The following is a 52,802-nucleotide window of genomic DNA, read 5'->3' as shown; positions in this document are numbered from 1 at the left end:
CCAACGCGTCGCGGTCGACGGTCAGCGTGACGAGGCCGTGCAGCAGGTTCGCCGCCGAGCCCGGTTCCGTGATGGCTTCGAACTCGTCGACGAGCATCAGCGTCCGGTCGCCGCCGGTCAGCGGCGGGACGACCGACCGGAGCGTCGATTCGAGGACGCCCGCGTTGAACGAGGCGTGACGGCGGTGGAAGACGACGGTGTCGACGATGCCGACCTCCGCGGCGTCGGCGGGGACGGGCAGCCCCATCTGCGCGAGCAACTGAACCTGACAGAGCGTCTCCAAGAGGGTCGTCTTCCCGCCGGAGTTCGCGCCGGTGAGCACCGCCACCCGGTCGCCGCTGGGCGGGGCGTCGGCCCGCTCGACGTCGAGCGCGTGGTCGCCGACGGCGTAGGTGACCGGTTGCACGTCGTCGGCGTCGGCGAGCGCGAGGTTCCGTGCATTTCGCACGGCGACGGTCTCGCGGTCGACGAAGGTCGGCCGCGTCAGGTCGTAGCCGATGGCGAAGCGGGCCAGCGAGACGGACAGCGAGACGTCGTCCACGACGGCGACGGCCGCGTCGATGTCCTCGCGCGCGGCCGCGAGGTCGTCTTCCAGTCGCTCTGCGACCGCCGTTTCGCGCTCCTCGACGGCGCTCCGGAGCGACCGGCGCAGTTCGCGGAGGGCGGCGTCGACGAAGTCCTGTGCGTCCGTCGCCTCGCTCGGCATCGCGTCGCGGACTCGCGCGGCGTCCATCCCCGTTTCGTCGGTGACGTACCGGACGAGCGCGTCCTGGAAGTCAGCTGGACGGCGCGCCCCTTCCTGGACGGCCTCGACCACTTCGGGCGCGGCGGCCGCCAAGTCCTCGACGTCGCCGAGCTGTGCGCGGAGGCGGTCGAGTTCCGCGTCGGCCCCCTCGCCGACTCGTTCGCCCTCGCCGGCGAGGCCGGCCAGCGCCGCCCGAGCGTCTTCGAGTGCGTCGGTATCGAGCGCCGACACCTGCTCGAAGATGCCGTCTCCGACGCCGGTCTCCAGCAGCGCGAGCGCCGTCTCGACGGCCGCTCGCTCGCCCGTCCCCGCGTCGTAGCGCTCGAAGGCGTCGAGAACGGCTCGCTGGTCGTCGTCCGAGAGGTCGCGCCACGTCGTCTCCGCTTCGAGGACGTCGTCCAGTCGCTCGGTCATCGCCTCGCGGGTGGGCAGCGGCGTCAGGACGCGGATCCTGTCGGCGGCGTCGGCCGTGACCGCGTACTCCTCGGCGAGGTCCAGTAGCTCCTTGTACACGTCGCGGGTGTCCCGAGTCGCAAGCAGGTCCATCGACTCGGCCCCGGACGCTCGCCGCAGGATGCGCGTCGCCCGCCCGCGGGAGAGCCCCGCGGCGGTCAGCGCTCGCGTGTTCGCCGTCTCGATGGCTTCGACGGCCCGTTCGACGCCCAGCTCCTCGGCCAGCAGTTCGGACGTCTTCGGCCCGATTCCCCAGTACTCCTCCAGTCGCATGGACCAGCGGACGGGTCGCCGCCGTTTAGTCGTTTATCACGCGCCGTCGGCCATCGATGGAGGGGTGCGTCTCGCGTGGCTCGCGCGACTCGTACGTCAGCCCTGCGTCTGCCCGGACTGCCCGCCGACCGCCTCCAGCGACTCCCACATCACCGACCCTTGTTCGACGATGTTCGAGGGTTCGAGCGCCGGGTCCGTGAGCGTCTCCCGGGCGAGTTCGACGGGACCGGCACGCGGTGCCGGGAGCGCGTTCGGGTCGCTCGTCTCGAAGGGCGCTTCGGTGGCGTCGCCGACGACCACGCGCATCGCCATGCCGTACGTCTCGTGGGGCGAACACAGCAGGTCGTAGACGCCCGGCGTCTCGAAGGCGTAGAGCCACGTCGACGGAACGGGTTCGCGCGGGCCGCCGCCCCGTTGCTCCCCGCTCTGCTGGCCATCGCTATCTTGCTCTCCACCTTCGCCCGCACTGCCCATCTCTCCCGGCGGCTCTATCTGGTCGTCGGCGATAGAGCGCGGTTGCCAGCCCAGTACCGGCGAGGAGAAGGCGCGGACACCGGTCGGAACCCGCCGTCGCATCCCGAAGGCCGGGTGATAGCTAACGACGTTGTGGTCCGGGGTGGTGAAGACGAACTTGATGACGTCGCCCGGCTGGACGTGGAGGCCCGTCGGCTGATAGAAGAAGTCGACCGGCCGATTCTGATTGGTCGGCGGCCCCCGTATCAGCGTCTCGACTTCGTAGACCGTCCCCGCGCCATCGCCGGATGACGGGGTGTCGCTACTCTGCCCGGCATCGGTCTCTCCGTCGTCGGTCTGTGCGGTCGCCGTGCCGCCGAGTCCCGACAGCACCGCGCCCGCGCCGAGCGCCTTCATCACGTCACGTCGAGAGGAGTCGAGTGGATATCGCTCCATGAAGCAAGCAGTGCCCTCTCGCACTTTGTTAACGACCCTCGATGAGAGATCGCGGTTCGCAGGACGACGTTACCGTCCGGACGGCCTCGAAGCGGTGAACGTCACCATCGTGACAGGGTAAGCAGAGCGTAGCGAACGGCAAGCCGATCGTACGGAACCCGACGACGAGCGGGCAGTCGGCCGTCGGACCGAGCGGACCACTCAAGCCGTTGGCGTCGCATGCGACGGTATGGACGAGTGGCGCGCGGCCGACGACCCGGCCTGTCCCGCCTGCGGGGAGTCACTGGCGGCGACGGCGGTAGAGTGCCCGGCGTGCGGCGAGCAGTTGGTCTCCGAGGAGGTAGCGGCCCTTCTCGACGAGCGGATGAGCGCGGCCTACGACGGCGACGTGAACGCCGCGCCGCGGTGGGCCGTCCTCCTGACGGGACTCGCGCTCGGCGTCGCCATCGCGCCGCTGTTCGCCTACGCCGTCGCTATCGCCGTCGGCGACCTGCCCTTTCTCGCCATCGCCGGACTCCTGCTCGCCGGCTGGCTCGGGTCGGCGGCGGCGCTCGCGCGCCTCCCGAACCCGAGCGCGGCGCTCGCTCGCGGCCTCTACCTCGTCGTCGCCGGCGTCCTCGCCGTCGTGGCCGCGCTGGGCTACGACTCGCTCTCCGGCGGTGGCGTCGGCTCGGACCGAACGCTCCTCGTCGCCGCCGCGCTGGCGGTTCCCGCCATCGTCGCGGCGCTCTTGGCGCGGCGAGTCTCCGAGCGCGCCGCCCGGCAGGCGCGGGGCGAACCCGGACCGCTCCACGAACGCGCGGGCTTCGGCAGCGAGGGCGCGACGGACGAATCCGCCGACGAGAACCCCTGATCACCACGAAGTTTATACCGGAAGCCGCCGCCAACGACCGGTGGCATGAGAGACGTGCTCTCCCGCATCGGGATTGGCTCCGCCCGCGTAGATACCATCCTCCCCTCCAGTACGGTCCGTGCCGGCGACTCGGTCGACGCCGAGGTCCACGTCGAAGGCGGTTCGACCGACCAGGAGATCGACGCCGTCTACTTCGCCCTAGAAACTGAGTACCGCACTGAGGAGGGCTACGCCGACGCCATCGTCGACAAGTGGCGACTCACCGACCCGTTCACTATCGAGGCCGACGACGAGCGGCGCTTCGAGACGACCATCGACGTGCCGCGACGGACGCCCGTGACCGTCGGCTCGGTCTCCGTCGAGATCGAGACCGGGCTGGACATCTCGCTGGCCGTCGACCCGGAAGACGAGGACCGCATCGACGTCCGCCCCACGGACCGGCTCCAGGCCGTCTTCGACGCGCTGGAGGACCTGGGCTTCTCGCTCCGTTCCTCCTCGTGTCAGGCCCGCCCCGGCGGCATCTTCTCGACGTCCGCGAGGTTCGTCCAGGAGTTCGAGTTCCGCCCGCAGCGCGGCGAGTTCTCCGGCGACGTCGACGAAGTCGAGATGATCCCCGTCTACGACGACGGCGGCCTGACCGTCCACATGGAGGTCGACCGCCGCGGCGGCCTGCTCTCGGAGGCGATGGACGTAGACGAACGCCACACTTCCTTCACAGTTCAGAACGCCGATCCGTCGGCCGTCGAAGAGCCGCTAGCCGAAGCGATTCGGCGACTGAGCTAGCCTCGCCGCGACGACCCCGGGACGACTTGCCTACCCCCAGAACGACTGCGTTCTGGCGTACTCCCGCTCCTGTCGGAGGATGTCCCGATAGAACTCGTCTTCGTCCTCGCGCAGGCGGTTGATGATCCGGGCGGCGTTGTGCGGCCCGACGCCGCGCGCGGCGAGGGCGACGACTGCCTGCTTGCCGTGCGTCTGGACGAGCGACCCGGCGCGGTAGGCCCGCTCGGTCATCTTCTCCTGTTCGTCGCCCTTCTCGTCGGCCCGCACCGCCGCCACGACCTCGTCGGCCCACGGGTTCAGCGCGGCGACGCGAGTGGACCCGCACTCGGGGCACTCCGGCTGGTCACGCACCCGACTGACCTGCTGCTTGCGGTCCCACTCCTGACAGTGCAGACAGGCGAGGATGACGCGGTCGCTCTGGATGCGCTCTCGCACGGTCTGAATGACGCTCGCGTCGGCGTTCTCCGGCGAGAGTAACTCTCGACCCGAGGCGTTCCCGCCGAGGCCGATGGGCGTGCGTTCGCCGACGGTTTCGAGGGCGATGTCGCCGGATTGAATCGCTCCCAGTAGCGCTGCAGTCCCCTCGATAGCGAGGTCCTCGTGGCGCACCTCGCGCAGCGCCTCGTCGTACATCGGGGTGTCCTCCAGCGCGGCCAGCAGTCGGTCCCGACCGAAGTCCGTCGAGCCGCGGCCGCGCCAGCGCTTGAGCGACCCGAACTTCGTGGCGACCTGCGCGAGCTTGAACTTCAGGGCGTCGGCGTTCTTCAGGCTCAACTCGACGAGCGCCGGGAGGTGGTCGGGGTCGGTCTCCTCTAAGACCTCCATCACGTCGCCGGCGCTGATGCGGCGGGGCACTTCGAGTTCGATGCGGTAGGGGTCGACCTCCATCGCGACGGACGACCCCGCCCGCTGCCCGAGGAGGGACGAGAGGACCCGTCCCAGCGTCTCGTTGACCTTGTGACCGTAACAGCAGTTGACGAGGACTTCCCGGCCGCGGAACTCGACGAGTATCGTCTCGGCGTCGGGAATCGGGGCGTCGTGACCCTCCAGTTGCGAGAGGCCGTCGGCCACCGTCCCCGCGTCGGCGTCGTACCGGCGCGCGACGTGGGCCGCGACCGATTCGGCGGGCGCGCCCTCCTGTAACTGCTCGCCGGCGACTCGCCGCAGTTCTCCGACCTCGCCCGCGACGGCCTGTGGAACGGGAATCTCAGAACCTACCCACGAAGGCACCTCGCCGGCGGGGTCCTCGATGGGGGAGACGGTCACGACCTCCTCCTCCTCGTCGATGTTGGTGATGCGCCACATCTCGCCGCGCTGGACGAACACCTCGCCGGGCGTGGCGAAGTTGACGACGAACCGCTCGTCCAGAGTTCCGACCTGCTGGCCCGAGGCCACGTCCTCCACGTCGTAAGTGGCCTCGTCGGGTATCATCGATAGGTTCTGATAGAAGTACTGCCAAGTGCCGCGGCGCTTTTCGAGCGTGTCGCGCTCCTCGTCCAGCCAAACGACGTTGTTGGCGGCCAGTTCCCGGACGACTTCCTTGAAGGCGTCTTCGTCGATATCGCGGAACGGATACGCCCGGGTGATGATGCGATACGCTTCCATCGCCCGCACCTCGCCCGTGTCCATCACGATGCCAGCTATTTGATTGGCGACGGTGTCGAGGCTCCCGTCGTGAATCTCGGCGGGCTCGACGTCGCCGTCCTGCGCCTGCCGAGCGATGGCGAGCGCTTCCAGCGTGTCGTCGGCGTGGGTCGTCACGACGGCTCCCGAGGAGATCTCGTCGCGGCGGTGGCCGGCGCGGCCGACCCGCTGGACGAGCCGGGACACCTGCCGGGGACTGCCGTACTGGACGACGTGGTCGACCCGGCCCACGTCGATACCGAGTTCCATCGAGGAGGTACAGAGCAGGGCGTCGAGTTCCCCGGCCTTGAACCGGTCCTCGACGTCGATGCGGGCCTCCTTCGAGAGCGACCCGTGGTGGACGCCGAGGTTCGTCCCGAGCTCCTTGAACCGCGAGCCGAGCGCCTCGGCGGTCTGGCGGGTGTTGACGAACAGCAGGACGGACTCGTTCTCCCGTATCAGGTCGTCGATGAAGCGGACGTGACTGGCCGTCTCGGCGTCGGTGACGAGCTCGCTCGAGAGTCGCTCGTCGCGGTCGGTCACCTGCGGTCGCACCACGTCCACGTCTAATCGACTGCCGATGTCCACCTCGACGACCGAGCAGCCGCGACCGCCGGTGAGGAAGCGCCCGACCTCCTGTGGGTCGCCGACCGTCGCCGAGAGGCCGATCCGCTGGAACGGACCCGAAACTTCGCGCAGTCGCTCGAGCCCGATGGTCAACTGCGCGCCGCGCTTGGCCGCGGCGAGTTCGTGGACCTCGTCGACGACGACGTGGTTCACGTCTTCGAGCGCCGTCCGGAGTTTCGATCCCGTGAGCATCGCCTGCAGCGTCTCGGGGGTCGTCACCAGCACGTCCGGTGGATCGTCGGCCTGTTGACTTCGCCGGTAGTCGGTCGTATCACCGTGACGGACGTCGACGTCCAGGTCGAGCGTCTCGCCCCACCACTCCAGCCGCTCGCGCATGTCGCGGTTGAGCGCCCGCAGCGGCGTGATGTACAGCGCGCCGATACCGAAGCGGTCCTCCTCGGCGCTCGCGAGCGCGTCCAACACCGGAAGCATCGCCGTCTCCGTCTTGCCGGTGCCGGTGGGCGCGACGACGAGCGCGTCCTCGCCGCGCGCCAGTCGCGGGATCGCCTCGCGCTGTGGTTCCGTCGGCGTCGTGAACCCGCGCTCGGAGAGGGCGCTTCGGACTTCGTCGCCGAGCACGCTGAACGCCGCGACACCGGTCTCGCTCATCGAACCCGCCTAGCGGATACGACCGGTTAAGCGCGTCGTGTCACACGTTATCGGGCCTATTCGGCATCGGTTTCAAGGCGCTCGCGCCGGAACTGGGTCCATGTATCTCGCCGACGAGGCGTGGCCGGACCTCGAATCGTACTTCGAGTCGGAGTCGCTGGCGCTGATGCCGCTGGGGTCGACGGAGCAACACGGACCGCATCTCCCCGAAGCGACCGACCACATCATCGCCGAGTCCTTCGCCCGCCGGGCCGCCGAGGAGACGGGCTATCTCTGTACGCCGACCGTCAACGTCGGCGTCAGCCCCCACCACCGGCAGTTCCACGGAACGATGTGGGCCGACGCGCCGGCGTTCCGGGACTACGTCGAGAGCATCACCCGGAATCTGGCGTACCACGGCATCGACCGCGTCATCTTCGTCAACGCCCACGGCGGCAACGTCGAGCATCTCCGCGAGGTGGGCCGCCGGCTGCGCGACGACGGGACGCTGTACGCCATCGAGTGGATGTGGGACGAGAGCATCACCGACCTGATAGCGGAGACGTTCGAGACGCCCGGCCCCCACGGCGGGCCCAAGGAGACGTCGCTCGTCCAGTATCTCGCCGGCGAACTGGTCCACGAGGAGCGCCTCGAGGACGCCCGCGACGGCGGCTGCAGGGAGTTCGACGAGACGACCGGGCGCGTCAACGGCGCTCGCACCTTCTACGACGCCATCGACAACACCGAGAACGGCGTGCTCGGCGACCAGACCGACGCCTCGGCCGAGGCGGGCGAGAAACTGTTCGATGCGGCGCTTTCGAACCTCACCGGTCTCTGCGAGTGGTTAGACGACCAGCCGGCCGAAGACCTCTTTCCGAAACCGCACGTGTAGTTTATGTCGCCGGCGAGACGACGTGGGGACATGTTCGAACCCAGTGACAGCGCGAGGGCGGGTCGATGAACACGCTCGACGACATCGAACGGGCGGTCAAGGACACGGCACACTACATGCGCCGGAACCTCGCCAACTACGCCGGCCGACGCGGCGGCGGAGATCCCGGCGACGAGAACCCCAGCGGCGAACGGCAGGTCGGCGGCGACGTGTGGGCCGACGACCTATTCTTCGACGCCCTGTCCTACATCGACGGCGTCGGCGGCTACGCGAGCGAAGAGCGAGAGAACGTGGTGGACTGCGGCGAGGGCTACGCCGTCGCCATCGACCCGCTGGACGGCTCGGCGAATCTCGCGTCGAACAACTCCGTCGGCACTATCGTCGGCGTCTACGACGCGCCGCTCCCCGCGACGGGTCGCGATATGGTCGCCGCGATGATGGTCCTCTACGGCCCCTACACGACGATGACAGTCGCCCGCGAGGACCGCGACGTGGTTCAGGAGTACCTCCTGCGCGACGGCCACAGCGAGCGCTGGGGGACGTTCTCGCTGCCCGAGGAACCGACCGTGGTCGGCATCGCCGGCAAGAGCGGCGAGCGAACCGACGCGGTCAACGACTTCGCCCAGCAGCTGAGCCGGGAGCTGAAACTCCGCTACGGCGGCGCGACGGTGGCCGACCTCGCACAGGTGCTGGAGTACGGCGGTATCTTCGGCTACCCGGCGACGACCACGTATCCCGACGGCAAGCTCCGCGTCCACTTCGAGGCCGCGCCGCTCGCGTACCTCGTCGAAGCGGCCAGCGGCGGCTCCTCCGACGGGTCCCAATCGCTCCTGGACGTCGAACCCGACGAACTCCACGGGCGGACGCCGACGTTTCTGGGGAACGTGGAACTCGTCGAGCGCTTAGAGGCCGTCGTGAGCGAATAGGACGGAGAATCACACCCGCCGATACTGCCCGAGTCGCGTCCCGTCGAGCAAGAACGCCTCCGCGTCGGCCATCCCGTCCGGGAGAAACGGCGCGAGGAAGTCCTGTCCCTCGACGTTGACCCACGTCCCGCCCGAGCGGTCGTTGAACGCCGGGAAGACGACGAGGTCGGCGCTCGTCTCGACGGCCGCGCCGTAGCGGTCGGCGAACGGGTCGGCGACGAGCGACCCGCGGAGCCACGCCCGTTCCTTGCGCGCGCCGCCGACCTCGTCCTCCAGTCTGACGACGGGATGTTCGTGGCCCACGCAGACGACCTCGGCGTTCAGGACGTCGGGAGCGGGCCACGTGTGTCCGTGGACGAACCCGACGTCGCCGACGCGGGTCCCGTGGCCCGGCGTCACGTCGACGGCGGCGTCCATCTCGGCGAGGACGGGTTCCAGGTCGCCGTCGTGGTTCCCCTTCACGAGGGTGACCGGCACCTCCACGGCCTCGAACAGTTCAGTCAACTCCTCGCGCTCCTCGGCGAAGGGGTCGCCGATGGCGTGACCGAGGTCGCCGAGGACGACCAGTCGGTCCGCTCGCGCTCTGTCGAGGAGGTCGAGTACCCGCTCGCGACGCTCGTCGGCCGCCGACTGGAGTGAAACGCCCTCGTAGCGAAGTCCGGCCTCGATACCGGCGTGGTAATCGGCCACCGCCAGCAGTCGCTCGCCGTCGGTCTCGACGGTGGCGGCCGGGGCGTTCGGGAGCGGTTCGACGCGCATCGCTCTCGCGTTGGCGACGACGGGAGAAAAGGGGCGCGACTGCGCGCCCGTCTCAGATGGGGGTCAGCTTGCCGTCTTCGGGCTCGTAACATTGCCCGCTCATCAACGCGTCCTGGATCGCGTCCTCGACGGCGTCGGGGTCGGCTCCGTACTCCTCGGCGACGGTCGCGCGGATCTCCTCGCGGTCAGCGCCGCCGCCGTCGTCCAAGTCGCGCATGACGTCCATCACGGCGTCTTCGAGGTCGACGTCCTCGGCGTCGGGTTCGTCGGCTGCGTCGGCCGACTCCTCGGGGGTGGTCTCGTCGGCCCCCGCCTCGGTCGCCGTCTCGGGCGTCTCGGCGGGCGCGTCGCTCGTCGCCGCGTCCACGCTCGGTGCGGGCGACTCGTCGCCGGCCGGCGCGCCGGGCGAGTCCGGCGCGGACTCCGCGTCGGCGGCGTCCGCGGGTGCGCCCTCCTCGGACGCCTCCGCCTCTGCTTCGGCCAACTCCTCCGGGTCCGGCGTCTCGATGTCGGCCTCGCCCGGCTCGTCGACCTCCGACCCGCTCTGGAAGTCGGTGCCGTACTCCGCCTCTATCTCCTCGCGCTCGTCCTCGTCGAGTTCGAACTCGGTGTCGAAGTCGCCGACTTCGTCGTCGGCGTCCGCGTCGTCAGCGCCGGCCTCGGCCGACTCGGCGGCGGTCGCCGTCTCGCTCGAATCGGCGATCTCCGTCTCGTCGCCGGCGAACTCGTCGCCGGTTCCCACGTCGGTATCGGTCTCGGTGGGAGCGTCGTCGGACTCCGGTTCGGTCGGTTCGACGGTCTCGCCCTCGTCGGGCGTCGCGTCGGCGGTGCCCATGCTCTCGGTGTCGGCGCTCTCGGCCTCCGCGGTCGCCTCGGTCGCCGGTTCTGCCTCGGTCGCCGGTTCTGCCTCGGTCGCCGGTTCCGCCTCGCCGGTCGATTCCGCCTCGCTTTCGACCGCGCCGGCGCTCTCGCCTTCGGCCGCGACCGCCGCCACGTCGGTGTCGAGTTCGGCGTCGGCCAGCACCGGCAGCGGATCGTCGGTGCCGTCGCCGGGCGACAGCGACAGCGTCCCGGCCTCGTCGACCTCGTCCGCCACGACGCGGGCCGCGTCGAGCGAGAGGTCGCGGAGCGCTTCGAGATAGTCGCCGGTCGTGCCGTAGTGTTCCAGCGCCAGCGGGATGCCGGCGGCGAGGCTCTCCCCGACGCCGGATTCGGTGAGCGAAGCGCGGAGGTCGTCGCCCGTGAGATCGGACTGCTTGGCGCTGGCCGCGTGGCCGATGCGCTCGACGGTCTGCTCCGCGGTCTGGACGACCCAGCGGTCGCGGGTGTCGGCGTCCACCTCGCTGATGGACTCCGGGCGGATCGAGGTGAACACGCGGTCGCCGTCTTCCGGTTCGAACGTTCGAGCCTTGCCGGTGATGGCGACGAACAGCGGCGGCGTCGCGCCCTCTAGGAACGCCAGCGCGTCGGGCTGGTACTGCCCGGCGTAGACGACGAACGGCCCCGTCGGGTCGACGATTCGGGCGCGGAGCACCTCCTCGTTGACCTGCTCGATCTCGGTGAGGACGCCGACGGCGAACAGGCGGTTGACCCGCGCGCCCGTGGGCGTGACGACGTAGTTCGGGGCGCGCTCCTCGTCGGACTCGGAGTACGAGAAGTCCGAATCGTCGAACTCCGCGGCGAACAGGCGGTGGGCGACCTCGCGACGGCCCGGCCCGCCGTCCTCTGACTCGCTCATGCGTCGACCCCCTGGAGGAAGTCACTCGCGCGCGCTGCGGGGTCGTCGTCGGCCTCCTCGAACTCGGTGGCGTTGAGGTTCGCGCCGTACTCGTCGACCGACAGCGACCCGCGGACGACGTACTCGTGGCCGACGACGCGCTCGGCGATGCGGTCCGCGACGACCTCCTTGTCCATCGCGTCCCGGGCGTGTTCGCGGGCGTCGTCCAAGTCGCCGCCGTACACTCGCTCGGTGAGTTCGTCGTCGAGGATGACCGTGACCGTGGCGGTACCGTCGTCTAAGATGGCCTTCGTCCGCAGGTCGTCCTCGCCGTCGACCGCGCCGTGGGTGCGACACTGACCGTTCTGGACGACGCGGCCGCAGTCGGGACAGCGCTCGATGAGGCCGGAGCCGTCCCGGATCTCGATGACGTTGCCGACCAGTTCCACGTCGAACTGACCGCCGCTCTCGACTGCCTCGCGGACGCGCATCCGCGGCGCGTCTTCGGTGACGCTAACGGGTTCGGAGAGCGGCGTGACCGTGGAGAACTCCGAGACGTTCACCGAGGGCGCGCCGCGGAACTCGCGGACGAACGTCTCCTCGATGCGGACGGACGCCCCCTCCTCGATGGCGTCGTGGGGCTCCCAGTCCGTGAAGGGGAGCCGCCCGCTCTCGTCACCGAGGACGCCGCTCAGGATGGTCGTCTCGCCGTCCCGCCCGTCGATGACCTTCTCCTCGCACTCTAAGACCCGCACCTCGACGGTGATGCCGCGGTCGCCGGGTTCGATGTCGGCGAGCGCCGATTCCCCGCCCACCTCGGCGTCGATATCGAGCGTCGCTTCCACGGGTTCGGCCTGCGTGCTCTGCCCGAGGTTGAGTTCGGGATGGCCGTCCCACTCGCGGACGCCGGCGTTCCCGAACTGGACGGTCTCGCCGGGTTCGAGGTCGCCCTCGAAGCCGTCCCACGCGGTGTAGGAGATGGTACCGGACTCGTCTGCGAGTTGGCCCTCCCGGATGACGTGTTGCTCGCCGTTGTACTGGATGGACCGGCGACCGGACGTGAGGACGACGGCGGTGACCGTCACGTTCGAGTCGTCGGTGGTGACCTCGCCGATGGCCTTACTCGACGGCGTGCCGCCGCTGCCGCCGGAGTCGCCGCCGCCGTACTTCCGGCGGAGGCTCTGCTTGGCCTCGTCCATCGGGACGGAGTACTCCACGAGGTTCTCTAAGTCGCGTCTGACCTCCTCTTTGTCTACGTCGAGGTCGGAGGCGAGTTCCTCGACATGATCTTCGAGAGACATCGACGGGAGGTTCGGCGGCGGCGTTGAAAAGGGTTTGTGGGTAGCGGAGGGCGGTCGGCGGCGACGCCCTCACCACGCGTTGACGGATCAGTCCACCGCCGTGAACTCGAAGCGCGCGCCGCCGGACTCGCTGTCGGTCGCGCGACACTCCCAGCCGTATACTTCGGCTAACTCTTCGACGAACGCCAGCCCCAACCCCGTTCCGCCGCGGCCGGCCGCCGTCGTGTAGCCCGGCTCGAAGACGACGTTCAGATCGGCGGAGGGGATGCCGTCCCCGTCGTCGGCCACGTAGAACCCGGTCGGGAGGTCGCCGACGGTGACCGTGACGGTCTCGCCGTCTCTCGAACGACCGTGTTCCACGCTGTTCTGGAACAGGCTCCCGAAGAGATGGCGAAGGTACGTTTCGTCCGCTCGTATCTCGCGGTCCGTCACTAGCTCCAGGGTCGCGTCGCCGGTCTCGATATCGTTCCACGCGGCCGTCGCGACCTCGGCGAGAGGTATCGGTGAACACTCACCGACCGGCTCGTGACCCCGGGCCAGTGCGAGCATGACGTCTATCATGTCCTCGATGCGATCGAAGGCGTCACTCACGTACTCGACGGCCTCCGTATCCGCGTCGTCGGGTAGCTGCCGACTGTATATCTGGCCGATGGTGACCGGGTTACGAAGCTCGTGAGCGAGCATGCTGGCGAAACTCTCCAGCCGGGTCACGGTCTCTTCGAGTCGCCGTTCGCGCTCGTAGCGTTCGGTCACGTCGCGGACGACGCCGATCCGCCGACTGCTTCCGTCCTCCGCGCTGGCGATGGAGAACGTCGCTTCCGCGACGATTCGCTCGTCGGTCGCCGTCCGGAGCTCCGCCTCTAAACTGGCTGCCTCGCGTGTCTCCGCCGTCAGCTCGCGGCTCAGCTCGTTGGCTCTCGCGGCCGTCTCGTCGTCGACCAGCGCCGAAGCCGGCCGCCCGAGCAGGTCGGACTCGGCGTATCCCGTCAGCTCCGCGTACGCCTCGTTGACCATGGCGAAGCGCCCGGACTCGTCGACGACGTAGACGCCGTCCGACATCGCTTCGACGATGTCCTCGTACTGCTTCAGTTCGCGCTCGCGTCGCTTCCACGTCTCGATGTCGTAGACGTATACTGCCAGTCCGGTCGCAGTGGGGTACAGATGGATCGCACGCCACGCCCCGACCGGTTCGGGGTGATAGAACTCGAAGGCTGTCGGCTCCGCGGTGCCCATCGCCGCCCGGAGCTCGTCTCGAAACCGCTGGTCCGACGCCCACTCGCACGCCTCCCAGATCCGACGACCCAGGACGTCTTCGCCGGCCGCGAGTCGCTCCGAGGCGGCTTCGTTCAGATAGGTGAAGCGCCATCCGCTATCGAGCGTGTAGAACGGCATCGATAGCTGCCCCAGCAACGTCTCGAAGTCGGTGTGGGGCGTATCAGCTTCCGCGCCGTCGCGCGGTTTCTGAGCGGACGAGCGGTCGGGCGGTGAGTCGAGTTCGGCGGGTCGCCACCACACCCGAACTCGGTCGTCGACGGTTTTCCCCTCGAGATCGCCCCGAGCGGCCAGCGCTTCGAGCGTCTCGGCGACCGCGTCGCGGGGACGCTCCAGTTCCGCCGCGATCTCGTCCGCCGTCATCGGCTCGCCGGGCGCGTCGTTCGCCGAACAGGCGTCGAGTACCTCCTCGGGCGTGACCTGAGCGTCCATCGCCCTCACCTCACGTTGGGAAGGTGAAAAAACTAGGCCGGTAGATGGCCAAGAATCGACATGTATAGCGGGTAAATACTCTGATATCGGCATATCTTCGTCATCTATCTACCAGTTCTGTAACCTACCTGACGAACTAGTTAGTAGTCTGTGCGACCGGCGACCGGACCGACACCGGCCCGTAGCGAACGGGCCGGTCACCGCTCGGAATCGCGCTGGGGTGACGGAACCGAAACCCGTTTTCGTCACAGTCGCCTGCCGGCGACTATGCACGTAGTCGTCAACGCCGCGATGAGCGCGGACGGAAAGCTCTCCTCCCGGCGTCGAGAGCAACTGGCGGTCTCCGGTCCCGACGACTTCGACCGGGTCGACGAGCTGCGGGCCGAGAGCGACGCGGTCATGGTCGGCGTCGGCACCATCCTCGCCGACGACCCGTCGCTGACCGTCAAAGACGCCGACCGACGGGAGGCCCGCGTCGAACGCGGCGACTCCGAGAACCCCGCCCGCGTCGTCGCCGACTCGCGAATCCGGACGCCGCCGGACGCGAAGGTGCTTGACGGGAGCGCGGAGACGTATCTGCTCGTCAGCCAGGCCGCGCCGACGGACTTCGTCGAGGAGATGGAAGACGCCGGCGCGTACGTCGTCGCCGCCGGCGAGGACCGCGTCGACGTGACCACGGCGCTGGCGAAGCTCGAGGGCGACGGTATCGACCGTCTCATGGTGGAGGGCGGCGGCGAACTCATCTTCAGCCTCTTCGAGGCGGGGCTGGTGGACGAACTCTCCGTCTTCGTCGGGCCGAAGGTGATCGGCGGCCGCGACGCGCCGACGCTCGTCGACGGCGACGGCTTCGTCGAGGAGTTCCCGGAACTGGAACTCACCGACGTCGAGCGCATCGACGGCGGCGTGCTGTTGACGTGGGACGTCTAACGTCGGAAAATCAGTGGTCGTGGCCGGTCAGTTCGCCGAAGCTGGAGCCGAAGCGCTCCTCGAAGAGGTCGAGGGTCGCCTCCTCCAGTTCGGCGATCTCCTCGTCGGGCTCGCCCTCGCTGTGGTGGACCGCGGCGTGGATGCGCTGGGCCAGGCCGAACATCGCGATGTCGCCGACGACCTGCGGGTCCGACTCGTCGGGTTGCTCGCGGAGGATGTCGAGGAGGTCGCTGGGGACCGTCAGTTCGTCTTCGGCGTCGTCGCCTTCGATAGTCAGCGTGACAGTGTCGGGTGCCATAGGCCCCCTTCGAGAGTCCGGCCTAAAGGACTGTGGATGCCCGGACGAGCGACTGTCGAGAACAGTTACCGCTCAGTCGTCCGCTTCGGCCTGCGCCTCTGACTCGGCGCTCGCTTCGGCGTCCGCGAGGTCTTCGAGGTAGCCGTCCGCGTCGATCGCGGCCTTACAGCCCATCCCGGCGGCGGTGACCGCCTGCTGGTAGTGGTAGTCGACGACGTCGCCGGCCCCGAACAGCCCGGGAACGCCGGTCGCGGTCTGGTTGCCGCCTTTGCCGCCCTGTGTCTGGATGTACCCCGTCTCGTCGAGTTCGACGCCGGTGTCGGCGAGATAGCCCGTGTTCGGCGTGTGGCCGATGGCGACGAACACCGCGCCGACGTCCATCTCGACTCGCTCCGTCCCGGGGCTGTCTAAGTTCTCCGAGGGGTAGCCGGCGTCGTTCCGCGCGAGGGTGACGTGGTCGACGCCCGCCTCGGCCGAGCCGTGGATCTCCAGCAGTTCGGTGTTCCGCAGGATCTCGATCTCTCCCTCGTCGACCTTCTTCTGGACCTTCTCGATCCAGTAGTCCTCGGCGCGGAACTTCTCGCGGCGGTGGGCGAGATAGACGGTGTCGGCGAACTTCGTGAGGAAGTGAGCCTCCTCGCAGGCGGCGTCGCCGCCGCCGACGACGAGCATGTCCTCGCCGCGGAAGAACGCGCCGTCGCAGGTCGCACACGTCGAGACGCCGTAGCCCATCAGGTCGTCCTCGCCGGGGATGCCGAGGGTACGGGCGCTGGCACCCGACGCGGCGATGAAGGCGTCACAGGTGAGGGTGTCGCCGTTCGACAGCTCGACGCGGAAGGGCCGCTCGCCGTCGTCGACTCGCTCGACGATACCGTGGCGCAGCTCGGCGCCGAACTGCTCGGCCTGCGCTTTCATTTCGTTGATGAGGTCCGGGCCGGAGATACCCTCGGGGAAGCCCGGGTAGTTTTCGACTTCGCTGGTGAGGGTCAGCTGGCCGCCCGGTTCGTCCCCTTCGAGGACGAGGGGGTCGTTGTTGCTGCGGCCCGCGTAGATGGCCGCCGTCAGCCCGGCGATGCCGGTGCCGGCGACGACGAGTCGGTGGTGTTCCTCGCTCTCTGTCATTACCGGGATTACTCCACACCGGCCTATACACCTTGCGCTGTCGTAGCGGGCACGCACAGCCACGCCGACACGGTTATCCGCACACCGTCGCTGGCTCCGATATGGCCGCCGACATCGAGGAGAAGACGGACCGCTACGAGGGACTGCTCGCCGACGCGCTCGACGCCGCCGAGATCGCGCCGCCGGAGGGGACGCCGATGCACGACGCCGCTCTCGACTGCGAGGAGATGGCGTCGGCGTACCTCGAAGACGGTCGCCACTTTCGAGACGACGACGACCTCGTCAACGCGCTGGCGTCGTTCTCCTACGGGCACGCGTGGCTGGACGCGGGCGCGCGCATCGGCCTGTTCGACGTGCCCACCGAAGGACATCTATTCACCGTCTGAGTCCCCGCGGCGAGGCCGATGCCCAAACTAGTAGGCGGTGGGCTTACGTAGTGGCCCCGAGTTGGACACGACGATGGAGGCCGTCTTGTGGTACGTCTTGACGAGTACGCGGGGCGGAGCGAACCGGATCCGCATCCTGCGTACCATCGACGAACGGCCTCGCAACGCGAACAAACTCGCGGAGGAACTGGACTTAGACTACAAGACGGTTCGCCACCACTTGGACGTCTTAGAGGAGAACGACATCGTCACCGACAGCGGCGACGACTACGGCGCGGTGTACCTGCCGACCGACCGGGTCCGGAACTACTGGGACACCGTCGAACAAATTATGGAGGCAGCGGACTGAGTATGGCCGAAATTGGGAAAGAGTATATGAACTGTAATCTGAAATGGAAGGGCAATGGTTAGTTGGATTGACGCCGCCCGGGTCGCGGTCAGCGTCAACATGCTGTTGTTAGCGGTGCTCATCTACGTCTGGGGTCGCAACCTCTATCAGATTCGGTCGAAACACACGTTCGGCCTCCTCTTCTTCGCCCTCCTGCTGTTCGCCGAGAACGCCTTCGCGCTCTATTTCTATCTGCTGGATCCGCTCCTCTCGGGGTGGTTCAGCAACGCGGTCCCCGACCCGGCGTGGCAGGCGATGGTCGTCCTCCACGTCCTCGAAACGGTAGGGTTGGCAGTGCTGGCGTGGATAACGTGGGACTGAACTGCGGGTCGTCGCCGAATATCGACGTTTCTTTTCGGGTACGGGCACCTACCACGCGAGCGCCGAACCGCTCGAGACGATGCCCTGATCGCTTCTCCGTCACGCGTCTCCGCCTACGGTAGAGTTAAGTAGCTTCTTAGAACACTATGTCCTTCGGTATCACGTCCCTGTCCGGCGGTTTTGGGTCAGAATTGGCGAAACATTTAAATAGCTGTCGGACTAACTATGAGTAACAGAGAGTCAGTAACAGCACTTCAAGATTATGTACCCGGCAGTCCGGGACACACCCTATCATGAGCGAATCACCAGCACACAACGGCGTTCGGGAACGGACACAGGACGAACAGGAACTCGGCGAGGAGACGACGGAACGGCAGGACGTCTGTCCGGAGTGTGGCGGTGACGTACTCACGGACAGCGAGCACGGCGAGACGGTCTGTGAAGACTGCGGCCTCGTCATCGAGGAGGACAGCATCGACCGCGGTCCCGAGTGGCGGGCGTTCGACTCGGCGGAGCGAGACCAGAAGTCCCGCGTCGGCGCGCCGACGACGAACATGATGCACGACAAGGGCCTCTCGACCAACATCGGCTGGCAGAACAAGGACGCCTACGGCCGCTCGCTCTCCAGCGAGCAGCGCCAGAAGATGCAGCGGCTACGCACCTGGAACGAGCGCTTCCGCACCCGTGACTCCAAGGAGCGCAACCTCAAGCAGGCCCTCGGCGAGATCGATCGCATGGCCTCGGCGCTGGGCCTGCCCCAGAACGTCCGCGAGACGGCCAGCGTCATCTACCGCCGCGCGTTAGACGAGAACCTGCTCCCCGGCCGCTCCATCGAGGGTGTCGCCACCTCGGCGCTGTACGCGGCGGCCAGGATGGCTGGCAGTCCGCGCTCGCTCGACGAGATGGCGGTCGTCTCCCGCGTCGAGAAGATGGAGCTCACCCGGACGTACCGCTACGTCGTCCGCGAGCTGAACCTCGAAGTCCAGCCCGCGGACCCCGAGCAGTACCTCCCGCGGTTCGTCTCGGACCTCGACCTCTCCGAGGAGACGGAGCGACGGGCCCGCGAACTCATCGTTCGGGCGCGCGACGCCGGCCTGCTCTCCGGGAAGTCGCCGGTCGGACTGGCCGCGGCCGCGGTGTACGCCGGCGCGCTGTTGACCAACGAGAAGGTGACCCAGAGCGAGGTCGGCAACGTCGCCAACGTCTCGGAAGTCACCATCCGCAACCGGTACAAAGAGCTGCTCGAAGCCGAGGACGTTCCGGCCTAGATCCCGCTTTTCTCTAATTCCGAGGCAGACGAGTGGGGTGACGCCAATCTTTTTGCCCCCGCTGGATGTGTGTGATTAGCACACATGGAAGAAGCGTACGTTCGGTTGCTCTGTCCGGAGTGCACGAAAGACTGGGAGTCGACGCCGAGCGAGTTACCGACACACGATTCGCTGTTTCACTGTCCGAACTGTCACGCGAGCCGACGGCTCGCGGAGTTCACTCGAACCGACCGAGACTTACAGACGCTGAAGGACCTCCAGTAACCGGCGCTACGGAGACCCATCACTCGTCGCCCGTCGCAGAGCGCGCCCCACAGGCCTCACAGCGGAGGAGTACCGCGTCGCCCTCCCGTTCCAGTCGCGTGTCGGGTAAGCCACACTCCGGACAGCGGACGAACCGTTCGGCGTACTCGCCCGCGGCGCTCCCGAGTCGGTCGGCATCGAACGAGCCCGTGAGCCGCGCCCGACCGCTCTCGTCGATGTGCGCGCTGGTCCCCACCTCGCGCTGGAGGAACTGGAGGACGTGGTCCGGGTCCCGTCCCAGCGCGTCACACAGCGACTGGAAGTTCTCGACGACGGTTTCGTTCCCCTCCTCTCGGACGTCCGGGTCGGGTACGTCGAGGCGATCGGCCGACTCGTCGATCTCCGGCGTCTCACTTGCCGCCCGGTCGAGCATGTCGTCGTACTCCATGCCTATCAGTGCGGCACCTACCGACAAAAATCTTTCAATCCCGAGTTACGACGGTTTAGACGCTCTCTATCCCGCGAAATCATCCCTGATAGCCCGAGCGGCAGATTTATAACTATTCTTTATCTGTGTGTTAACCCTCGTCAGAGTACTACTATAACCCTCCAGTCTCTAGCTTCGGCTGACCATGAAAAAGCAGGAGCTCATCCACCTTCACGGCCTGCTTGCACAGGTACAAGACCACTACGAAGCCGACACGGGCTCGGAAGTGGAACACGACGAGTACGCCGAACTCGGCGTAAAGCCGACCTCCATTCACAAGTCGAAGACAGACCACAAAGACGCCGTCTTCGCGATCGTCGACGGCATCACCTCGGAGATGACCGCCGAGGAGAAAGAACCTGTTTCTGCCGCCGCCGACTAATCCGCCCTCTCGCTTCGAGAGGTACACTGCCGAAAACGAGCCGTGAGCGCGGACTGCGGGTCGTCGGGACTACTCGTCGATGAGGTCTTCGAACTCCGGGAGGACTTCGTCGTCGCCCGTCTCGGTACCGCTCTCATCTCTCTGGTCGCTCTCCGCTTCCGTCTCCTCGGTCTCCTCGTCGTCTTCGTCCTCCTCTATCTCCTCGATTTCGAGGACGTCGAGCGGGATGTTCTCCAGCCGCTGCCCGATCTCCTTGCGGGCGATTCGGGCGGCGTGCTCGTCGCGTTCGACGTTGAAGACCATCATCTCCAGTTCGAGCGCGACGAGGCTCTCGTCTGCGGCGAGGAACGCGGGGTCCAGCTCCTCCCCGCAGTGCGGGCAGTGGCGCTCGCCCATGTTGATCTCGACGTAGTTGAGGTCGGGATTGAGCATCTCGCCGGTCTTCGAGATGGCGATGCGGACGGCCTCGTCGGACGTCCCTACGTCGTAGACGGGTACGGCGGCCTCAACGACAACTCTGCAGTCCATGAAAGAGTGTTTGTGAGCCTATATAATGAAGGTTAGCCCGGGGAACTCAGTCCGACTCGAACCCGGTCGCGTCCTCGCCGACGGCGAGGCGGTCGGTCGGGACGGCGGTCTCCTCGCGGACCCACGACCCGACGGTGGCGAGGGAGAGCGACTCGCTACCGAGTATCGCGAACCCGGCGAAGACGGTCAGGAATCCGACGACCGCCAGCTCCGAGATGGTCTCGCCGAGCAGCGCCCAGCCGCCGAGCGTCGAGACGACGGGGACGACGTAGAAGACGAGGTTCGCGTGGGTCGCCCCGGCGGTGTCGAGCAGGCCGAAGTAGGCCACGTAGGCGATCGCCCCCGCGAACACGCCGACGTAGAGCAGCGCGAGCAGCGCCCCGGCGGTCCAGCTGACGGCCGCGAGCGATTCGCCGGCCGACAGGCTGAGCGCGTGACAGAGCGCCGCGGCGAAGGGGAGCCCCCACGCCGTTCGGACCGTGCTCTCGAGGTCGGCGTCGCTCCAGCGGACGAGGACGCTCCCGAGCGCTCCGCTGACCGCGCCGCCGAACAGCAGGAGCTTGCCCCCGCCGCCGCCCAGCAGCATCGCCGGGTCGGGAGTCACGACCAGTCCGACGCCGAGCAGACCGACGAGGAGGCCGGTCGCACCGCGGGCCGAGAGGCGTTCGTCCGAGAGCAGGAGCGCCGCGAACACGGGCGTCAGGATGGGGTTGAGACTGAAGACGATCGCTCCGACGGCGCTGGTGGCGTCCTGCTGGCCGACGAACAGGAGCGCGTTCGTCAGGCCGAGCGCGAGCAATCCGGTCGAGAGGATTCCCAGGAGGTCGCCGCGAGTCCGCGGGAGCAGTTCGCTCCGCGACCGAGTGACGGCGACGTAGCCAAGCAGCGCCACGGCGGCGACGTCGTACCGCAGCGCGATGAACAGGAGCGGCGGGAAGTAAGCGAGCCCCGCCTTCGCCGCGACGAACACACCGCCGAACAGCACGCTCGCGGCGACGCCGAAGGCGAGCGTCCGTCGTGACACCATAGTTATACTACCTCCTGACCACCGTCGCCAGCGGCCGTCGAAACACGGCGTAGAACCGCAGATTGAAACTGTCTCATCGTACTCACGGGTACGAGACGGACGCTTATAGTGTCGTTCAGAAAATCTTACACGACGGGAAACAGCCGACGACCCGTGGCCGTATTTCACGGGATGAAAATATTTCACGACGCGTAAGGAGTATGTGTGAGGGCGCAGTAGCGCCCGGTATGGACGCCACGCTCGACGAGATCGAGTTCCTCGCGCTCTCGTCGAACCGCGTCGCGGTGCTGGAGCTCCTCGCCGCGGAGAGACGCACCCGCTCGGAACTCGCCGAGGCGACGGGCGCGTCACAGGCCACGCTCGGCCGCATCCTCGGCGACTTCGAGGACCGAAAGTGGGTGCGCCGCGAGGGCGGCGGGTACGTCGCCACCGCGACCGGCACGCTCGTCGCCGAGGGGTTTCGGGACCTCATGGACGTCCTCGACGCCGAGCGCGAACTCCGCGACATCGTCGAGTTCCTCCCGACGGACGCGATGGACTTCGACCTCCGCCACCTCGCCGGCGCGACCGTCACTCGGCCCACGCAGACGCGGCCGAACGCGCCCTTGCAGCACCTGCTGACGCTGATGGACGGGGCCGACGAGGTCACGGCGTTCTCCCACACGCTGAACGACCAGAGCCTCCGCGTCGCGGCCGACCGCACGGGCGACCAGCGGTTCCGGGCGGTCCTCCCGCAGAGCGCCATCGACGCGCTCGTCGACGACGAGGCGCTACGCGACCGTCTCCGCGACCTCGTGGCGGCCGAAACCGCGTCCGTCCGCGTCTACGACGGCGAGATACCGCTGGCCGTGACGATCGTCGACGACGTGGTGAACCTCCTCGTCCGCGACCGGCGCGGCGTGTTGCGGGCCGCAGTCGACAGCGAATACCCGGCGGTTCGCGCCTGGGCCGAGGACCGGTTCGAGCGGTATCACGCCGACTCGACGCCGCTCTCGGCGGGCTCGCTCTCGCCGTAGCTCACCGGACGCGCCAGACCTCGTCGCCCGGGAGGAACCGGCCGAGTTCGGCCTCCTGTCGGTAGTCGGTCTGTAAGAGCGCCTTCAGTGCCGCCACCAGTCGCTCCTCGTCGGTGTCGACCCACTCGGCGGGGTCCTTGATGGGATAGACGAGCCAGCCGCTGCCTCTGACCTCCGTGCCGTGCAGTTCGTCCATCTCTACCTCGTCGGCCCGCCGGGGGGTCATGTTGGCGAAGACGTGTTTCGTCGCGCGCTCGCCGACCGGCAGGAGGACGTGAGAGGTGATCGCCCTGACCTCGGTGTCGAACATCGGTTCGTGGTCGTCGTAGTCCCGCTCGGTCGGCTCCCGGTCGCCGCACATGTACAGATACGAGAGGTACGTCTTCTCGACGACGGGCGGCGTTCCGGCCTCTCGCAGGAGGCCGGCCTCGACCAGCGCTTGCTGGAGTCGTTCGGCGGACGGTGTGCCGGTGAAGGGGACGCCGGTCTCGCTTCCCCCGTGGACGCCGGGGTGGTCGCCGATGACGTGGAAATCGGCGTTCGCGTCGCCGTATCCCGGGACGAACGGTTCACACGGCGGGTCGAAGCCGAAGGGGTTGCGCTGCGTAGCCGTGATGTTCTTCACGGGCGGTCTGATGCATCAGTGTGGCAAAACTCCGACGGTCTCCGACGGGAGCCCTCGGGCAATGTTTTTCTCGGATGCGCTCGACGGGACGGATATGTTCGAGCCCGGGAGCCGTGGTGTCGCGTGAGTCACGATGACCGCGTCGAGGACCTCCGCGAACGGAAAGCGGAGGCCGAACGGGGCGGCGGCGAAGAGCGCATCGAGGCCCAACACGATCGGGGGAAACTCACCGCCCGCGAGCGGATCGACTACTTCCTCGACGACGACACCTTCGTCGAGATCGATACGTTACGAGAGCACCGCTCGACCAACTTCGACATGGACGAGAAGCGCGCCCCCGGCGACGGCGTCGTCGTCGGCTACGGCGAGGTCAACGGCGAGCGCGTGTACGTCTTCGCTCACGATTTCACCGTCTTCGGCGGGTCGCTGGGCGAGGCGTTCGCCCAGAAGGTCTGTAAGGTGATGGACAAGGCCATCGAGAACGGCGCGCCCATCATCGGGCTGAACGACTCGGCGGGCGCGCGGATCCAGGAGGGTATCGACTCGCTGGCCGGCTACGCCGACATCTTCCACCGCAACCAGCAGGCAAGCGGCGTCGTCCCGCAGATTTCGGCCATCATGGGGCCGTGCGCCGGCGGTGCGGTCTACTCGCCGGCCATCACGGACTTCGTCTACATGGTCGAGGAGACGAGCCACATGTTCATCACGGGACCGGACGTCATCGAGACGGTCACGGGCGAGGAGGTCGGCTTCGACGAACTGGGCGGGGCGAAGACCCACGCCAGTGAGTCCGGCGTCGCCCACTTCACCGCCGCCGACGAGAAGGCGGCGATGGACGACATCCGCTATCTGCTCTCTTTCCTCCCGCAGAACAACGTCGCCGACCCGCCGAGCGTCGACCCGTGGGACGACCCCGAGCGCCGGGACGAGTCGCTCGTCGAGACGGTGCCCGACCAGCCCCAGAAGCCCTACGACATGGTCTCGGTCGTCGACGGCGTCCTCGACCGGGACTCCTTCTTCGAGGTTGCCGAGAAGTTCGCCCGCAACATCGTCACCGGGTTCGCCCGCCTCGACGGCCACTCGGTCGGCGTCGTCGGCAACCAGCCGCGGGTCAACGCCGGGACGCTCGACATCGACGCCTCGCGGAAGGCGGCCCGCTTCGTCCGCTTCTGTGACGCGTTCAACATCCCCATCGTCACGTTCGTCGACGTGCCGGGGTTCATGCCCGGGAAAGACCAGGAACGGAACGCCATCATCAACCACGGCGCGAAACTGCTGTACGCCTACAGCGAGGCGACGGTGCCGCTGCTGACCGTCATCACGCGGAAGGCCTACGGCGGCGCGTACGACGTGATGGCCTCGAAACACATCGGCGCGGACGTAAATTACGCGTGGCCCACTGCCGAGATCGCCGTGATGGGACCACAGGGCGCGGTGAACGTCCTCTACGACGACGAACTCGAAGCCGCCGAGGACGTGGAGGCCCGCCGCCAGCAACTCATCGACGAGTACCGCGACGCCTTCGCCAATCCCTACACCGCCGCCGAACGCGGGTTCGTCGACGACGTCCTCGAACCGAAGGACACGCGCAAGCGCCTCATCGACGACTTAGACCTGCTCCGGGGCAAGCGCAAAGACCAACCCGACCGCAAACACGGAAACATCCCGCTGTAACATGGCTGCAAACACCGACGAGACGACGGACGCCGAACTGGTCGCCGAGATAGCGAGGCAGGTTCCCGACGCGTCGGCCGACGAGGCGGCGGCCATCGCCGTCGCCATCGGCGCGCATCTCACCGACCGACAGCGGGCCGCCGCGGCGGCCGCTGCTGCCGCTGGCTCGGAAGAAACCTGGGACGGCAAGGAGTGGTCCTTCTCGGGCCGCATCGACGCCACGCAGAAGCGACACGTCCGCGTCCGCCAGGAGTCCCCGACGGACCCCTGGAGCGCGGCGGGACGCACCGACCGGATGTAGGCTCCGCACTCGAACGGCAGTCGACGAGTCGTTCGTTCGCCTGTCGCCGCCAGCTACGACGCTCGTCCGTCGTTCCCACCAGCGCGATACTGATCGCTATCTTCGCCTCTAATCTCCGGGTGGTTTTATGAGGTGACTACGGGTAATGAGCGATATGTTCGACAAGGTGCTCGTCGCCAACCGCGGTGAGATCGCGGTGCGTGTCATGCGCGCGTGTGAAGAACTGGGCATCGGGACCGTGGCGGTCTACTCCGAGGCCGACAAACACTCCGGTCACGTCCGCTACGCCGACGAGGCGTACAACGTCGGGCCGGCCCGCGCGGCCGATTCCTACCTCGATCAGGACGCTATCGTCGACGCCGCCCAGCAGGCCGACGCCGACGCCATCCACCCCGGCTACGGCTTCCTCGCGGAGAACGCCGACTTCGCCCGCAAGGTCGAAGACGCCGAGGGCGTGAAGTGGATCGGCCCGGCCGGCGACGCGATGGAGAAACTCGGCGAGAAGACGAAGGCCCGCCGCATCATGCAGTCGGCGGACGTGCCCATCGTCCCCGGAACGACCGACCCGGTCGACGACCCCGAGGAGGTCGTCGAGTTCGGCGAGGAACACGGGTTCCCGGTCGCCATCAAAGCGGAAGGCGGCGGCGGCGGCCGCGGGATGAAGATCGTCCACGATCCCGACGAGGCCGAAGAGCAACTCGAATCCGCGAAACGGGAGGGCGAGGCGTACTTCTCGAACGACTCGGTCTACCTCGAACGCTACCTGGAGAACCCCCGCCACATCGAGATCCAGATCATCGCCGACCACGACGGCAACGTTCGCCACCTCGGCGAGCGCGACTGCTCGCTCCAGCGGCGGCACCAGAAGGTCATCGAGGAAGGTCCCTCCGCGGCGCTCTCGGACGAACTCCGCGAGGAGATCGGCGAGTCCGCCCGCCGCGGCGTGCGAGAGGCCGACTACTACAACGCCGGCACGGTCGAGTTCCTCGTCGAGGAAGACCCCGACCGCGAGGCCGACGAGGTGTTGGGTCCCGACGCGAACTTCTACTTCCTGGAAGTGAACACGCGGATCCAGGTCGAGCACTGCGTCACCGAGGAGATCACGGGCATCGACATCGTCAAGTGGCAGATTCGGGTTGCACAGGACGAGAACCTCTCGTTCGAACAGGACGACGTCGAGATCGACGGCCACGCGATGGAGTTCCGCATCAACGCCGAGAACGCCGCGAAGGACTTCGCGCCGGCCAACAGCGGCTCGCTGGAGACCTACGACCCGCCGGGCGGCATCGGCGTCCGGATGGACGACGCGCTCAGGCAGGGCGACGACCTCGTCACCGACTACGACTCGATGATCGCGAAGCTCATCGTCCACGGGTCGGACCGCGAAGAGGTCATCGCTCGCGGGAAACGCGCCCTCGCGGAGTTCGACGTCGAGGGGTTCCCGACGGTCATCCCCTTCCACCGCCTGATGCTCACCGACGAGGAGTTCGTCGACTCCACGCACACGACGAAGTACCTCGACGAGACGCTCGATAAGTCGCGCATCGAGGAGGCCCAGGAGAAGTGGGGCACCGAGACCGACTCGGCCGACGAGGACGAGGCGGAACTCGTCGAACGCGAGTTCACCGTTGAGGTCAACGGCAAGCGCTTCGAGGTGGACCTAGAGGAGCGCGGCGCGCCGCCGATCAACGTCGGCGACGTGGACGCGAGCGACGGCAACCAACCGCAGCGACCGCAGTCCGGCGGCTCCGGCGGCGGCGACGGCGGCGGGTCCAGCGCCGAGGGGCAGGAGCTCACCGCCGAGATGCAGGGGACGATCCTCGAAGTGAACGTCGACGAGGGCGACGAGGTCGAATCCGGCGACGTGCTCTGCGTGCTGGAGGCGATGAAGATGGAGAACGACATCGTCGCCGAACGCGGAGGCACCATCAACGAGGTCGCCATCGGCGAGGGCGACTCCGTCGACATGGGCGACCTGCTGTTCGTCATCGACTAAATTTTTACTTCAGGGGGTCGCTGCGGCGACCCCCGTTCGCAAAAATTTAGTATAAGAAGGCCGAGCGCGGCGTCCGCCGCGCTCGGAGTGAAACCGCGAGCGCCATCGGCGCTCGCGGTATGCTGCTGCTCGCCGCTCCCGCACCGCTCCTACTCTGTGCAATGATTATGCCTTTAGTTACGCGAAAGCCGACTGGTCGGCCACCACGGGGTTAGGAGATCGCAAGGGTCCGAGCGCTCGTGAGCCGAACCGGTGCAACCACGGCCGCAGGCCGCACAGCGATGTGCAGGCCACGAGCGCGAGGGACTTTCGGGAAAAGAGGCTTTGTTGAAACTCTATTCTTCAGATATTCTTTCATGTGAAATAACCGTTAGTTAGGTGTGCGTATTGACCGCTGGCCACCTTCTCAGAACGCAGTGGTGTTCAGAGTGCTGTGCTGAATGGAGAGAGCGAGTCTTGCAATGGGATGACCATCTATACAGGCTGTACAAGAATCTTCGTTCTCGTCCGTGTATCCGCGCAGAACCGGTGCACAGCACCCAATGGTATAAATACGTCTACCGGTTTCGACACGTAACCTCAGTAGACAAGTAAGCATCACTATGGGGTGGAGACTGCCTGAAGCGACAGTACCGGACAGTGTTTCTCTCACCCGGTGCCCCTTATTTGTCACCCCGTTATGCGGAGTGTACAATGAGCCTAATTGAAGACATCGACGGAAAGGTCGCTCTCATCACCGGTGCATCCTCTGGTATCGGCGAGGCGACGGCAGAGTCGCTGGCAGAGGAAGGAGTCAATGTCGCGCTCGCGGCCCGTCGCGAGGACGAACTTGCACAGTTAGCCGACCGGATCGAATCATCTGGCGGCGATGCGCTCGTCGTTCCGACGGACGTCACCGACGAGGACGAGGTCAAGGAATTAGTCGACCGGACACACGACGAGTTCGGCCGCATCGACATTCTCGTCAACAATGCCGGCGTAATGCTACTTGAACAGGTCGAATCCGCGGACACGGACAACTTCCAGCAGATGGTCGACGTGAACCTCAGCGGGCTGATGGCCGTCACCCACGCGGTCCTGCCGATAATGCAGCAGCAGGGGTCCGGACACGTCGTGAATATCTCCTCTGTCGCCGGCCGGAAGTCATTCCCCGGTTCGAGCGCCTACAGCGCGACGAAATTTGGCGTCAACGGTTTCTCTCGAGGCCTTCGGAAAGAGGTTACTGGCGAGAACGATATCCGAGTGACCCGCATCGAGCCAGGTTTCGTCGACACCGAACTTGCGGACCACATCCCGGAGGACGAACAGCGCGAACAGACCCAGCAGATGCTAGAGTCGATGGACGCTCTCACGCCCGAGGATATCGCCCGGTCTATTACCTACGCGGTCGGCCAGCCGGGCCATGTCGACGTCAACGAACTGCTGATTCGACCGACTCAACAGGAGTTATAATCCGGTGATCGTGGCTCGGTACTGAATAGAAGTCGGGAGAAATAACGACCAAATCTTCGGTATAGATCCCGACGAGACACGTCTAGAGGATTACTACGCCAAGACCACCGTCTATTCCCCGACGGGAACTGGTTTTTGAAAAATTGAACCGTGATACACATGCTAACTATGGTCCCTGCACTGACCACGTCGAGTCAGGATATATCCTCTGCGGAGGGTTTCAACGAACCCGGAAAGATATTCCCGCTGCAGCGGCAGCCGCCCAACTCTGCCAACTGCTTTGTACCCTCGCCGCGCTACGCCGGGTATGAACGAAACGCGACACCGAGTGCTCGACGCGCTCTCGGACGGGCCGGTTTCGGGTCCCGAACTCGCCGAGGAACTCGACATCTCGCGGTCGGCGGTCTGGAAGCACGTCGAGGCGCTCCGCGAGGCGGGATTCGATATCGCCAGCGACGACGCGGGCTACTCGCTGGCCGCAGTGCCGGAGTTCGGCGGCGAGGCCGTCGAATACGGTCTCGACGCGCCCTTCGAGGTGGAGTATCACGACAGCATCCCGAGTACGAACGCACGGGCGCGGGACCTCGCGGCGGCGGGGGCCGAGGACGTCGTCGTCCTCGCCGACGAGCAGACCGGCGGTCGGGGGCGACTCGACCGGGAGTGGTCCTCGCCGAGCGGCGGCGTCTGGCTCTCTATCCTCTTCCGACCGGACGTACCGATGGCACAGGCCCCGGCGTTCACGCTGGCGGCCTCCGTCGCCGCGGCGCGGGCGGCCCGCGAGGTCGGCGTCGACGCGGGCATCAAGTGGCCCAACGACGTCCTCGTCGAGAGCGACGGGGACGAGCGGAAACTCGTCGGTATCCTCACCGAGATGGAGGGAGAGGCGGACCGCGCCTCGTGGATAATCGTCGGCATCGGCGTCAACGCGAACGTCGATCCCGAGGACCTGCCCGCCGAGGCGAACCCGACGAGCCTCTCGGCGGAACTCGGCGATCCCGTCGACAGGCGCGTGTTCACGCAGCGATTGCTCGAACTGTTCGAGGAGTTACGGCGGGACCCGGAGACGGCAGTCGCCGAGTGGCGGGAGTACGCGACGACGCTCGGCAAGCGAGTCCGCGTCGAGACGCCGGACGGTGTCGTGGAGGGCGAGGCCGTCGCCGTCGAGTTCCCGGGGGGACTCGTCGTCGATACCGGCGACGAGCGCGTGACCGTCTCGGCGGGGGACTGCGACCACCTGCGACCGCTGTGAGCGGCGGCGGCTTCGATCACTCCGGCGCTCGGGCCTCTGTCTCGTCGGTCGGGGCCGTCATCTCGTGGTCGCTCACCGGCACCGTCGTCACCGGGACCGGCGACGCGCGGACGACCCGCTCGGCGACGCTCCCGAGCAAGAGGCGGTCGATGCCGCCGCGACCGTGGGTCCCCATCACGATGGCGTCGCAGTCGGCGTCGAGGGCGTACTCGACGATGGCGGTGCTCGGGACGCCGTCTCTCGTGACCGTCTCGACGGCCACGTCGCCGGTCCGCTCTCGGAGGTCGTCCAGGGCAGTCTCCCCCTCCTCGCGCAGCATCTCGGTGAGGTTCTCCCAGCCCGTCTTCACCGGGAGCGTGCTGTACCGGCCGGTCTCGACGACGTAGAGACCGTGAATCTCGGCGTCGTGGAACGCCGCCAGTTCGACGGCGTGGCGCACGACACCGCCCATTCCCGCCGACCCGTCCGTCGGGACTAGAATCCGGTCGTACATGCCGGTAGTTGGTCGGCGACCGGCTTAGTTATTTGGTGCGTGATAACACACGACAGCACCGATCAGTTCGGCTCCGACTCCAGTTCGTCGTCGTCGGCCATCACCGCTTCCAGTTCGCGCTCGAACTCCGATTCGGTGAGTTCGCCGTTCGTGTATCGCTCCGCGGCGCGGTCGACCTCGTCCTGTGAGCCGGCGGTCGTAGTCGCCGGCGAGAACTCGGTGGCCTCGTCTTCACTCTCGCCGCTACCGAGAATCGTCGAAGCGGCCCAGTACAGCGCGTAGCCGACGCCGGCGACGAGCAAACCGGTGACGAGCAGGCCCAGAAGTACCGCGACGAGATTCTGCAACAGGGCCAACAGGGCGGCAGCGACGGTGAGACCGACGAAGAGGGCGACGCCGCCGAGCAGCAGGCGGCCCGGCGTGCCGAGTGCGCGGTCGGTGGCGGACATCGCTCGGACCTTGCACAGCGGAGAGTAAAAGCGTACTGCGTACCGGGACCGTGAGAGTCGGCCGCTTTCGCGACCCGGCGTCCTTCTGTCGGCGAACTACGCGGTATCGTCTTCGACGGCGTGTCTGAGTAGACCGTGAGGGGCGGCGATGCGACACTCGGCGAACCGGAACTGTGCCGATTACTTCCGTGGATCGTCTCGGTCCGGCGAGACGACGCGCTTCACGTCCGACGTGCCAGCCCGACGGACGACCGCCCGAATCGCGTTCCGCGCGCCGGCGAGGTTGTCGGAGTCGCCGTCGAGGACCAGCAAGCGCGCGGGGCGGCCCTCCTCGACGAGTCCGCAGTCGAGCCCGGCGAGTTCGGCCCCGTTGACCGTCGCCATCCGGAGGACGTCCCGCGCCGAGACGTCGAACAGCTTCGCGGTGAACGCCATCTCGCGGAACATGGAGGGGCTGTTGAGAAAGACGTTGTCAGTCCCCAGCGCGACGGTGGTTCTCCTCGCCAGTTCCTCGACGGGCGGCAGGCCGACGTCGGTGACGAGGTTCGACCGCGGGCAGACGGCGACGGGGATCTCGCTGTCGGCGACCCGTTCTAAGTGGAGGTCCTCGGCGTGGACCATGTGAACCAGGAAGTCCGGGTCCAGATCCAGCGCCGCGTTGATGTCGGAGCTATCGACCTCGCCGGCGTGGATGCCGAACAGCTTCCCGGCCCTGCGGGTCGCCCGTCGCTCGTTACCGAACTCGTCGTCGTTGGCACCGCTCGCGCCGAAGCCGTCGGCTATCTCCATCGCGTCGACCGTCTCGCGGCCGAGGATCACGCTTTCGAGGTCCGAGTCCGCGAGCGCGGCCCGGATGGCGCGGATGCCGTCGACGCCGCCCTCGCGGAACTCGACGAACGCGCCGGTCCCCGACTGCTCCATGTAGGAAAGCGAGTGCGCCATCGCCTCGACGAGTTCCGACTGGTCGGCCTCGCGGAGGAGGCGGTGTTTCAGGCCGTCCGGGGGCGCGACCAGTTCTTCGAGCGAGAGCCCCTCGCCGGCCTCTTTGGCGATCGAGTCGCCGATGTGTGTGTGGGCGTTGACGAACGCCGGGCAGACGATGTCGTCGCTCTCGACGCTGTCTTCTTCGACGGCGGCTATCTCGCCGTTCTCGACGACGACACGCCCCTCGACGGGTTCGAACTCCCGGCCCCTGACGATAGTCCCCTCGATAATCATGGTCGAGTCTCGACGCGACGGTCAGTTAAACTCATCGAGGGTCGCGTGGATTCCGGGACGGACGTCGCGAACGCGAGCGCCGTCGAGGTCGAGTCCGAGCTCGCGGATGGCTACGTCACCGACCCGGTCGCTGTCGGCTTCGGGCGCGTAGACGCCGAGTCGCCACTGATCGCGCTGGGCGGCCCGGATAGCGTTGACGAGCGTCGACTGGTCGCTCAACCGCCGTATCTCGCCGTTGACGAGGACGCGGCTGCTGGACTCGGTCATCGACGGTTCGGCCGGCACGTCGAGGACGACCGAATCGTGGTCGACGTTGGCCTCGTCGGCGATCGAGTGTTCCATCGCCCGCACGTCCCGGTGGTCGGCGTCGAGCAGTTCGTCGGGGACGGCGGTCCGCTCGGCCCAGACCGCTCGCTTGTAGAGGTCGCGTTCGCTCAAGCGACGGGCGTACTCGGCCGTCTCGTCGCAGCGACGGAGGCGGACGAGCAGATCGGCGTCGTCCCAGCGGCGCAGGTCCGACGCCGTCGCGTTCGTCGCGGTCAGCAACCGCTCGGTCCCGCGCCGGAGCATCGACTTGGCGATGCGGGCGACGTGGTGTTGATAGACGGTCGGGTTCATCAGCGCCCGGGCGAGCAGGAGCGATTCGGCCGTCTGGACGTTCCCCTCGTCCAGGACGAGTTCGCCGTCGACGAAAGACAGCTCCCGGACCAGTCGCTCGTGGTCGATGGTGCCGTAGGGGACGCCGGTGTGGTGGGCGTCCCGGACGAGGTAGTCCATCCGGTCGACGTCGAGTTCGCCCGAGACGAGCTGTCCGAGTTCGCCGTCGCCCGCGACGAGGTCGGCGACGCGGTCCGGGTTCAGCCCGTGCTCGGTGAGGACGCGAGCCACCTCGCCGGTGTCGAGGATCTCGTGGACGTCGTCGTGGTACTTCCCGGTCTTCCGGTGGACGAGTTCCTCGACGTTGTGGCTGTAGGGGCAGTGACCCACGTCGTGGAGGAGCGTAGCGGCGCGGACCCGCTCGGCCTGCTGGCCCTCGATGCCGAGATGCGAGAGCGCCCGGGCGGCCAGGTAGTAGACGCCGAGAGAGTGCTCGAAGCGAGTGTGGTTGGCGGAGGGGTAGACCAGCGTCACCGTGCCGAGTTGCTTGACGCGGCGGAGCCGCTGGACCGGCGGCGTCTCCAGCAGCGCCTCGGCGACGCCCTCGACCGCGATGTGGTCGTGGACGCTGTCCTTGATGGTGGTCATTACGGCCGTATATGCCGGCCCCCGGCAAAACGGTACTGCACGCGAGGACAGGTGTTCGCCGAGAGTTCCCCGAATCAGCGCCGCGCGACGGACCCCAGCAGGTCGACCAGCTCCGCGTCGGTCGCGTTCTCAGTTACGACGGCGTCCCGGGCGTCCCGCCCCATCTCTTCGACCGTCTCGATCGCTCTGTCGGGGCCGTAATCCCGGTTGTAGACGAGCCACGCGGCCAGCACCTGCCCGGTGCGGCCGATCCCGGCGAGACAGTGGACGACGACGCGGGCCTCGTCGTCGCGCGCCGCGGCGAGGAACGGGAGGATCTCCTCGTGGAGGAGCGACTCGGGGACGAGTCGGTGGTCGGGGACCGGCGCGTGGAGGACGTTCGACTCGCCGAAGGCCTCGCGGTAGCGGTCGAGGTTCGCACCGCTCTCGTCGAGTTGCCTGCCGGGGAGGAGACAGCAGACGCGCTCGACGCCGTTCTCGCGCATCGTCGAGATCCAGTCGGCGAGGGCGGCGCCGTGGCTCGCAGCGCTGTGCCAGCCCGGCGTACAGGAACCGAAGACGTACTCCTCGTCGGGGGCGGCGGGGGCGAATCGATGTGCGTTCGCGGGACGCATGACTCTCTGTACGTGTCCGCTGACGGCCGACTACCTTGAGTGTATCCGCGCAGTTTTCAGGACTGATTCTCAGACCGCCGAGACGGGCGGGAGCCGCGGCTGACGCGGGGGATCTCGCGGCGGCCGACATGGGTCACCCTTTTACCGCCCGTCCCCCCTACGTCGGCGTATGGTGACGTTCCTCGCCGGCGGCACCGGGACGCCGAAGCTGCTGGCCGGTGCCGACGACGTGTTCGACCCCGAGGACGCGACAGTCGTCGCCAACACCGGCGACGACGTCGAACTGGGCGGGCACCTCGTCTGTCCGGACCTCGATACGATGCTCTTTCTCGACGGCGGCGAACTCGACCGGGAGACGTGGTGGGGTCTCGCCGGCGATACGGCCGAGACCCACGACGAACTCCGTCGGCTCGCCGAGGCCGCCGACCTCGACGCCGGCCCGCGCTATCTCCCCGACGACGCACAGACCGCGGGCCGCGACATCGCTCGCTGGCGGCGATTCTCGGGCGTCGCCGAGTTCATGCACATCGGCGACCGGGATCGCGCAGTTCACCTCACGCGCACCTCGCTGCTGGACGAGGGACGCTCGCTGACCGAGGTAACGCGCATCCTCGCCGACGCGTTCGGTCTCGACCGGACGCTCTTGCCGATGAGTGACGATCCCGTAGCGACCATCGTCCACACCCCGGACAGGCCGATGCACTTTCAGGAGTGGTGGGTCGGCCGGAACGGTGACCCGGCGGTCGAGAACGTGGAGTTCCGCGGCCAGGAAACGGCGACGGCCACCGACGCCGTGCGGTCGGCGCTCTCCGAGCCGGTGGTGATCGGTCCCTCGAACCCCGTCACGTCGCTCGGACCGATGCTCGCCCTCGACGGCATTCGAGCGGCGCTCGCCGAGACGCCCGTCGTCGCCGTCTCGCCGTTCGTCGGCGACGAGGTGTTCTCCGGTCCCGCCGCCGACCTCATGGCCGGCGTGGGCCGCGAGCCGAGCACCGCGGGCGTCGCCGAGGGCTACCCCTTCGCGGACGCGTTCGTCCTCGACGACGACGACGAGACGTCGCTCTCCCGCCCGGTCGTCCGCACCGATACGACGCTCTCCGACGAAACCGACTCGGCACGAGTCGCCCGCGCCGTCGCCGACGCCCTCGCGGAGGTGGCCTGATGTTCCGCCCGCGGGTCGCGCTGGCGAGCCTCAGCGGCCAGTCCGACGCCGCGTGGGCGCGCTCGGTCGGGGAACACGTCGGCTGTGCGTTCCTCGGCGGCATCGCGCTGGACGAGCCCACGTGCGAGGCCGCCCGCCGAATGGTCGACCGGGACCGCGAGGAATTCCTGCCCGGAGACCCCGTGGCGTTCGTCGACGAGCAGCTCGCGGCGCTCGCCGACGCGTCGCTCCGACCGGCGTTCAACGTCCGGAGCGCGTCGCTCGGTCCGGTCGAACGCGCCGCTCGCGTCTGCGCCCGCCACGACGCCGTCCTCGAACTCAACGCGCACTGCCGACAGGCGGAGATGTGCGCCGCCGGTGCCGGCCAGTCCCTCCTCGCCGACCCCGAACGACTGGCCGAACAGGTCGCGGCCGCTTCGGACGCGGGGGCGACCGTCTCCGTGAAGGTCCGGACGGAAGTCGACGGCGTCGATCTCACAGAGATCGCTCGCACGGTCGAAAGCGCGGGCGGCGACGCGATTCACGTCGACTCCATGGACTCGGAAGCCGTGGTCGGAGACGTCGTCGAGGCGACCGACCTGTTCGTTATCGCCAACAACGGCGTCCGCGACCGGGCGACGGCCACCGAGTACTTCGAGTACGGTGCCGACGCCGTCAGCGTCGGCCGGGCGAGCGACGACCCCGAGGTCCTGCGAGCGGTCCGGGAGACCGCGGACGACTGGCTCGCGCGGGAGGCGGTCCGATGACGCCTCGTTCGACCGCACAGAACGCCGAACTGGCGCTGTTGCTGGAGGTAACGGGAACGCCCAAACCCGGGAACGTCGACCGCGAACGGGACTTCGGAGACCTCCGGTTCGAACACTTCCTGGCCGGGGCCGTCGGCGCGCGGCCGGGCCTCGAACTCGCCGTCGAGGGCCAGCGGGTCGGCCGCGCCTTCGAACGCGCCGTCGCCGGGATGGCCGAGCAGTCGGCGGGGAACACGCAGTTCGGAGCGCTGCTGGTGCTCTCTCCGCTGGTCGCGGCCGCGAGCGAGGGCGACCTGACGCCCGAGAGCGCCGATAGCGTCGTCAGAGCGACGACCGTGGCGGACGCCGCGGACTTCTACCGCGCGTTCGAACACGTCGACGTGGCCGTCGACGACCCGCCCGACGGGCTGGAACCGCTGGACGTGCGCCGCGGCAGCGACGCGATTCCGACGCTCGAAGAACAGGAATTGACGCTGTTCGACGTGATGGCGCGGAGCGCCGACGTGGACGGCGTCGCCGCGGAGTGGGTCGGCGAGTTCGGGCGGGTGTTCGACGCCGGAGCGCGGATACTCGACGACGAGGGGCCGGTTCCGGACCGCGCATCGCGCGTCTTCGTCGAACTGCTCGCCGAAGAAGTCGATACGTTCGTCGTGACGCGTAACGACCGAGAGACCGCCGAAGAGGTCAAGCGTCGGGCGCAAGCGGTGCTCGACGGCGAGGAGGACGCCACGGAGCTGGCCGAGGAGTTTGTCGCGCGGGACGTCAACCCCGGGACGACGGCGGACCTCGTCGCCGGTGGGCTGTTCGTCGCGCTGGAACGGGGGCTGGTCGTGTGAGCGACGACAGCGCGGACGAGAGGCCGGTAGCAGCGAGCGAGGCGGGCGAGCACGAGTGGCCGGTCGAACTCGCCGGCGTGACGGAGAGCGTCGTGACGACTCTCGGCCCGAACGAGCGCTGGAACGTGGCGGCGCTCGGCGTCCGGGCTCCGGAGGGGGTCGGGCCGGCGACGGCGACGACGTGGGGCCGAACCCGAACGTGGCGGAACTTCCGCGAACGCGGCGAGGGGTACGTTCAGTTCACGCGCGACCCGGTCGACTTCGCGGAGGCGGCGCTGTCCGTCCGCGAGGAGGCCGAACCGGTACTAGAAAGCGCGGACGCGTGGGTACGCTGCGCCGTCGATCGAGTGGCAGACGGTGAGGACGGCGGCACTCAGTGGGTCGAGTGGGAACTGATTCCGCAGGATTCAGAGGTCGAACGCCGCGTCGTGCCGACGACGAACCGCGGCCGCGCGGCGGTGGTCGAAGCGACGGTCGCGGCCTCCCGGCTGGACGTCCCGGCCTACGACCGCGAGACGTTGCTCGACCGGTTGCGGTACTTCGAGTCCGTCGTCGAGACGGCCGGTAGCGAACGGGAGCGCGAGGCGTTCCGGCGGGTCCGCGAACTCACCGACGCCGAGTGGTAGCGAACAGGTGGCACGACCGTAGACGGCGCAGCTCCGCGACCGCGAGACGGCGACGTGCCGTGCCACGCAAGCGCGTTCCACGTCGCCGCAGCGTTCAGGGCATATCGACCGCTGGTCCCGCTCGGGGTGATAAACCCTCGCGGCCGGGCCCGGAAGTCGAACCCTTTTTCAACGCGACATAGCAAGAAACCCACATGGCAATCAAACCCGCCTACGTCAAGAAGACCGGGACACTACTGATGGAGCGATACCCGAAGGCCTTCGGCGCCGACTTCGAGCACAACAAGGACGTCGTCGACGAAGTCACCGACATCGAGTCCAAGGGCGTGCGAAACCGCATCGCCGGCTACGTCACGCGCAAGTACAACAACCCCGTCGAAGCGTAATCCGGATCTTCTCTCTGCTCTCCTCCCCGTAGCGACAGCGTCGGCGACGTTACCGCTCGGGACCGGCGTCGGCGGGCCCGCTACCGGCCGGCTCGGCTTCGTCGGGGCCGGTGTCGGCGGTTCGGGAGTCCGACTGCCGCTTGCGGTGGATGACGCCCTGCATGTTCGCGGTGCGAGCGGCGATGTCGCGGAAGGCCTCGCCCGTCTCGCTGTCCTCGTCTAAGACGAGCGGCTGGCCCTCGTCGCCGCCCTCGCGGACGCCGGGGTCGAGCGGGACTTCGCCGAGGAACGGCATGTCGGTCTCGTCGGCGAACTCGCGGCCGCCGCCGCTCCCGAAGATGTCGTGGTTACCGCCGCAGTCCGGGCAGACGAACGTCGACATGTTCTCGACGACGCCCAGAACGGGCGTCTCGTGGCGGCCGAACATCCGCATGCCCTTTCGGGCGTCGTCGAGCGCGACCTCCTGCGGCGTCGTGACGATGACGGCACCGGAGACGGGGACGCGCTGGAGCATCGTCAGCTGCGTGTCGCCGGTGCCCGGCGGCAGGTCGACGACCATGTAGTCGAGGCCGCCCCAGACCACGTCGTTCCAGAGTTGGGTGAGCACGTTGTCGACCATCGGGCCGCGGAAGATGACCGGGTCGTCCTTGCCGACGAGGAAGTCCATGCTCATCAGTTTCATCCCGTACTTCTCGACGGGGAGTATCTGCTCGTCCTCGGTGGCCCGCGGCGACTCGTCGGCGTCTAACATCCGCGGGACGTTCGGCCCGTAGATGTCGGCGTCGAACAGACCGACCCGAGCGCCCAACTGCGCGAGGCCGGCGGCGAGGTTGACCGCGATGGTCGACTTGCCGACGCCGCCCTTCCCGGAGGCGACGGCGATGACGTTCTTGACGTTCGGGAGCGGATCCTCCTCCTCGGAGACGCCGCGATCGACGCTCGCCGAGAGCGAGACCTCGCGGTCGGCATCGGCCAGCGCTTCGCGGACCTCGCCCGCCATCGCGGTCTCCGTCGGCGAGTACGGCGCGCCGAGCGCGAGGTCGATCCGTACCTCCTCGTCGGTCACATCGACGCTGTTGACCAGCCCCAGCGAGACGATATCTTCGTCTAAGTCCGGGTCCCGCACGTCCCTGAGTCGCTCGCGGACGTCCGCTTCGTTCATGTCACGGGGATAGGCCCCGGAGGTGCGATAAGGATTGTGACAGCGCTCTGTCCCACCTATCGAACGCGCTGGCAAGGGTTCACGACGAGCGTTCGAACACTTCGGCCACGGTCAGAACCGCGTCGAACTCCGGCGGTTCGCCGGTGAGTCTGACGACGCCGGCGTCGGCGTCGTATTCGATGAACTCCGCCGCGTCCGCCTTCGGGAGATCGGTGTGATGGAGCTTGATCTCGTATCGTTCGAGCTCCGTCTCCGAGGCCGCCGAAGAATCGGCGTCGGACTCCATCTCCGCCACTGCCTCGGCCAATTCGCGCACGCTCACCGGCGAGTCTTGTGTCCGAAGGTAATAGAGTGCGTAGCGCCGGCGTTTCTCGCTAAGTAGTTCGAACACTTTGCCGAGTGAGACCATGACTAACAAAGGTAGGGCGTCAGAGAATAAAAACAGGTCGCTGAACCGACGTGTTCGTCGGGGGAAGGCGAGCGGCTCGGCCGATCGTCGTCGCTTCCGTTCGCGAACTCGTCTCCGACGCGGCTACGGTCGGCGAAACGTGTAGGAGACCGCCGCTTCGCCGTCGCCGAACTCGACGCGTAACTCGCCGGCGTCGTGGTCGAACACGAGCGTGTCGGCGGGCGCGTCGAACGCGTGAAGCGGCATCCCCGAATCGACGCGGCCGTCCGGGCCGATCGTCACGTACGTCGACTGGCCGAACTCCGCGGAGAGCGCGCCGTCGTCGGCTTCCGTTACCTCGCCCGCGCCCGCAAAGCGTTCGAGGTGCCGCTGTAGGGCTTCGCGGTCGGTCGGATCGACTGTCGTTCCGCCGTCGGCTACGGGTCTGCGGCCCATACCCGTCTCTGTGGCCGCCGAACGCTAAGGGGTTGTGCCGCCGACTCGCTCGGGGCTGAACGCTCCGTATGTAGGAGATTCACGCGGCCGAACCCTTCCGTTGCGTTTAAATACAACCCCGGAATAGTCACGGACAGACTCGTGTAGGGGGACCGGCCCCCGAGTCCGCGTGCTGCGGGCGCGAGTATCAATGCAGGCGTGTCGTGGTAGCCAAGCCTGGCCCAAGGCGCAGGGTTGCTAACTCTGTGGCGTACAGCCTCCGGGGTTCGAATCCCCGCCACGACGCTCATCAGACCAATTACCCACATATGAGTGCAGAAGACCCCAACGCGGGCGAGGACGCGGATGCCGAAGAGGAGGAGGACATCCGCTATTTCGTCCGTATCGGACAGACCGACCTCGACGGGACCAAGTCCGTCGAGCGAGCGCTGACAGAACTGAACGGCATCGGTCACCGCGCCGCCCGCATCATCGCCCAGAAGGCCGATGTGGACCGCCGCGCGGTCTTCGGCAAGCTCGACGACGACGTCATCGACAACGTCGTCGAGCACGTCGAGAACTACGCTGATGAGGTCCCCGAGTGGATGACCAACCACCAGAAGGACTACTACTCCGGTGAGACCACCCACGAGACCGGCAACGACCTCCAGCTCACCCAGCGGCAGGACATCAACCGCATGAAGATGATCGACTCTTACCGCGGCGTCCGCCACAAGCGCGGACGGAAGGTCCGCGGCCAGCGAACGAAGTCCACCGGCCGTACCGAGGGGACCATCGGCGTCAACGTCGAGGCCATCAAGGAAGAGCAGGCCGAGGAAGCCGCCGCGGAGGATGACGAATAATGGCGCTCGGATCGAACACCAAGTTCTACGAGACGCCGAACCACCCCTATCAGGGCGAGCGGATCGCCGACGAGAGCAACCTGCTCGGTCGCTACGGCCTGAAGAACAAAGAGGAGCTCTGGCGCGGCCAGTCCGAGCTTCGCGACTACCGCCGCGAGGCCCGGAAACTGCTCGGCAGCGCGAGCGAGGACACCGACCGCGAGGCCGGGGAGTTCCTCGCCCGCCTGCAGCGCTACGGCATTCTCGGCGACCAGGACTCCCTCGACGACGTCCTGTCGCTGGACGTCACCGACGTCCTCGAACGCCGACTCCAGACCGTCGTCTACCGCAAGGGCTACGCGAACACGCCCGAGCAGGCGCGACAGTTCATCGTCCACGGCCACATCGAACTCGACGGCCAGCGCGTCACGCGCCCGTCGATGAAGGTCGAGACGGCCGTCGAGAGCTCGGTCGGCTTCGACGAGAACAGCTCGCTGTCGGACGAACTGCACCCTGAGCGCGCGGAGGAACAAGAATGAGCGAAGCCGAAAACGACGGAATCTGGGGCGTCGCCCACGTCCACGCATCGTTCAACAACACCATCATCACCATCACGGACCAGACCGGTGCGGAGACGCTCGCGAAGAGCTCCGGCGGGACGGTCGTCAAGCAGAACCGCGACGAGGCGTCGCCGTACGCGGCGATGCAGATGGCGGAAGTCGTCGCCGAGAAGGCCATCGACCGCGGCGTCGAAGGCGTCGACGTCCGCGTCCGCGGCCCCGGCGGGAACCAGCAGACCTCCCCCGGCCCGGGCGCGCAGGCGACCATCCGCGCGCTGGCCCGCGCGGGGCTCGAGATCGGCCGCATCGAGGACGTCACGCCGACGCCTCACGACGGCACGCGCGCACCCAAGAACTCCGGATTCTAACCCATGACACAGGACTACGAGGTTGAGTTCGTCGAACGCGGCGAGCGGGAGTCACGCGTGCTGGTACGGGGTATCACGCCGGCCTTCGCCAACGGCATCCGCCGGGCGATGGTCGCCGACGTGCCCACGTTCAGCATCGACACGGTTCGCGTCATCGAGAACACCAGCGTGATGTTCAACGAGCAGATCGGCCTTCGACTGGGGCTGGTCCCGCTGACGACCGACCTCGACGACTTCGAGGAAGGCGACGAAGTGACGCTGTCGCTGTCGGTCGACGGGCCGAATACGGCCTACTCCAGCGACCTCGTCTCCAGCGACCCGCTGGTCAAACCCGCCGACGACAACGTTCCCATCATCGACTTGAAAGACGGCCAGCGCCTCGAAGTCGAGGCCGACGCCGTCCTCGACGACGGGAAGGAACACGCCAAACACCAGGGCGGCGTGGGCGTCGGCTACCGACACCTCCAGCGCGTCGAGGTCGTCGGGGAGAAAGGCGAGTTCGAGGACGACGAGCCGAACATCCTCCGCGGCGTCATCGAGGAGGGAGCGGCCGAACACGCCGCCGACCCGGACGCCGAGGACGGAGACCTCGTCTTCACCGACGAGTTCGGCAACGACCTCTCCCAGCGGTACCCCGGCAAGGAAGTCGAGGTCACCGACGTCGAGAACGCCTTCGTGTTCCACGTCGAGACCGACGGCTCGTTCACGTCCGACGAACTGGTCCTGCGCGCGGTCGAGACGCTGCGTGACCGCGCGACCGAACTGAAAGACGCAGTCCAACTGTAACGCCACATGCCCCGAGATACCCCTTCGACGCCGATGACCGCCCGCGCCCCGAGCGAGAGGACCGAAAGGGGTTTTACGGGGCACGCAGAACGAAATAACGCGAGCAGGGATAGCCAAGTCAGGCCAACGGCGCAGCGTTCAGGGCGCTGTCCCGTAGGGGTCCGCAGGTTCAAATCCTGCTCCCTGCACTTTTCCTACAAAGGAGGAACTCTATGAGCAAGACGAACCCGAGACTCAGCAGTCTCATCGCTGACCTGAAGTCGGCCGCCCGCAGCGCGGGCGGCAACGTCTGGGGCGACGTCGCCGAGCGCCTCGAGAAACCCCGGCGCACCCACGCGGAAGTCAACCTGGGCCGCATCGAGCGATACGCCCAGGAGGACGAGACCGTCGTGGTGCCGGGCAAGGTACTCGGTTCCGGTGTCCTGCAGAAGGACATCACCGTCGCCGCAGTCGACTTCTCCGGCACCGCCGAGAAGAAGATCGACCAGGTCGGAGAGGCTGTATCGCTCGAACAGGCAATCGAAAACAACCCCGAAGGCTCCCACGTGCGGGTGATCCGATGAGCCTCGCGGAGTTCGACGCCGACGTCGTCGTCGACGCCCGTGACTGTATCATGGGCCGCGTGGCCTCGGAAGTCGCCGAGAAGGCGATGAACGGCGACTCCGTCGCCGTGGTCAACGCCGAACGCGCGGTCATCACCGGCCGCGAGGAGCAGATCGTCGAGAAGTACCAGAAGCGCGTCAGCATCGGCAACGACAACGGGTACTTCTACCCGAAGCGACCGGACGGCATCCTCAAGCGCTCGATCCGCGGCATGCTGCCCCACAAGAAGACGCGGGGCCGCGAAGCGTTCGAGAACGTCCGCGTCTACGTCGGCAACCCCCACGACGAGGACGGTGAAATCGTCGAGGGGACCTCGCTGGACCGACTGTCGAACATCAAGTTCGTCTCGCTCGGCGAGATAAGCGAGCAACTCGGAGCGAACAAGACATGGTAACGAACACGTCTGGTAAGAAGAAGACCGCCGTCGCCCGCGCGACTATCCGCGAGGGCGAGGGCCGCGTGCGTATCGACTCTCAGCCGGTCGAACTGGTCGACCCGGAGCTGGCCCAGCTGAAGATGCTGGAGCCGTTCCGCATCGCGGAGGACGAACTCCGCGACGACGTCGACGTCGACGTGACCGTCGAGGGTGGCGGCGTCATGGGGCAGGCCGACGCCGCCCGAACCGCCATCGCCCGCGGGCTCGTGGACTTCACGAACGACGCGGAACTGCGCGACGCGTTCATGGAGTTCGACCGGTCGCTGCTGGTCAACGACGTTCGCCAGTCCGAACCCAAGAAGTGGGGCGGTCCCGGCGCTCGGGCCCGCTACCAGAAATCCTACCGCTGAGGTGATTCAAGCATGATGGTACCGGTCCGGTGTTTCACCTGCGGCAACGTCGTCGGCGAGCACTGGGAGGAGTTCAAGGCCCGCACCCGCGAGGCCGAGGAACCAGAGGACCCGGAGAAGGTCCTCGACGAACTCGGCGTCGAGCGGCACTGCTGTCGCCGGATGCTCGTCTCGCACAAAGACCTCGTCGACATCGTGGCTCCGTACCAATGAACGCACAGGAAAGCCGATACGAGAAGGCCCGCAAACTCGGCGCGCGAGCGCTGCAGCTGGCCCACGGTGCGCCCGTGCTCATCGAGACGGAACACACCCAGCCGATCCTCATCGCGGCCGAGGAGTACGACGCCGGTGTGCTCCCCTTCACCGTCAAACGAGGCGACCACAAATGACCCTAATCACCGACATCCGACTCCGCCGCGTCCTCGACTCGCGTGGGAACGCGACCGTCGAGGCCGACGTCCTCACCGAGAGCGGGGGCTTCGGTCGCGGCAAGGCACCGAGCGGCGCAAGTACCGGCGAGTACGAGGCCATCGAACTGCCGGCTCAGGAGGCCATCGCGAACGCTCGCGACGACGCGCTTCCGCGCCTCGTCGGCGAGGTCCACGCCGGCAATCAGCGCGACGTCGACGCGGCGCTGCGCGCCGCCGACGGGTCCGATGACTTCTCGGAAATCGGGGCCAACTCGGCCGTCGCCATCTCGATGGCGGCCGCCAAGGCCGGTGCCGACGTGCTGGGCGCACCGCTGTTCCAGCACCTCGGCGGCACCTTCCGCGGCAACGAGTACCCGACGCCGCTCGGCAACATCATCGGCGGCGGCGAACACGCCGCGGACGCGACGAACATCCAGGAGTTCCTCGCAGCGCCCGTCGGCGCGCCGAGCGTCGAGGACGCCGTCTTCGCCAACGCCGCGGTCCACCAGGAGGTCCACGACATCCTCGCGGAGCGCGACCTGCCCGCGGGCAAGGGCGACGAGGGCGCGTGGGCCCCGTCCGTCTCGGACGACGAGGCCTTCGAGATCATGAACGAGGCCGTCGAGACGGTGGCCGACGACTTCGGCTTCGCCATCACCTTCGGCCTCGACGTCGCCGGTGCCGAGCTGTACGACGACGACGAGGGCGGCTACGTCTACGACGACGGGGTCAAGTCCACCGAGGAGCAGATCGAGTACATCGCCGAGAAGGTCGAGGAGTACGACCTCGTCTACGTCGAGGACCCCCTCGACGAGAACGACTACGAGGCCTTCGCCGACCTGACCGACCGCGTCGGCGACCAGACGCTCGTCTGCGGTGACGACCTCTTCGTCACGAACGTCGAGCGACTGGAGGCCGGCATCGCCGCCGGGGCGGGCAACTCCATCCTCATCAAGCCCAACCAGATCGGGACGCTCACCGACGCGGTGGACGCCATCGAGCTGGCGACCCGAAACGGCTACGAGTCCGTCGTCTCCCACCGGAGCGGCGAGACGGAGGACACCACTATCGCACACCTCGCCGTGGCGACCGACGCGCCGTTCATCAAGACGGGCGCGGTCGGCGGCGAGCGCACAGCCAAGCTGAACGAACTCATTCGTATCGAGGACAACGCAGTATGAGCGGGAACGAAAAAGAGGGTCTCGACGCGTCCGAGTCCGACTTCGACCCGTCCGAGGAGGACGACGAAGCGACCGACGCCGAGCCCGAGACGGAAGCCGAACAGCCCGCCGACGCCGCCGACGAGGCGGCCGAGGCAGAGACAGAAGAAGCCGAAGACGCCGGACCGCAGATGGACGAGGACGTCATGCCCGGCGAGCAGTCGGAAGCGGACCTCCTCATCCCCGTCGAGGACTACCTCGGCGCGGGCGTCCACATCGGGACCCAGCAGAAGACCAAGGACATGGAGCGGTTCATCCACCGCGTCCGCGACGACGGTCTCTACGTGCTGGACGTCTCGATGACCGACCAGCGCATCCGCACCGCCGCGGACTTCCTGGCCAACTACGAGCCCGAGCAGATCCTCGTGGCCTCGTCGCGCCAGTACGGTCGGTTCCCGGCAGAGAAGTTCGCCGAGGCCGTCGGCGCTCGCGCCCGCACGGGCCGGTTCATCCCCGGGACGCTGACGAACCCGGACTACGACGGCTACATCGAACCGGACGTCGTGGTCGTCACCGACCCGATCGGCGACGCGCAGGCCGTCAAGGAGGCCATCACGGTCGGCATCCCGGTCATCGCCATGTGCGACTCCAACAACACCACGTCCAACGTGGACCTGGTCGTCCCGACGAACAACAAGGGGCGAAAGGCGCTGTCGGTCGTCTACTGGCTGCTGGCCAACGAGACGCTCGACCGCCGCGGTGCCGAGCCGTCCTACGGGCTCGACGACTTCGAGTCCGAGATCTGAGTTCGCGCGCTCGCTTCGTTTTCGCGGCTCACCGCTTCGAGGAGTGGTAACGCCCGATTCGTCCCCGCTACAGCACAAAACATACCATACACCCTCGAGTAGCAGGGCTGATGGCAGAGCAAGACACCCTCCTCAACGCGGTCATCGGCGCAGTCGCGACAGCCCTCCTGAGTTCGTTCGTCCCCTTCGCGCCCGTCTTCGGCGGTGCGCTCGCCGGCTACCTCCAGGGCGGCGACCGGAACGACGGCCTCCGCGTCGGGGTCGTCTCCGGCCTCATCGGCCTCGTGTTCTCGGCGATCGTCGCCGTCTTCGTCTTCGTCGTCCTCTTCGGCCTCGTCCTCAGCGGCGGGATGCCGGTCGGGTTCGGCGCGTTCGGCTTCGCCTTCCTCGTCCTCGTCGGCCTGTTCTCGGCCGTCTACGTCGTCGGGCTGAGCGCCCTTGGCGGCTGGCTGGGTAACTACGTGAAGTACGAGACGGACATCGGCAACTGACGGTCACTCACGGGCGGTTATATCACGACAGCGCTCGATAGCGGCGGCTGAGATGCGCGAGACGCTGACGGACGCGGGGTGGGGCGCGCTCGTGACGCTCGCCCTCTCGATGATACCGTTTTCGTCGCTCGCCGGGGTCGCGGCGATGGTCCCGCTGCTGGCGCTGTTCGTCCCGGCGCTGTACGTCTCCGGACTCTTCGGATTCGGATCGCGCCGTCGTCGACGGCCTACGACCTTTTCCTGTGGCTCGCGTTCGGGTTCTTCCTCGCGTACGCGGTCGGCCTGAGCGCCGTCGGCGGGTTGGCCGGGACGTGGACGCGTCGGTACACCGACTGGAACCTAGACCCAGGCCGCTGGCTCTGCGGGGACGCTTCGGCCGAGCGGCGACGCAGTTTGGCATTCGATTCAAACGTGTCCGGTCCTAACCGCCGCTATGTCGAAGACCCCGCCGGGACCGAAAGGGGAACCGCTGTTCGGAAGTAGTCGAACGTACGCGAACGATCCGTTTCGGTTCATCTCGGCGCTGGAGACGGCCTACGGCGACGTGGCCCGGTTCGATATGGGACCGATGGACACCCTCATGCTCTGTGACCCGACGGCGATCGAGCGGGTGCTGGTCTCGGAGGCCGACCGGTTCCGCAAGCCGGACTTCCAGGGCGACGCCCTCGGCGATTTACTCGGCGAGGGACTGCTGTTGAGCGAGGGCGAGACGTGGGAACGGCAGCGGCGACTGGGGAATCCGGCGTTCTCGATGGGGCGACTGGCCGGGATGGCAGATCGGATCACGGACCACGCCGAGGACCGCATCGCGGGCTGGGAGACGAGCCACGTCGTCGATGTCGAGCAGGAGATGACGCGGGTAACCCTCGACGTCATCCTCGACCTGATGATGGGCGTCGAACTCTCCGAACAGCGGGTCCGGACCATCGAGGAGCAGCTCGTCCCGCTGGGCCAGCGCTTCGAACCGGACCCGATCCGGTTCGCCGCGCCCGACTGGATGCCGATGCCGGACGACGCCGAGTTCGACAGCGCCGTCGAAACGCTGGACGAGGTGCTGGACGACATCGTCGCCGTCCGCGAGGCGGACGTCGGGACCGACGCCGACGGGCCGATGGACTTCCTCTCGGTGCTCATCCGAGCGCGCGACGACGGCGAGCAGACGGCCGAGCAGCTGCGCGACGAGATGATGACGATGCTGTTGGCGGGCCACGACACGACGGCGCTGACGCTCACCTACACGTGGTTCCTGCTGTCGGAACACCCCGAGGCCGAACGGAAGGTCCACCAGGAACTCGACGAGGTCGTCGGCGACGAGCGACCGGGGATGGAACACGTCCGCGAACTCGATTATTTGGAACGGGTGATTCAGGAGGCGATGCGGCTGTACCCGCCGGTGTACACCATCTTCCGTGAACCAACCGAGGACGTGGAACTGTCGGGCTATTCGGTCGAAGCGGGAACGACGCTGATGCTCCCCCAGTGGGGCGTCCACCGCTCGGAACGCTTCTACGACGACCCGGAGGCGTTCGACCCCGACCGCTGGCGGCCCGAACGCGCGGAAGAGCGACCGCGCTTCGCGTACTTCCCGTTCGGCGGCGGGCCGCGACACTGCATCGGCAAACACCTCGCCATGCTGGAGGCGCAACTCATCACCGCGACGACGGCGAAGCGATACCGCCTCGACTTCGAAGGGGAGACGCCGCTCGAACTGATGCCGTCGCTGACCGCCCATCCCCGACAGGAGATGTCGATGCGGGTGGAGAGACGAGACTAGCCGGCCGTTACCAGTCCGTCGAGACGTCCTCCACATTAACGTCTCGCTCGGCGGTGACGTGACCGCGAATTCGCAGCGGTATCGTCTCGACTTCGTTCGTCGTGTATTCCGTGTCTATGTCCAGCGACGCAGATACCGACTCGCCAGCGGCGACGGTCCGCTCGACGACGTGCGATTCGTCGTCGTCCGCGATGCGCTTCGTCGGCCAGTAGATCGCCGCGAGGAATCGCCCGTCGGTCTCGGAGACGTTCGTCGCCGAGAGCGACACAGTGAGCGGTTCCCCCTGCGAGACCGCCTCGGGAACGGTCACGCTGTCGAGTTCGAACCGGGGGGAAGAGGCGGCGAGCGCCTCAGTCGCGCCCGCCGGGAGCGACCATTCGGTGTTCTCGCCGTCGCGTCGGATCCGCGGATTCGACGCCGACAGCGGCGACGGAAGCGTGAACGCGAGAAACGGTCGCTCGATGCCCGCGACGGAGTGGTTTCTGGCTCCGGCGGTATCGGGAAGTCCGGGGTCCCACGACTCCGAGTCGGTCACTAACGAGAACCCGCCGGTCGAGGCGTCTCGTGGTCCCCGTACCGAAGCCACGACGTACTGCCGGCCGCGGGCGGTGAGCACGCCGCCCGACCCCATCGTGGACTCGTACCGAACCGACTTCCGGACGACGAGGTCTCCGACGGCGAGGGTCGCGTCGGGCTCTGTCCCTGAGATGCGTTCGGTCGGCGATCCCGCCGGCGAGTCGGTGGTGGTCTCGCTCGGTGAGGCCTCGGTCCGGTTCGGGGTATCGTCCGAGCCCGCGGGCGACTCCGAGAGGCACCCGGCGAGACCGGCGAGGCACGTTCCGCACGAGGCGAGCAGTCGGCGGCGGTTCATACCCGGTCGTTCCGCGCACCGCTAAAAGTGCTTTCAGGAGGCTGAAAATCGGTTTTTACCGTTGTCACCTCGCGTATCGTCCCGAACCGCGAGCGAGCGGTCGGCGTCGAACCCGGAATCTCGCTCCGAAAACGCCTAATCCTCTCCGGGTACACGAACGGGTATGGTTACGTCGAGTGCCCCCGGCAAGGTGTATCTGTTCGGGGAACACGCGGTCGTCTACGGTGAGCCGGCGGTCCCGTGCGCCATCGAACGCCGGGCGCGGGTGACGGCCACCGAGCGAGAAGACGGGTTGCGCGTTCACGCGGACGACCTCAAGCTCGACGGCTTCACCGTCGAGTACGACGGCGACGGCGACGCGCGGCCGGACGTCGAGGCGGAGCGACCGCTCGTCGAGGCGGCGATGGGCTACGTCAACGAGGCGGTCTCGCAGGTCCGGGAGGCGACGGATGCGCCGGACGCCGGCTTCGAGATACAGATCGAGAGCGACATCCCGCTGGGGGCGGGGCTCGGTTCCTCGGCGGCGGTCGTCGTCGCGGCCATCGACGCCGCGACCCGGGAGTTGGGCGTTTCGCTCTCGCCCCGGGAGATCGCCGACCGCGCCTATCGGGTCGAGTCGGCGGTACAGGACGGGCAGGCCTCGCGTGCCGATACGTTCTGTTCGGCCGTCGGCGGCGCGGTCCGCGTCGAGGGCGACGACTGCCGGACGCTCGACGGGATCGGCAACCTCCCGTTCGTCATCGGGTTCGATGGCGGGGCCGGCGATACGGGAGCGCTCGTCGCCGGCGTCCGCCGGCTCCGCGACGAGCACGACTTCGCGGCCGACACCGTCAGCGCTATCGGCGACGTCGTCCGGGAGGGAGAGAACGTCCTCGGCACGGACGACTACGAGTCGCTGGGGGAGCTGATGAACTTCAACCACGGGCTGCTGTCGGCGCTCGGCGTCTCCTCTCGGTCGCTGGATACGATGGTGTGGGCCGCCAGGGACGCCGGCGCGGTCGGCGCGAAGCTCACCGGTGCCGGCGGTGGCGGCTGTATCGTCGCGCTGGACGAGAGCGACGACGCGCTCACCGCCCTGAAGTACACGCCGGGCTGTGAGGACGCCTTCCGGGCGGAACTGGACACCGAGGGAGTCCGGCGGGAATGACCGTCGTCCTCAAACTCGGCGGGAGCGTCGTCACCGAGAAGGACGAACCGGAGACGGTCGACGACGCGGGGCTCGCGGCGGCGGCCGACGCCGTCGCCGGCGCGGACGCGGACCTCGTCGTCGTCCACGGCGGCGGGAGCTTCGGCCACCACCACGCCGCCGAGTACGGCGTCAGCACGACCGAGGGGACCCGCGACGTCGCTGGCGTAGACGCGATACACGGCGCGATGAAGCGACTGAACGCCAGAGTGGTCGCCTCGCTGACCGACCGGGGCGTGCCGGCGGTCCCGGTCCATCCGTTCTCGGCGGGCCACCGCGACGCCGACGGGGCGCTCTCGTTGCCCACCGGACAGGTCGAGACGCTGCTCGGCGAGGGGTTCGTGCCGGTGCTCCACGGCGACCTCGTCGCCCACGAGGGCGAGGGCGTCACCGTCCTCAGCGGCGACGAACTCGTCGTCGAACTCGCGCCCGCCGTGGGCGCGGACCGGGTCGGCGTCTGCTCGACGGTTCCGGGCGTCCTCTCCGAGTCCGGCGAGGTGATCGAGCGAGTCACCGCCTTCGACGACGTGGCGGCGGCCCTCGGCGGGAGCGATGCGACCGACGTCTCCGGCGGGATGGCCGGAAAGGTTCGAGCGCTGCTCGCACTGGAGAGCCCGGCCCACGTCTTCGGTCCCGACGCCCTCCCCGCGTTCTTCGCCGGTGAGTCGCCGGGGACGACCGTTGACGCCGAGTGATACTGCCGGCGTAACCTATTTGACCGACGTTGGGTATTGTCGTACAATGTCTGCCGTTAGCTTATTGGACGTTTATCGATACGGCACGCGCTTCGTCGGGTACTTTCTCGTCGTGAGCGTCGTCGGGGGCGCGTTCGTCGGAATAGGAATGGTCCTCGGCGCGTCGAGTGCGACCTCCCCGACAGTCGAGACGAATCGCGCGCTCTTAGGCGTCGCCGTCGCCGGTATCGGCGTCCTCCTCACGCTGTCGGGGCTGTTCGGCCTCGCCCACAAACTCGTCGCCGACGCGACGCGGGTCGGTGCCGCCGCCGCCGTCGCGGCGACGGACGGGGAATCGGTCGCCGAGCGAGTCGCGGACGAACCGAGCGACGAGTCTGCGACCACTGAGGGGACTGCGAGGGCCGATAGCCAGGAAACGACTGACGAACGTCAACCCGCGGGCGCGGCGACCGCCGCGACTGGTGCAGCGGTCGGCGGGGCCACGGCGGCTACCGACGACGCGGAGGCGCCGCCCCAGCGATCGGAGACGCAACCGCCCGCAGCGGACCCCGACGACCCCGTGGGCGTCAACCGACCCGGCCAACGGCGAGGCGGTTCGAGTTCGGCGGCTTCGACGGAGTCGGAGCCGGCGGAAACGACGCGGGAACCGGCACAGTCGCCGTCGGCAGCGGCCGGAACCGAGGACGGGACGACGGCTGATCGGGAGTCAGTCACGGACCGGCAGACGGCGACGGATGTCGGCGTTCCGGGGGCCGAACCCACCGACGACGCCCCTTCGAGCGAGGCGACCGCTACCGGGACAGACGACGCCGCTGTGGACCCGACGGGGGAGCCCGACGACGGAAGCATCTTCGGCGGACCGACGGCGGACGCCCCGAGCGACGCCGCGGGGGAGCCGACGGCGCGTGAAGCGAACGGGGAGAACGAGCCGACTTCGGCGGAGAGCGAGGCACCGCAGGAGTGGTCGCCACCGGACCCGACGGAGTTCGAGCAGCGCGAGTCGCAGGCGAAAACGACCGAAACGGACGATGACGAGACCGCGGGCGACGCGCCCGACTTCGCCGATTGGGGTACCGAGGGCCAGACCGACCCGGACGTGGGAACGGACACGAGGGGAGGTCGCGGTGAGCCGACAGACGGACCGCGGACGACGGACGACCTGTTCGGCGAGGAGTCGAGTGACGAGAGCGACCCGTTCGAGCGCCCGACGGCTGAGGAGACGCGCGTCGAGGACGACTCGGCCGCGACGGACGCCACCGCGGCGGACGCAACGGACGAGGCGGTCGCCGACCAGCCGAACGACGAGGACGACCCCGAGACCGCTGGCAGTACCCGCAGGTTCGAAGTCGACTCGGACAGCGACCCGCTGTCTGACGCGCTGGACGACGAGTGAGCGGACGGAACCCACATCGTTTTAAGAAGCCGCGTTGTACTCCCGCGTAACCGAGCGCACGGCCGCCCGCGACCCGCGGTTCGGCGGCCGGCAGACGACGGGGGAAAAGTCGTCGGGACGCGAGTCCCTTCCACTACGGGAACCGAGGCTACGGGTCTACCCGGCCGGCCTCGCCACCCATCGGAATCGAGACGCCGTTTCGGCGGTTACCGTCGTCGCCACCACCAACCGCGTGCTCGCGGCCGGCTCCACTCGGAGCTACAACCATGGAAGTCGAAATCGCAACAATTGGCGGATACGAGGCTGTGGGCCGACAGATGACGGCCGTCCGTGCGGGGGACGACGTCGTCATCTTCGACATGGGCCTGAACCTCTCGAAGGTACTGATTCACGACAACGTCGAGACCGAGCGGATGCACTCGCTCGACCTCATCGACATGGGCGCGATCCCGGATGACCGCGTCATGT

General features: G+C 67.6%; 62 protein-coding genes and 2 tRNA genes (2 of these 64 running past the window's edge). 42 read left to right on the top strand and 22 right to left on the bottom strand.

Annotated features, from left to right (window positions below):
- Both EGH23_RS06550 and EGH23_RS06545 read right to left on the bottom strand, forming a co-directional pair.
- On the bottom strand, positions 1-1,471 hold the 5' portion of the coding sequence (locus tag EGH23_RS06550) for a MutS-related protein (RefSeq protein ID WP_220579176.1). It extends 287 nt beyond the left edge of the window; only the first 1,471 of its 1,758 coding nucleotides appear in the window; it begins with the start codon at positions 1,469-1,471; its stop codon lies beyond the left edge, outside the window.
- A 96-nt stretch (positions 1,472-1,567) separates the two neighbouring features.
- Positions 1,568-2,380 carry a plastocyanin/azurin family copper-binding protein gene (locus tag EGH23_RS06545; protein ID WP_220579175.1) on the bottom strand — a complete coding sequence of 271 codons (813 nt, stop codon included), beginning with the start codon at positions 2,378-2,380 and terminating at the stop codon, positions 1,568-1,570.
- Between the two features lie 229 nt (positions 2,381-2,609).
- Between EGH23_RS06545 and EGH23_RS06540 the strand changes: the two genes are divergently transcribed.
- Together EGH23_RS06540 and EGH23_RS06535 are read left to right on the top strand one after the other, a co-directional pair.
- Positions 2,610-3,233 carry a zinc ribbon domain-containing protein gene (locus EGH23_RS06540; RefSeq protein ID WP_220579174.1) on the top strand — a complete coding sequence of 208 codons (624 nt, stop codon included), beginning with the start codon at positions 2,610-2,612 and terminating at the stop codon, positions 3,231-3,233.
- Positions 3,234-3,278: 45 nt separating this feature from the next.
- Positions 3,279-4,016, top strand: a complete 738-nt coding sequence (locus EGH23_RS06535) for a sporulation protein (protein ID WP_220579173.1) — start codon at positions 3,279-3,281, stop codon at positions 4,014-4,016.
- 30 nt (positions 4,017-4,046) lie between these two features.
- Here EGH23_RS06535 and EGH23_RS06530 read toward each other — a convergent pair whose 3' ends face one another.
- Positions 4,047-6,875, bottom strand: coding sequence for a DEAD/DEAH box helicase (locus EGH23_RS06530; protein ID WP_220579172.1), 2,829 nt, complete (start codon positions 6,873-6,875; stop codon positions 4,047-4,049).
- A gap of 100 nt (positions 6,876-6,975) precedes the next feature.
- On the opposite strand from EGH23_RS06530, the gene EGH23_RS06525 reads away from it, so the two are divergent.
- Both EGH23_RS06525 and EGH23_RS06520 read left to right on the top strand, forming a co-directional pair.
- Complete coding sequence (locus EGH23_RS06525) at positions 6,976-7,746, top strand: creatininase family protein (RefSeq protein WP_220579171.1); 771 nt, start codon at positions 6,976-6,978, stop codon at positions 7,744-7,746.
- A 65-nt stretch (positions 7,747-7,811) separates the two neighbouring features.
- Complete coding sequence (locus tag EGH23_RS06520; protein WP_220579170.1) at positions 7,812-8,672, top strand: class 1 fructose-bisphosphatase; 861 nt, start codon at positions 7,812-7,814, stop codon at positions 8,670-8,672.
- A gap of 9 nt (positions 8,673-8,681) precedes the next feature.
- Here the strand turns inward: EGH23_RS06520 and EGH23_RS06515 are convergent, their stop codons facing one another.
- The 4 genes from EGH23_RS06515 to EGH23_RS06500 all read right to left on the bottom strand — a co-directional run bounded on the left by EGH23_RS06515 (position 8,682) and on the right by EGH23_RS06500 (position 14,153).
- Positions 8,682-9,431: a metallophosphoesterase gene (locus tag EGH23_RS06515; RefSeq protein WP_220579169.1), complete on the bottom strand. Its 750-nt coding sequence runs from the start codon at positions 9,429-9,431 to the stop codon at positions 8,682-8,684.
- 52 nt (positions 9,432-9,483) lie between these two features.
- Complete coding sequence (locus EGH23_RS06510; protein ID WP_220579168.1) at positions 9,484-11,169, bottom strand: hypothetical protein; 1,686 nt, start codon at positions 11,167-11,169, stop codon at positions 9,484-9,486.
- On the bottom strand, positions 11,166-12,449 hold the full coding sequence (locus EGH23_RS06505) for a Single-stranded DNA binding protein (protein ID WP_220579167.1): 1,284 nt from the start codon (positions 12,447-12,449) through the stop codon (positions 11,166-11,168). The genes EGH23_RS06510 and EGH23_RS06505 overlap by 4 nt, the downstream gene beginning before the upstream one ends.
- 87 nt (positions 12,450-12,536) lie before the next feature.
- The gene (locus tag EGH23_RS06500; RefSeq protein WP_220579166.1) at positions 12,537-14,153 is read right to left on the bottom strand and encodes a PAS domain S-box protein; all 1,617 of its coding nucleotides are present in this window, start codon (positions 14,151-14,153) and stop codon (positions 12,537-12,539) included.
- Positions 14,154-14,420: 267 nt separating this feature from the next.
- Between EGH23_RS06500 and EGH23_RS06495 the strand changes: the two genes are divergently transcribed.
- The gene (locus EGH23_RS06495; protein ID WP_220579165.1) at positions 14,421-15,080 is read left to right on the top strand and encodes a 2,5-diamino-6-(ribosylamino)-4(3H)-pyrimidinone 5'-phosphate reductase; all 660 of its coding nucleotides are present in this window, start codon (positions 14,421-14,423) and stop codon (positions 15,078-15,080) included.
- A gap of 10 nt (positions 15,081-15,090) precedes the next feature.
- Here the strand turns inward: EGH23_RS06495 and EGH23_RS06490 are convergent, their stop codons facing one another.
- Positions 15,091-15,378, bottom strand: a complete 288-nt coding sequence (locus tag EGH23_RS06490) for a DUF7545 family protein (RefSeq protein ID WP_220579164.1) — start codon at positions 15,376-15,378, stop codon at positions 15,091-15,093.
- A gap of 72 nt (positions 15,379-15,450) precedes the next feature.
- A complete protein-coding gene (locus EGH23_RS06485; RefSeq protein WP_220579163.1) occupies positions 15,451-16,500 on the bottom strand; it encodes an NAD(P)/FAD-dependent oxidoreductase in 1,050 nt (349 codons plus the stop codon).
- A 101-nt stretch (positions 16,501-16,601) separates the two neighbouring features.
- Here EGH23_RS06485 and EGH23_RS06480 point away from each other — a divergent pair, with 101 nt between their 5' ends.
- The 5 genes from EGH23_RS06480 (at position 16,602) to EGH23_RS06460 (ending at position 19,127) form a co-directional block, all read left to right on the top strand.
- Positions 16,602-16,886, top strand: a complete 285-nt coding sequence (locus tag EGH23_RS06480) for a DUF357 domain-containing protein (RefSeq protein WP_135303203.1) — start codon at positions 16,602-16,604, stop codon at positions 16,884-16,886.
- Between the two features lie 73 nt (positions 16,887-16,959).
- The gene (locus EGH23_RS06475) at positions 16,960-17,235 is read left to right on the top strand and encodes an ArsR/SmtB family transcription factor (protein ID WP_162315789.1); all 276 of its coding nucleotides are present in this window, start codon (positions 16,960-16,962) and stop codon (positions 17,233-17,235) included.
- Positions 17,236-17,289: 54 nt separating this feature from the next.
- Entirely contained in the window at positions 17,290-17,595 is a 306-nt protein-coding gene (locus EGH23_RS06470; protein WP_162315790.1) for a DUF8036 family membrane protein, read from the top strand.
- A 293-nt stretch (positions 17,596-17,888) separates the two neighbouring features.
- Positions 17,889-18,863 carry a transcription initiation factor IIB gene (locus EGH23_RS06465; protein ID WP_220579162.1) on the top strand — a complete coding sequence of 325 codons (975 nt, stop codon included), beginning with the start codon at positions 17,889-17,891 and terminating at the stop codon, positions 18,861-18,863.
- A gap of 84 nt (positions 18,864-18,947) precedes the next feature.
- Positions 18,948-19,127 (top strand): DUF7836 family putative zinc-binding protein, encoded by a 180-nt coding sequence (locus tag EGH23_RS06460; protein WP_220579161.1) that lies wholly within the window; start codon positions 18,948-18,950, stop codon positions 19,125-19,127.
- 19 nt (positions 19,128-19,146) lie between these two features.
- Here EGH23_RS06460 and EGH23_RS06455 read toward each other — a convergent pair whose 3' ends face one another.
- On the bottom strand, positions 19,147-19,554 hold the full coding sequence (locus EGH23_RS06455; protein WP_220579160.1) for a translation initiation factor IF-2 subunit beta: 408 nt from the start codon (positions 19,552-19,554) through the stop codon (positions 19,147-19,149).
- Between the two features lie 184 nt (positions 19,555-19,738).
- On the opposite strand from EGH23_RS06455, the gene EGH23_RS06450 reads away from it, so the two are divergent.
- Entirely contained in the window at positions 19,739-19,975 is a 237-nt protein-coding gene (locus EGH23_RS06450; protein WP_220579159.1) for a UPF0058 family protein, read from the top strand.
- Positions 19,976-20,044: 69 nt separating this feature from the next.
- On the opposite strand, the gene EGH23_RS06445 is transcribed toward EGH23_RS06450, so the two are convergent.
- Both EGH23_RS06445 and EGH23_RS06440 read right to left on the bottom strand, forming a co-directional pair.
- Positions 20,045-20,503, bottom strand: coding sequence for a DUF555 domain-containing protein (locus EGH23_RS06445; RefSeq protein ID WP_220579158.1), 459 nt, complete (start codon positions 20,501-20,503; stop codon positions 20,045-20,047).
- A 46-nt stretch (positions 20,504-20,549) separates the two neighbouring features.
- Positions 20,550-21,530 (bottom strand): DMT family transporter, encoded by a 981-nt coding sequence (locus EGH23_RS06440; RefSeq protein ID WP_220579157.1) that lies wholly within the window; start codon positions 21,528-21,530, stop codon positions 20,550-20,552.
- 227 nt (positions 21,531-21,757) lie between these two features.
- On the opposite strand from EGH23_RS06440, the gene EGH23_RS06435 reads away from it, so the two are divergent.
- Positions 21,758-22,546, top strand: coding sequence for a helix-turn-helix transcriptional regulator (locus tag EGH23_RS06435; RefSeq protein WP_220579156.1), 789 nt, complete (start codon positions 21,758-21,760; stop codon positions 22,544-22,546).
- Position 22,547: 1 nt separating this feature from the next.
- Here the strand turns inward: EGH23_RS06435 and EGH23_RS06430 are convergent, their stop codons facing one another.
- On the bottom strand, positions 22,548-23,171 hold the full coding sequence (locus EGH23_RS06430) for a uracil-DNA glycosylase family protein (RefSeq protein ID WP_220579155.1): 624 nt from the start codon (positions 23,169-23,171) through the stop codon (positions 22,548-22,550).
- Positions 23,172-23,294: 123 nt separating this feature from the next.
- On the opposite strand from EGH23_RS06430, the gene EGH23_RS06425 reads away from it, so the two are divergent.
- The 5 genes from EGH23_RS06425 (at position 23,295) to EGH23_RS06405 (ending at position 29,843) form a co-directional block, all read left to right on the top strand.
- The gene (locus EGH23_RS06425; protein ID WP_220579154.1) at positions 23,295-24,845 is read left to right on the top strand and encodes an acyl-CoA carboxylase subunit beta; all 1,551 of its coding nucleotides are present in this window, start codon (positions 23,295-23,297) and stop codon (positions 24,843-24,845) included.
- A gap of 1 nt (position 24,846) precedes the next feature.
- Positions 24,847-25,146, top strand: coding sequence for a DUF8022 family protein (locus EGH23_RS06420; protein ID WP_220579153.1), 300 nt, complete (start codon positions 24,847-24,849; stop codon positions 25,144-25,146).
- Between the two features lie 154 nt (positions 25,147-25,300).
- Complete coding sequence (locus tag EGH23_RS06415; RefSeq protein ID WP_220579152.1) at positions 25,301-27,142, top strand: acetyl-CoA carboxylase biotin carboxylase subunit; 1,842 nt, start codon at positions 25,301-25,303, stop codon at positions 27,140-27,142.
- A 693-nt stretch (positions 27,143-27,835) separates the two neighbouring features.
- Entirely contained in the window at positions 27,836-28,594 is a 759-nt protein-coding gene (locus EGH23_RS06410; protein WP_220579151.1) for an SDR family oxidoreductase, read from the top strand.
- 307 nt (positions 28,595-28,901) lie between these two features.
- On the top strand, positions 28,902-29,843 hold the full coding sequence (locus EGH23_RS06405) for a biotin--[acetyl-CoA-carboxylase] ligase (protein WP_220579150.1): 942 nt from the start codon (positions 28,902-28,904) through the stop codon (positions 29,841-29,843).
- Positions 29,844-29,859: 16 nt separating this feature from the next.
- Here the strand turns inward: EGH23_RS06405 and EGH23_RS06400 are convergent, their stop codons facing one another.
- The 5 genes from EGH23_RS06400 to EGH23_RS06380 form a co-directional block, all read right to left on the bottom strand.
- Positions 29,860-30,336: a universal stress protein gene (locus EGH23_RS06400; RefSeq protein ID WP_220579149.1), complete on the bottom strand. Its 477-nt coding sequence runs from the start codon at positions 30,334-30,336 to the stop codon at positions 29,860-29,862.
- 62 nt (positions 30,337-30,398) lie between these two features.
- Positions 30,399-30,785 carry an SHOCT domain-containing protein gene (locus EGH23_RS06395; protein WP_220579148.1) on the bottom strand — a complete coding sequence of 129 codons (387 nt, stop codon included), beginning with the start codon at positions 30,783-30,785 and terminating at the stop codon, positions 30,399-30,401.
- Positions 30,786-30,965: 180 nt separating this feature from the next.
- A complete protein-coding gene (locus EGH23_RS06390) occupies positions 30,966-32,003 on the bottom strand; it encodes an amidohydrolase family protein (protein ID WP_220579147.1) in 1,038 nt (345 codons plus the stop codon).
- A gap of 21 nt (positions 32,004-32,024) precedes the next feature.
- The gene (locus tag EGH23_RS06385) at positions 32,025-33,248 is read right to left on the bottom strand and encodes an HD domain-containing protein (protein ID WP_220579146.1); all 1,224 of its coding nucleotides are present in this window, start codon (positions 33,246-33,248) and stop codon (positions 32,025-32,027) included.
- Between the two features lie 74 nt (positions 33,249-33,322).
- Complete coding sequence (locus tag EGH23_RS06380) at positions 33,323-33,862, bottom strand: protein-tyrosine phosphatase family protein (protein ID WP_220579145.1); 540 nt, start codon at positions 33,860-33,862, stop codon at positions 33,323-33,325.
- 169 nt (positions 33,863-34,031) lie between these two features.
- Between EGH23_RS06380 and cofD the strand changes: the two genes are divergently transcribed.
- The 5 genes from cofD to EGH23_RS06355 all read left to right on the top strand — a co-directional run bounded on the left by cofD (position 34,032) and on the right by EGH23_RS06355 (position 37,618).
- Complete coding sequence (gene cofD / locus EGH23_RS06375) at positions 34,032-35,024, top strand: 2-phospho-L-lactate transferase (RefSeq protein WP_220579144.1); 993 nt, start codon at positions 34,032-34,034, stop codon at positions 35,022-35,024.
- Positions 35,024-35,770, top strand: coding sequence for a tRNA-dihydrouridine synthase (locus EGH23_RS06370; RefSeq protein WP_220579143.1), 747 nt, complete (start codon positions 35,024-35,026; stop codon positions 35,768-35,770). Before cofD ends, EGH23_RS06370 begins: the two co-directional genes overlap by 1 nt.
- Entirely contained in the window at positions 35,767-36,606 is an 840-nt protein-coding gene (locus tag EGH23_RS06365; RefSeq protein ID WP_220579142.1) for a triphosphoribosyl-dephospho-CoA synthase, read from the top strand. The genes EGH23_RS06370 and EGH23_RS06365 overlap by 4 nt, the downstream gene beginning before the upstream one ends.
- Entirely contained in the window at positions 36,603-37,232 is a 630-nt protein-coding gene (locus tag EGH23_RS06360; protein WP_220579141.1) for a DUF447 domain-containing protein, read from the top strand. Before EGH23_RS06365 ends, EGH23_RS06360 begins: the two co-directional genes overlap by 4 nt.
- Before the next feature lie 194 nt (positions 37,233-37,426).
- Complete coding sequence (locus EGH23_RS06355; RefSeq protein WP_135303180.1) at positions 37,427-37,618, top strand: 30S ribosomal protein S17e; 192 nt, start codon at positions 37,427-37,429, stop codon at positions 37,616-37,618.
- 49 nt (positions 37,619-37,667) lie between these two features.
- Here EGH23_RS06355 and EGH23_RS06350 read toward each other — a convergent pair whose 3' ends face one another.
- From EGH23_RS06350 to EGH23_RS06340, 3 genes are all read right to left on the bottom strand, one after another.
- The gene (locus EGH23_RS06350; protein WP_220579140.1) at positions 37,668-38,780 is read right to left on the bottom strand and encodes an Mrp/NBP35 family ATP-binding protein; all 1,113 of its coding nucleotides are present in this window, start codon (positions 38,778-38,780) and stop codon (positions 37,668-37,670) included.
- A 79-nt stretch (positions 38,781-38,859) separates the two neighbouring features.
- Positions 38,860-39,189 carry a DUF7344 domain-containing protein gene (locus EGH23_RS06345; RefSeq protein ID WP_220579139.1) on the bottom strand — a complete coding sequence of 110 codons (330 nt, stop codon included), beginning with the start codon at positions 39,187-39,189 and terminating at the stop codon, positions 38,860-38,862.
- A gap of 123 nt (positions 39,190-39,312) precedes the next feature.
- The gene (locus EGH23_RS06340; RefSeq protein ID WP_220579138.1) at positions 39,313-39,624 is read right to left on the bottom strand and encodes a hypothetical protein; all 312 of its coding nucleotides are present in this window, start codon (positions 39,622-39,624) and stop codon (positions 39,313-39,315) included.
- 200 nt (positions 39,625-39,824) lie between these two features.
- On the opposite strand from EGH23_RS06340, the gene EGH23_RS06335 reads away from it, so the two are divergent.
- From EGH23_RS06335 to EGH23_RS06260, 16 genes are all read left to right on the top strand, one after another.
- Positions 39,825-39,909: transfer RNA gene (locus EGH23_RS06335), tRNA-Ser, on the top strand.
- A gap of 23 nt (positions 39,910-39,932) precedes the next feature.
- Positions 39,933-40,466, top strand: coding sequence for a 30S ribosomal protein S13 (locus EGH23_RS06330; protein ID WP_220579137.1), 534 nt, complete (start codon positions 39,933-39,935; stop codon positions 40,464-40,466).
- Positions 40,466-40,984 carry a 30S ribosomal protein S4 gene (locus EGH23_RS06325; protein ID WP_135303175.1) on the top strand — a complete coding sequence of 173 codons (519 nt, stop codon included), beginning with the start codon at positions 40,466-40,468 and terminating at the stop codon, positions 40,982-40,984. Before EGH23_RS06330 ends, EGH23_RS06325 begins: the two co-directional genes overlap by 1 nt.
- A complete protein-coding gene (locus tag EGH23_RS06320; RefSeq protein ID WP_220579136.1) occupies positions 40,981-41,373 on the top strand; it encodes a 30S ribosomal protein S11 in 393 nt (130 codons plus the stop codon). The genes EGH23_RS06325 and EGH23_RS06320 overlap by 4 nt, the downstream gene beginning before the upstream one ends.
- A 3-nt stretch (positions 41,374-41,376) precedes the next feature.
- Positions 41,377-42,159, top strand: a complete 783-nt coding sequence (locus EGH23_RS06315) for a DNA-directed RNA polymerase subunit D (protein WP_220579135.1) — start codon at positions 41,377-41,379, stop codon at positions 42,157-42,159.
- A gap of 103 nt (positions 42,160-42,262) precedes the next feature.
- Positions 42,263-42,347 (top strand) — tRNA-Leu (locus tag EGH23_RS06310).
- A gap of 24 nt (positions 42,348-42,371) precedes the next feature.
- Entirely contained in the window at positions 42,372-42,722 is a 351-nt protein-coding gene (locus EGH23_RS06305) for a 50S ribosomal protein L18e (protein ID WP_162315818.1), read from the top strand.
- Positions 42,719-43,156 (top strand): 50S ribosomal protein L13, encoded by a 438-nt coding sequence (locus EGH23_RS06300; RefSeq protein ID WP_220579134.1) that lies wholly within the window; start codon positions 42,719-42,721, stop codon positions 43,154-43,156. Before EGH23_RS06305 ends, EGH23_RS06300 begins: the two co-directional genes overlap by 4 nt.
- Positions 43,150-43,548 carry a 30S ribosomal protein S9 gene (locus EGH23_RS06295; RefSeq protein WP_135303170.1) on the top strand — a complete coding sequence of 133 codons (399 nt, stop codon included), beginning with the start codon at positions 43,150-43,152 and terminating at the stop codon, positions 43,546-43,548. Before EGH23_RS06300 ends, EGH23_RS06295 begins: the two co-directional genes overlap by 7 nt.
- A 12-nt stretch (positions 43,549-43,560) precedes the next feature.
- Positions 43,561-43,761, top strand: coding sequence for a DNA-directed RNA polymerase subunit N (locus tag EGH23_RS06290; RefSeq protein ID WP_159901306.1), 201 nt, complete (start codon positions 43,561-43,563; stop codon positions 43,759-43,761).
- Entirely contained in the window at positions 43,758-43,937 is a 180-nt protein-coding gene (locus tag EGH23_RS06285) for a DNA-directed RNA polymerase subunit K (protein ID WP_135303168.1), read from the top strand. Before EGH23_RS06290 ends, EGH23_RS06285 begins: the two co-directional genes overlap by 4 nt.
- Positions 43,934-45,139 carry a phosphopyruvate hydratase gene (gene eno, locus EGH23_RS06280; protein ID WP_220579133.1) on the top strand — a complete coding sequence of 402 codons (1,206 nt, stop codon included), beginning with the start codon at positions 43,934-43,936 and terminating at the stop codon, positions 45,137-45,139. The genes EGH23_RS06285 and eno overlap by 4 nt, the downstream gene beginning before the upstream one ends.
- Positions 45,136-45,924 carry a 30S ribosomal protein S2 gene (gene rpsB / locus EGH23_RS06275; RefSeq protein WP_220579132.1) on the top strand — a complete coding sequence of 263 codons (789 nt, stop codon included), beginning with the start codon at positions 45,136-45,138 and terminating at the stop codon, positions 45,922-45,924. Before eno ends, rpsB begins: the two co-directional genes overlap by 4 nt.
- A 110-nt stretch (positions 45,925-46,034) precedes the next feature.
- Positions 46,035-46,415 carry a DUF5518 domain-containing protein gene (locus tag EGH23_RS06270; RefSeq protein WP_220579131.1) on the top strand — a complete coding sequence of 127 codons (381 nt, stop codon included), beginning with the start codon at positions 46,035-46,037 and terminating at the stop codon, positions 46,413-46,415.
- Positions 46,416-46,467: 52 nt separating this feature from the next.
- Positions 46,468-46,701: a hypothetical protein gene (locus EGH23_RS06265; RefSeq protein ID WP_236044620.1), complete on the top strand. Its 234-nt coding sequence runs from the start codon at positions 46,468-46,470 to the stop codon at positions 46,699-46,701.
- A 147-nt stretch (positions 46,702-46,848) separates the two neighbouring features.
- Positions 46,849-48,189: a cytochrome P450 gene (locus tag EGH23_RS06260; RefSeq protein WP_220579130.1), complete on the top strand. Its 1,341-nt coding sequence runs from the start codon at positions 46,849-46,851 to the stop codon at positions 48,187-48,189.
- Between the two features lie 7 nt (positions 48,190-48,196).
- Here EGH23_RS06260 and EGH23_RS06255 read toward each other — a convergent pair whose 3' ends face one another.
- The gene (locus EGH23_RS06255) at positions 48,197-49,060 is read right to left on the bottom strand and encodes a hypothetical protein (RefSeq protein WP_220579129.1); all 864 of its coding nucleotides are present in this window, start codon (positions 49,058-49,060) and stop codon (positions 48,197-48,199) included.
- A gap of 163 nt (positions 49,061-49,223) precedes the next feature.
- Between EGH23_RS06255 and mvk the strand changes: the two genes are divergently transcribed.
- The 4 genes from mvk to EGH23_RS06235 form a co-directional block, all read left to right on the top strand.
- On the top strand, positions 49,224-50,207 hold the full coding sequence (gene mvk, locus EGH23_RS06250; protein ID WP_220579128.1) for a mevalonate kinase: 984 nt from the start codon (positions 49,224-49,226) through the stop codon (positions 50,205-50,207).
- On the top strand, positions 50,204-50,941 hold the full coding sequence (locus EGH23_RS06245) for an isopentenyl phosphate kinase (RefSeq protein ID WP_220579127.1): 738 nt from the start codon (positions 50,204-50,206) through the stop codon (positions 50,939-50,941). The genes mvk and EGH23_RS06245 overlap by 4 nt, the downstream gene beginning before the upstream one ends.
- 46 nt (positions 50,942-50,987) lie before the next feature.
- Complete coding sequence (locus tag EGH23_RS06240; RefSeq protein WP_220579126.1) at positions 50,988-52,334, top strand: prolipoprotein diacylglyceryl transferase; 1,347 nt, start codon at positions 50,988-50,990, stop codon at positions 52,332-52,334.
- A 266-nt stretch (positions 52,335-52,600) separates the two neighbouring features.
- On the top strand, positions 52,601-52,802 hold the 5' end (the start) of the coding sequence (locus EGH23_RS06235) for a ribonuclease J (RefSeq protein WP_220579125.1). It continues 1,145 nt past the right edge of the window; the window shows 202 of its 1,347 coding nt (coding positions 1-202); it begins with the start codon at positions 52,601-52,603; its stop codon lies beyond the right edge, outside the window.

The organism is Haloarcula nitratireducens (genome assembly GCF_019599505.1).
The sequence above is the reverse complement of the archived record's forward strand: the minus strand, read 5'-3'. Positions and strand labels throughout refer to the sequence as shown.

What these genes read in the sequence shown, in the direction of transcription:
- EGH23_RS06500 (WP_220579166.1), bottom strand. Translation starts at nt 14,153, where the DNA reads ATGGACGCTCAGGTCACGCCCGAGGAGGTACTCGACGCCTGTTCGGCG.
- EGH23_RS06495 (WP_220579165.1), top strand. Translation starts at nt 14,421, where the DNA reads ATGCACGTAGTCGTCAACGCCGCGATGAGCGCGGACGGAAAGCTCTCC.
- EGH23_RS06515 (WP_220579169.1), bottom strand. Translation starts at nt 9,431, where the DNA reads ATGCGCGTCGAACCGCTCCCGAACGCCCCGGCCGCCACCGTCGAGACC.
- EGH23_RS06255 (WP_220579129.1), bottom strand. Translation starts at nt 49,060, where the DNA reads ATGAACCGCCGCCGACTGCTCGCCTCGTGCGGAACGTGCCTCGCCGGT.
- EGH23_RS06260 (WP_220579130.1), top strand. Translation starts at nt 46,849, where the DNA reads ATGTCGAAGACCCCGCCGGGACCGAAAGGGGAACCGCTGTTCGGAAGT.
- EGH23_RS06460 (WP_220579161.1), top strand. Translation starts at nt 18,948, where the DNA reads ATGGAAGAAGCGTACGTTCGGTTGCTCTGTCCGGAGTGCACGAAAGAC.
- EGH23_RS06445 (WP_220579158.1), bottom strand. Translation starts at nt 20,503, where the DNA reads ATGGACTGCAGAGTTGTCGTTGAGGCCGCCGTACCCGTCTACGACGTA.
- EGH23_RS06525 (WP_220579171.1), top strand. Translation starts at nt 6,976, where the DNA reads ATGTATCTCGCCGACGAGGCGTGGCCGGACCTCGAATCGTACTTCGAG.
- EGH23_RS06470 (WP_162315790.1), top strand. Translation starts at nt 17,290, where the DNA reads ATGGTTAGTTGGATTGACGCCGCCCGGGTCGCGGTCAGCGTCAACATG.
- mvk (WP_220579128.1), top strand. Translation starts at nt 49,224, where the DNA reads ATGGTTACGTCGAGTGCCCCCGGCAAGGTGTATCTGTTCGGGGAACAC.
- EGH23_RS06265 (WP_236044620.1), top strand. Translation starts at nt 46,468, where the DNA reads ATGCGCGAGACGCTGACGGACGCGGGGTGGGGCGCGCTCGTGACGCTC.
- EGH23_RS06465 (WP_220579162.1), top strand. Translation starts at nt 17,889, where the DNA reads ATGAGCGAATCACCAGCACACAACGGCGTTCGGGAACGGACACAGGAC.
- EGH23_RS06475 (WP_162315789.1), top strand. Translation starts at nt 16,960, where the DNA reads ATGGAGGCCGTCTTGTGGTACGTCTTGACGAGTACGCGGGGCGGAGCG.
- EGH23_RS06285 (WP_135303168.1), top strand. Translation starts at nt 43,758, where the DNA reads ATGAACGCACAGGAAAGCCGATACGAGAAGGCCCGCAAACTCGGCGCG.
- cofD (WP_220579144.1), top strand. Translation starts at nt 34,032, where the DNA reads ATGGTGACGTTCCTCGCCGGCGGCACCGGGACGCCGAAGCTGCTGGCC.
- EGH23_RS06320 (WP_220579136.1), top strand. Translation starts at nt 40,981, where the DNA reads ATGAGCGAAGCCGAAAACGACGGAATCTGGGGCGTCGCCCACGTCCAC.
- EGH23_RS06415 (WP_220579152.1), top strand. Translation starts at nt 25,301, where the DNA reads ATGTTCGACAAGGTGCTCGTCGCCAACCGCGGTGAGATCGCGGTGCGT.
- EGH23_RS06380 (WP_220579145.1), bottom strand. Translation starts at nt 33,862, where the DNA reads ATGCGTCCCGCGAACGCACATCGATTCGCCCCCGCCGCCCCCGACGAG.
- EGH23_RS06520 (WP_220579170.1), top strand. Translation starts at nt 7,812, where the DNA reads ATGAACACGCTCGACGACATCGAACGGGCGGTCAAGGACACGGCACAC.
- EGH23_RS06455 (WP_220579160.1), bottom strand. Translation starts at nt 19,554, where the DNA reads ATGGAGTACGACGACATGCTCGACCGGGCGGCAAGTGAGACGCCGGAG.
- EGH23_RS06480 (WP_135303203.1), top strand. Translation starts at nt 16,602, where the DNA reads ATGGCCGCCGACATCGAGGAGAAGACGGACCGCTACGAGGGACTGCTC.
- EGH23_RS06350 (WP_220579140.1), bottom strand. Translation starts at nt 38,780, where the DNA reads ATGAACGAAGCGGACGTCCGCGAGCGACTCAGGGACGTGCGGGACCCG.
- eno (WP_220579133.1), top strand. Translation starts at nt 43,934, where the DNA reads ATGACCCTAATCACCGACATCCGACTCCGCCGCGTCCTCGACTCGCGT.
- EGH23_RS06390 (WP_220579147.1), bottom strand. Translation starts at nt 32,003, where the DNA reads ATGATTATCGAGGGGACTATCGTCAGGGGCCGGGAGTTCGAACCCGTC.
- EGH23_RS06530 (WP_220579172.1), bottom strand. Translation starts at nt 6,875, where the DNA reads ATGAGCGAGACCGGTGTCGCGGCGTTCAGCGTGCTCGGCGACGAAGTC.
- EGH23_RS06355 (WP_135303180.1), top strand. Translation starts at nt 37,427, where the DNA reads ATGGCAATCAAACCCGCCTACGTCAAGAAGACCGGGACACTACTGATG.
- EGH23_RS06400 (WP_220579149.1), bottom strand. Translation starts at nt 30,336, where the DNA reads ATGTACGACCGGATTCTAGTCCCGACGGACGGGTCGGCGGGAATGGGC.
- EGH23_RS06385 (WP_220579146.1), bottom strand. Translation starts at nt 33,248, where the DNA reads ATGACCACCATCAAGGACAGCGTCCACGACCACATCGCGGTCGAGGGC.
- EGH23_RS06270 (WP_220579131.1), top strand. Translation starts at nt 46,035, where the DNA reads ATGGCAGAGCAAGACACCCTCCTCAACGCGGTCATCGGCGCAGTCGCG.
- EGH23_RS06345 (WP_220579139.1), bottom strand. Translation starts at nt 39,189, where the DNA reads ATGGTCTCACTCGGCAAAGTGTTCGAACTACTTAGCGAGAAACGCCGG.
- EGH23_RS06365 (WP_220579142.1), top strand. Translation starts at nt 35,767, where the DNA reads ATGACGCCTCGTTCGACCGCACAGAACGCCGAACTGGCGCTGTTGCTG.
- rpsB (WP_220579132.1), top strand. Translation starts at nt 45,136, where the DNA reads ATGAGCGGGAACGAAAAAGAGGGTCTCGACGCGTCCGAGTCCGACTTC.
- EGH23_RS06370 (WP_220579143.1), top strand. Translation starts at nt 35,024, where the DNA reads ATGTTCCGCCCGCGGGTCGCGCTGGCGAGCCTCAGCGGCCAGTCCGAC.
- EGH23_RS06300 (WP_220579134.1), top strand. Translation starts at nt 42,719, where the DNA reads ATGAGCCTCGCGGAGTTCGACGCCGACGTCGTCGTCGACGCCCGTGAC.
- EGH23_RS06535 (WP_220579173.1), top strand. Translation starts at nt 3,279, where the DNA reads ATGAGAGACGTGCTCTCCCGCATCGGGATTGGCTCCGCCCGCGTAGAT.
- EGH23_RS06510 (WP_220579168.1), bottom strand. Translation starts at nt 11,169, where the DNA reads ATGAGCGAGTCAGAGGACGGCGGGCCGGGCCGTCGCGAGGTCGCCCAC.
- EGH23_RS06290 (WP_159901306.1), top strand. Translation starts at nt 43,561, where the DNA reads ATGATGGTACCGGTCCGGTGTTTCACCTGCGGCAACGTCGTCGGCGAG.
- EGH23_RS06330 (WP_220579137.1), top strand. Translation starts at nt 39,933, where the DNA reads ATGAGTGCAGAAGACCCCAACGCGGGCGAGGACGCGGATGCCGAAGAG.
- EGH23_RS06240 (WP_220579126.1), top strand. Translation starts at nt 50,988, where the DNA reads ATGTCTGCCGTTAGCTTATTGGACGTTTATCGATACGGCACGCGCTTC.
- EGH23_RS06405 (WP_220579150.1), top strand. Translation starts at nt 28,902, where the DNA reads ATGAACGAAACGCGACACCGAGTGCTCGACGCGCTCTCGGACGGGCCG.
- EGH23_RS06490 (WP_220579164.1), bottom strand. Translation starts at nt 15,378, where the DNA reads ATGGCACCCGACACTGTCACGCTGACTATCGAAGGCGACGACGCCGAA.
- EGH23_RS06505 (WP_220579167.1), bottom strand. Translation starts at nt 12,449, where the DNA reads ATGTCTCTCGAAGATCATGTCGAGGAACTCGCCTCCGACCTCGACGTA.
- EGH23_RS06305 (WP_162315818.1), top strand. Translation starts at nt 42,372, where the DNA reads ATGAGCAAGACGAACCCGAGACTCAGCAGTCTCATCGCTGACCTGAAG.
- EGH23_RS06295 (WP_135303170.1), top strand. Translation starts at nt 43,150, where the DNA reads ATGGTAACGAACACGTCTGGTAAGAAGAAGACCGCCGTCGCCCGCGCG.
- EGH23_RS06540 (WP_220579174.1), top strand. Translation starts at nt 2,610, where the DNA reads ATGGACGAGTGGCGCGCGGCCGACGACCCGGCCTGTCCCGCCTGCGGG.
- EGH23_RS06435 (WP_220579156.1), top strand. Translation starts at nt 21,758, where the DNA reads ATGGACGCCACGCTCGACGAGATCGAGTTCCTCGCGCTCTCGTCGAAC.
- EGH23_RS06325 (WP_135303175.1), top strand. Translation starts at nt 40,466, where the DNA reads ATGGCGCTCGGATCGAACACCAAGTTCTACGAGACGCCGAACCACCCC.
- EGH23_RS06545 (WP_220579175.1), bottom strand. Translation starts at nt 2,380, where the DNA reads ATGGAGCGATATCCACTCGACTCCTCTCGACGTGACGTGATGAAGGCG.
- EGH23_RS06450 (WP_220579159.1), top strand. Translation starts at nt 19,739, where the DNA reads ATGAAAAAGCAGGAGCTCATCCACCTTCACGGCCTGCTTGCACAGGTA.
- EGH23_RS06340 (WP_220579138.1), bottom strand. Translation starts at nt 39,624, where the DNA reads ATGGGCCGCAGACCCGTAGCCGACGGCGGAACGACAGTCGATCCGACC.
- EGH23_RS06395 (WP_220579148.1), bottom strand. Translation starts at nt 30,785, where the DNA reads ATGTCCGCCACCGACCGCGCACTCGGCACGCCGGGCCGCCTGCTGCTC.
- EGH23_RS06485 (WP_220579163.1), bottom strand. Translation starts at nt 16,500, where the DNA reads ATGACAGAGAGCGAGGAACACCACCGACTCGTCGTCGCCGGCACCGGC.
- EGH23_RS06440 (WP_220579157.1), bottom strand. Translation starts at nt 21,530, where the DNA reads ATGGTGTCACGACGGACGCTCGCCTTCGGCGTCGCCGCGAGCGTGCTG.
- EGH23_RS06410 (WP_220579151.1), top strand. Translation starts at nt 27,836, where the DNA reads ATGAGCCTAATTGAAGACATCGACGGAAAGGTCGCTCTCATCACCGGT.
- EGH23_RS06245 (WP_220579127.1), top strand. Translation starts at nt 50,204, where the DNA reads ATGACCGTCGTCCTCAAACTCGGCGGGAGCGTCGTCACCGAGAAGGAC.
- EGH23_RS06420 (WP_220579153.1), top strand. Translation starts at nt 24,847, where the DNA reads ATGGCTGCAAACACCGACGAGACGACGGACGCCGAACTGGTCGCCGAG.
- EGH23_RS06315 (WP_220579135.1), top strand. Translation starts at nt 41,377, where the DNA reads ATGACACAGGACTACGAGGTTGAGTTCGTCGAACGCGGCGAGCGGGAG.